Raw genomic sequence first — 57,671 nt, forward strand, 5'->3', positions numbered from 1 at the left:
AACAAAACATGACTGACGCCTGAGGTAGCAAACGTGATCAAAGCACCAACCAACAAAGCTGTAAAAATGCCGATATAAGGCAGAATATTCAAGATTCCTGTGAGAATCGCAAGCATAAAATTATATTTGACACCAATACTCGTATAAGCAATCAGGGATAAAACAGTCACAATCAGCATTTGCAGAAACAATCCTACCAGATATTTTTTCACCATAAACTGAATATTTTCTATGATCTCAAAGACTGTCTTGTGATGAGTTTCTGAAAAACTGGCGACTAGAAACTTCAGCAGATGGGTTCTATACAACAGAAAAAACAGGGTAAACAGAAATGTAAAACCCGTGAGCATCAGCACATAACCCACAGATTTGAGTGCTGTTTCCAGAATGGCAGTTCCTGTACTGATCGATTTTTTGGCGGTATCATTCAGGTAAGTTAACTGCTCTTTTCTTCTCACGCCAAAGGTTCGGGAAATCCAACCCTGAAGATCATCTATCAATGCGGTAAACTGCTTTTGAAATGATGAACAGTCGTTTGCCAGCTTCGCCACTTGGATAGATAAACCATAGATCACACCACCAATGATGGCTAATGCCAGAAGACTGGCTATAATAGAGGACAAACCCCTAGGGAACCGGAGCTTTTTCTCCATAAAACGGCACAGCGGAAAAAGCAAAATAGCGATCAGCAATCCTAAAACCATCGGAATCAGGATCTGCTCACCAATGATGGCAAGAAAACCCAGAATCACAATGCTTATTAATACAGACGAAAGTTTGAGGTAAAAAGGGAAAGTTTGCTTCATAAGAGTAGAGCTTAGGTTTTAAAGGTTAGAAGTTAGACCAAAATCCAGTTTCTATGACATCTTATTTCCCAATCAAAAAAACAGTAGGGATTTTATGCAACTCAGGTCTTTGTTTTTTCCAGTCATTGACGGTTTTTGTTTGGATGAATTCGTTCTCAGGATCATTGATATTAGCTGCGATGCATAGTTTTGTATTCGCATTCAGGAATTTTGTAAGATCTTCAAAAAGTGGATTGTTGCGGTAAGGGGTTTCCATAAAGATCTGCGTGAAGCCCGTTTTATCCACCAGACTTTCCAGATGTTGGATTTCCTTTTTCTTCTTCTCTTTTTCGATGGCCAAATAGCCGTTGAACGAAAACTGCTGACCGTTGAAACCACTTGCAATCAAAGCCAAAACGAAAGAACTTGGCCCGTTGACAGGAATCACTTTGATATTGTTTTTATGAGACCAACCGACGATTATATTTCCCGGATCACCGATGCAAGGCAAACCCGCTTCTGACAATAATCCGAAATCCACACCTTCTTTCATGAGTTTTTGGGCTTCTTTAAGATCTGCAGTTTCGGTATGTTTGTCGAGAAGATACAATTTTAGTTCTGGTTGCTTCTTTTCCGTAGCGAAAAACCTGATGACTTTTCTGGCCGTTTTTTCATTTTCCACAAAGTAATGATCGACATTCATAATGATGTCTTTAATCGTTGGTGCAAAATAACAGATTGGTGAGTTCTCGGAAAGGTAAGCTGGTAAAAGGTAAAGCATATTTTTGTTGTAAAAAGTATATTGTCTATAGTAAAAAGTACTTACTGTTTCATGGTCATTGCGTATGAAAACTAACGTAGTGGTGGCGCAATCAATCTCAACCGCTGAGTTTCCTACGGAATGACAAAATTATGTTTTTAATATTGAATCTTGTTATATGTTGAATCTGCAGCCCGACTTGAGTGGAGCTCTTTTTCTGCCATTGCGATTGTAGAAAAGTTCTATAGATGGCTTCACTTCGATCGCAATGGCAGAAAAAAGCGGGAACGGAAGGCGGATTAAGCTGCCCAAACCTAACGCAGTGGTTCAACGTAGTCAAATTTCATTAATGACAAAGTTAGTTCAAAACTTCCTTCAATCGGTCTTTGTCGAGGCGATTTTCCCAATTGGAAACGACTACCGTTGCAACGGCATTTCCAATGACATTGGTCACTGCACGACATTCGGACATAAACTTGTCGATCCCGAGAATTAAAGTCATCCCCGCAATCGGAACTTCGGGCACGACCGCCAAAGTTGCTGCGAGCGTGATAAATCCTGCACCGGAAACGCCCGCTGCACCTTTGGAACTGAGCATCGCTATTAAAAGCAAACCCAGCTGATGCTCCAAAGTGAGATTGATGTTGCAAGCCTGAGCGATAAACAGCGCCGCCAGAGTCATATAAATATTGGTGCCATCCAGATTGAAGGAATAGCCTGTCGGTACCACCAAACCGACCACGGCTTTTTCACAGCCCGCATTTTCCAGCTTTTTCATGAGTCCCGGAAGGGCTGGTTCAGATGAACTGGTTCCTAAAACCAATAGGATTTCGTCTTTTAAATATCTAAGCAATTTGAACATATTGAATCCATTGTACCACGCCACACTTCCCAAAATCAAAATGACAAACAAGGCAGAAGTGAGATAAAATGTACCAACCAGCATGGCGAGATTTCTCAGAGACGCCACGCCGTATTTCCCAATCGTAAAGGCCATTGCTCCGAAAGCACCAATGGGAGCGAGTTTCATTAATATCTCTACAATTTTGAAAATCGGAATCGTCAAAGTCTGTAGGAAATCCTGGACCGGTTGGCTTTTCTCAGAGGTCATAGCCAATGCCACCCCAAACAGAATGGCGACCAAAAGAACCTGTAAAATATGATCGCCTGTCAAAGGACTGAAAAGGGTTGCCGGGATGATATTGAAAATAAAACTGACCAAAGAATTGTCGTGCGCCGCTTGGACATATTTCTCGATCTCTGCGCCGTTGAGCGTACTCGGGTCGATGTTGAGACCTTTTCCGGGCTGAACAATGTGACTGACAACCAAACCGATCATCAAAGCCAAGGTAGAAAACGTGAAGAAATAGATGAACGCTTTCCCAGCGACTCTTCCGACTTTTTTGAGATCGCTCATTCCGGCAATTCCAGTGGTAACCGTGAGGAAGATCACTGGCGCGATGATCATCTTCACCAGTTTGATAAATCCGTCGCCCAGAGGTTTCATCTTCTCGCCCAGATCTGGATCAAAATAACCGAGCGAAACACCACATAGGATGGCAATCAGCACCTGAATATACAGATGCTGATAGAACTTTTTGGGTTTCAGCTGTTTTTGTTCAATGTCAAAATTCATAAGAGTGGCTTGTCTTACAAATTTAGAATTGTTTCAGCGTTATACGGTATTGTTCTTGATTTTTTGAGCAATTATTTCGCAGGATTCGTCGAGCATTTTATAAACTTGATCAAAACCATCGATACCTCCAAAATAAGGATCCGGAACTTCCTGGTCACTGCTAAGGATTAATCTGACTTTATGTTTTTGAGAATCATTTGCGAGTTTCAAAACATCTTTGTAGTTGTTTTTGTCCATACAGAAAATGAGATCAAACCTATCAAAATCCGGTTTTGAAATTGGCCTTGATTTTTGGTTAGAAATATCGATTCCGTTTTTGATGGCGGTTCGGATGGAGCGTTCGTCTGGCTGACTTCCCTCGTGGTAATTGATGGTGCCGGCGCTGTCTACCAGATAACCGTCTCCCAATTTGTGTTTCAAAATCCCTTCAGCCAGAGGACTTCTACAGATATTTCCGAGGCAGACCATTAGTATTTTCATTGTAAAAAGTATCTAATTAAAATTAAAAACATCCTCAATTTATTGATTTAAAATTTAATTCAAAAACATTTTGTCGTTAAATCTATTATCGTAATATTGCAATATTAAATTAGAATAATGGGAGCTAGCAAAACAGAACATTTCACAGACCGTCAAAATCAGATCGCCAACATCACCAAAGCATTGGGACATCCCGCAAGAATTGCGATCATAGAATATCTAATGAAAGTGAATGAATGCATCTGCGGCGACATTGTGAACGAACTGCCTCTGGCTCAGCCAACCGTTTCTCAGCATTTGAAAGAACTTAAGAATGCCGGACTGATCAAGGGGAATATTGAAGGAACATCCATCTGCTATTGTATAGATGAAACCACGTTTGCTATCCTGAAAAATTATTTCTCCAACGTCATTAGCGTCACCGAAGGGAAATGTTGCTAGGCATTTTTTGACCCAATCCATCGTCCTATTGCAATCAAACAAAATTAAAATATAAAAAAATGAAACTTTCAGACCTAAAACAGATCTTACCAACGTTGGAAAATGTGGAATTTCAGCTGGAAAATGGAACAATGGTTCCGGAACACTTCCACGTGACAGAAGTCGGAATGATCACGAAAAACTTCATCGACTGTGGTGGCGTCATCAGAAGTGAAAAAGTCGTCAATTTCCAGTTATGGAATGCAGATGATCTTGATCACCGCCTGAAGCCAAGCAAACTTCTCAATATCATTCAACTTGCTGAAGACCAACTAGGCATCGAAGATCATGAAATTGAAGTCGAATACCAATCTGAAACCATCGGGAAGTACGATCTGGCATTCAACGGGAAAACATTTGTCCTGAAAAATAAAACAACAGCTTGTTTGGCTCAGGATGCGTGCGGCATTCCTGCAAAAAAACAAAAGAAAAACCTGTCTGACTTCACAGCCAATCCTTCAAACTCCTGTACACCAGGAAGTGGCTGCTGTTAAACCAAAAATCTAAAAATCAAATCCGATGAATGCTACCATCAAAGACCGTTGCGAAATTATCAGCCAAAACTTTAAAGAGATCAATGCTGAACGGAAAATGCGATTGGAAAAATTAGCAGATCATATTCAGGGAAAATCAGACTCCGGCAAAGCAATCCATTTGCTTTATGTTTGTACGCACAACTCGCGCAGAAGTCATCTGGGACAGGTTTGGGCGAAGGTTGCTGCAGATTTTTACGGCTTTGATATTGAAACATTTTCAGCAGGTACAGAGGCGACAGCTTTTAACCAGAACGCCATTGACGCACTCATCTTTTCAGGTTTTGAGGTAAAAAAGCTGGATGAATCTGATAATCCAACATACCAAGTCATTTTTGGAGAAAACAAATCGAATCTCTGTTTTTCCAAAACGATAGAGCACGCCAGTCTGCCGAAAGAAAACTTTGTCGCCGTGATGACTTGTGGTGATGCAGACGATAATTGCCCTTTCATTCCAGGATGCGATCTGCGGATTGGAACGACCTATTTTGATCCGAAATCTTACGATGACTCTTGTCTTGAAAACGAAAAATATAACGAAAGAAGCAATCAAATCGCCATGGAATGCCTGTATGTTTTTTCCTTAATTAAAAAATAAATTGATGCAGACGAAACTAAAATTTCTCGACCGTTTTCTCACCGTTTGGATTTTCCTTGCCATGGCCATTGGCATTGGATTAGGGTTTGTTTTTCCAGACATTTCCAAAACTGTAGATTCGTTTACCTTGGGCACCATCAATATTCCGCTGGCATTGGGACTTATACTGATGATGTATCCGCCATTGGCAAAAGTGGATTATTCTCTGCTACCCGTTGCTCTCAGAGACAAAAAGACAGTTTCACTTTCTTTGTTGCTGAACTGGATCGTGGGTCCGATTTTGATGTTCATTTTGGCCATTATCTTTTTGAAAAGCGAACCGGACTATATGGTCGGCTTGATATTAATTGGCTTGGCAAGATGCATCGCAATGGTGATCGTCTGGAATGATTTGGCAAAAGGAAACCGTGAGTATGCTGCACTTTTGGTAGCACTCAACAGTATTTTTCAAATCTTTTCGTATAGCTTTTTTGTGTGGCTTTTCATTCATGTTTTACCGCAGAAATTAGGTTTTGGAGATTTCCATATTTCGGTACCGATGCGCGATGTGACAGAAAGTGTTTTGATCTATCTAGGAATTCCTTTCTTAGCAGGTTTTCTCAGCCGATCTATTTTGGTCAAATTAAAAGGAACAGAATGGTACAACATAAAATTTGTTCCTGCAATTTCACCGTTGACGTTGTATGCATTACTGTTTACCATCGTTTTAATGTTCAGTTTAAAAGGTGATAAAATTGTAGAATTGCCGATGGATGTGGTGAAAGTAGCTATTCCTTTGGTTATTTATTTTATATTAATGTTTTTCGTAAGTTTTTTCATCAATCAATCTATGAATGTTCCTTATGACAAAAATGCAGCGATCTCATTCACGGCTACCGGAAACAATTTTGAACTGGCTATTGCGGTGGCTATTTCTGTCTTCGGAATTCATTCTGCACAGGCCTTTGTTGGGGTAATTGGGCCGCTGATAGAAGTTCCGGTTCTGATTTTGCTGGTAAAAGTGAGTTTGTGGTTAAGAAAAAAATGCTACCGTTAACTGTTCTCGTTTTATAATGTGATCACCTGCAATGACTCAATCATGGCAAACACGTGATAGTTCTTGGTAAAGCTGACGCCTTTGCATATCTTAAAAACGCTTAGTCAGTAAAATTCTTTGTTGGATCTTGCATTCAACTGAGCAGAATGAAGAATAGCAGCTATCTCTTCGTGCAGGAAACCAATGTCAAAATGAAAGAAAACTTCACCCTCAAACCTTTGGAAAAACAGCATAAAAAAATGTCTGAATAATTCTCCAGACATTGTTGATTGTTATTGAGCGATCTTTTCTTTCAGATCCTTGATATATTTTTTAAGTTCTTTATCAATCTTCGAAACATCTCTGATCGTATCACAGGCATACATCACCGTTGAGTGGTCTTTTCCGCCCATTTCCTCACCAATTTTTGTGAAGGTTGCGTTGGTGTACTCTTTTGCAAAATACATAGCCAGCTGTCTAGGCAAAGCAATTTCTCTTTTTCTGGTTTTAGACAACAACTGTTCTCTCTGGATTCCAAAATAATCGCAAACAATCTCCTGAATGTAAGGAATATTGATGGTTTTCTTCTGGGTTGTCGCCAGTTTATTGATGGTGTCTTTCAACAGGTCAAGACTGAAATCTGATTTGTAAACGGTAGAATAAGCGATTACAGCATTGACAACACCTATCAGTTCTCTCACACCGTTCGTTTTAACTTCCGAAGCCAGATAATCCAGCATATCGTCTGTCAATTCGATACCGTCTCGGCTTAATTTATCAACAATGATTTTTCTTCTGGTTTCGAAGTTTGGCGATTTGATCTCTGCAGAAAGTCCCCATTTGAAACGGGAAATAATTCTTTCCTGCGTATCAAGGATATCTGCCGGCGCTTTATCAGAAGTCAGGATAATCTGTTTCCCATTCTGATGCAAATAATCAAAAATATGGAAGAAACTGTCCTGGGTTGCTGCTTTACCAGAAAGGAACTGGATATCATCGATGATCAAAACATCGATCATCTGATAGTAATGCTGAAAATCTGTTTTGTTCTGAGACTTTGCTGCTTTTACAAAATCCTGAATAAATTTTTCTGACGATTGGTAAAGAACCACTTTCTCGGGATAAGAAGATTTTACTTCCAGACCGATCGCTTGCGCCAGATGGGTTTTACCAACACCATAACCTCCATACACAAACAAAGGATTGAACGCTGTAGAACCTGGCCTTTTCGCAATAGATCTTGCAACAGTTGACGCAAACTTGTTGCTCTCTCCTTCTATAAAATTGTCAAACGATTGATCTGCTTTCAGATTAGAATCAATATTGATCTTCTTGATCCCTGGAACGACAAAAGGATTGACGTTGGTATCTTTAAGAATTGGTCTTGCTTCCTGTATTTTTGGCTGTTGGGTAGAGATTCCTTTGACGTTCATCGTAATTGGTTTCTCTTTCCCGGATGGTTTGTTTTCCATCACAGAATACCACAACTTTACCCCTTTACCGATGTTTTTCTTGAGCGCAGCAGACAGTAAAGACAGGTAATTGTCTTCTATATATTCTTTGTAAAAATCACTAGGAACTAGCAAGGTCAGATTATTGTTCACCAAAGAAATTGGTTGAACTTTATCAAACAACAAGTCAAAAGAATTTTCTAACTTTTTGAGGTCCGTATTATCCTCCGCTGCGTTTAGGTTGTCTCTCATGAATTGGAGACATCTATCCCAGATCAATACTAAATTTTCATTCATTTTTCTGCTGCTATTTCCGGTAAGATTTTAGTTTTTTTAGAAGACAACAAATATCCAATTATTAATTTTCTAAAAAAAATTTTTTCACTATTGATTATTAAAAAATATATTTGTATGAATTATTAATGACTTAAAATGATACACACAATCACCACATTACGAGTGCGTTACGGCGAAACAGACCCTATGAAATATGTCTATTATGGGAACTATGCAGAATATTTTGAAGTAGCCAGAGTAGAACTTTTCCGAAGCCTCGGGATGTCTTATGACGAAATCGAAAAGCGTGGCATTTTCCTTCCCGTTTCCGAATATAAAATTAAGTATTTGAAACCAGCACTTTATGACCAACTTTTGGAAATACGGACTTACGTTAGAAAAATTCCGGGCATCCGGATCGAGTTCGATTATGAAATTTTCAACGAAGATCAGGTGAAAATCACAGAAGCTTCTACCACACTTTTTTTTCTGGATTCTCAAACCAATAAGATCGTAAAATGTCCGGATTATCTCATGGATCTGATCGTAAAAAAATGGGACGACACTATTTAATTTTCAAACATAGCGGGATTTCCGCTTTTTTTAGTTAATTTGGAATAAATCTCTGCCTTAATGAAAATCTTATCTTATTTATTAATTACAATTGGCCTTGTTTCTTGCGTCAGAAGTGATATGGATCTCAAAACCCTCCAAAGCATCATCAGCAAGAACAGTTTTACCAACAAGCTTAATATCAATGATGACATGAAGTATTACAGAGCAGATGGTGTGCAAGACATCAAATTTGAAGATTTCCTAATCAACAACGAGGTAGTGACTATAGATCACGGTGACTTCAACCAGGATGGCGAGGAAGATTATATAGCCAATGTGGTCAATGATTTTAACAGAAGCGGTGTTGCACCATCACAGTTCTTCCCTATCATTATGACTTTGAAAAGCGGAAAATACGTCATCTATAAATTAGATAAATTCTACGGTGGCAAATCTGCCGGCAAAAAACTGGTGGTGGACGACAAAGACCATATTCTTTTTTATTACAGAGATCAGGCAGATGGTATGAAAATAAAGCAGGACACCTTCAGATTTGACAATAACATGCTTGAACATTACAGTAAAATCTCAGAATAAAAGCAAAATGAAATTAAAAACGATAGCAACACTTCTCTTCATTATGTCTGTTAGTTGGATTTCGGCCCAGCAAAAGACCTATTGCAATCCTATCAATATAGATTATGGCTACACGCCTTTCGAAGTTTTTTCAAAACAGGGAAAACACCGCGCCACGGCAGATCCAGTGATTGTCAATTTCCAAAAAAAATTGTTTTTATTTTCGACCAATCAGGAAGGCTATTGGTACAGTGACAATATGCTGGATTGGAAATTTGTCCACAGAAAATTCCTGAGAGACAAAAAATACATCCACGATCTGAATGCGCCGGCAGTTTGGGCAATGAAAGACACCTTATATGTTTTCGGCTCAACCTGGGAACAGGATTTCCCGATTTGGAAAAGTACAAATCCCACAAAAAACGATTGGAAAATCGCTGTTGACACTTTGAAAGTAGGCGCCTGGGATCCGGCATTCCATTACGACGAAGACAAAAACAAACTGTACCTCTATTGGGGATCAAGCAATGAATGGCCTCTTCTGGGAACTGAAGTTAAAGTAAAAACGTTGCAGTCCGAAGGTTTCGTAAAACCTATTTTGAGATTAAAACCAGAAGACCACGGCTGGGAAAGATTTGGCGAATACAACGACAACGTTTTCCTTCAGCCCTTTGTAGAGGGTGCCTGGATGACGAAGCACAAAGACAAATATTACCTGCAATATGGCGCACCAGCCACAGAATTCAGTGGTTACTCAGACGGTGTTTATGTTTCCAAGAATCCATTGGAAGGTTTTGAATACCAACAACACAATCCATTTTCCTACAAACCAGGCGGATTCGCAAGAGGTGCTGGTCACGGCGCCACATTCGAAGATAATTTTGGGAATTGGTGGCATGTTTCAACCATCTTCATCTCCACAAAAAACAATTTTGAAAGACGTTTGGGCATCTGGCCGACTGGCTTTGACAAAGACGACGTGATGTACACCAACACAGCTTACGGCGATTATCCTACCCTGCTTCCGCAATACGCTCAGGGAAAAGATTTCTCGAAAGGTTTATTTACCAATTGGATGTTGCTCAATTATAATAAACCAGTTCAGGTTTCCTCCACTTTAGGCGGTTATCAGCCCAATCTTGCGGTTGATGAAGATATTAAAACCTATTGGTCTGCAAAAACAGGCAATTCCGGAGAATGGTTTCAAACCGATTTGGGAGAAGTTTCTAACATCAATGCCATTCAAATTAATTATGCGGATCAGGATGTTGAGTTGATGGGAAAAACGCTCGGCAAAATGCATCAGTACAAAATCTATGGTTCTAATGACGGGAAAAGCTGGAAAGTGATCGTTGACAAATCTAAAAATCAACAAGATGTCCCGCACGACTACATAGAATTACAAAAACCAGCAACAGCAAGATTCCTTAAAATGGAAAATCTGAAAATGCCAACCGGAAAATTTGCTTTAAGCGGATTCCGTGTTTTTGGAAAAGGCGCAGGAAGCAAACCCGAAAAAGTTCAAAATTTTGTTCCATTGCGAGCTGACGCTAAAAAATATGGCGAAAGAAGAAGCATCTGGTTCAAATGGCAGCAGAATTCTGACGCCGACGGTTACGTCATCTATTGGGGGAAGTCACCAGACAAATTGTACGGCAGTATAATGGTCTACGGTAAAAACGAATACTTTTTCACGGGTGCAGACAGAACGGATGCTTACTATTTTCAAATCGAAGCCTTTAACGCCAACGGTATTTCTGAAAGAACCGGCGTTGTAAAATCAGAATAAATATTTAATTTTTATCAGCATAAACTCAAGCTTTCGGTGTATTTCCCCGAAGGCTTTTTTATTTTTGCTCATATTATTTTGAAATTTTCAATTTTCATTAATTCAAAGATTTTCAACATTATGTTAATATTAATTAATAAACTTCTTTTTTTATATAAAAATAGTCAACATTAGTTTGATAATTGAAATAATTTTATAAATTTATAGATATAAAGAGAATCAAAAAGAATGGAGTTTTTTCTGAAGTCAGAAGATAATGATGACCGAGCAATTTTCATAACAGGAAATTTTAACAAATGGAATCCAAAAGATCCGAAATTCAAATTGGACAAACTGGACGACAGCAATTATCACATCGCCATTTCTGATGATTGGCTGGATGATGTGATAGAATTCAAATTCACAAAAGGTGGCTGGGAAAATGTTGAAATTGACAAATATGACAACATCACACCCAACAGGAAGGCGAAAAAAGCAAGTGGGAAAATGGAGAGTAATGTAGAAAAATGGAGACTGAACTGGGGACCTTTCAAGGAAGAATTTTACCCAAAAGTTGAATTGATTGATGAAGAATTTTACATTCCTCAGCTTGACAAAACCAGAAAAGTCTGGGCGCTTTTACCTTTCGATTATGATGAATCAGAGAAAAGCTATCCGGTGCTGTATCTGCAGGATGCGCAAAATCTTTTTAACGAAGGTTCGGCTTTTGGAAATTGGGAGATCGATAAAAAGTTAGCACTTTTAGCGGAATACGGAAGAGGCGAATTGATTGTCATCGCAATTGAACACGGGAATGATGACAGAATCAAGGAATATATCTTCGATAATGATGCAGTTGCTGAAAATGCAGAAGGTAAAAAATATCTGAGATTTATCACAGATACCTTGAAACCCTGGGTAGATCAAAATTACCGCACGAAAAAAGACCGGGAAAACACGGGAATTGGCGGGAGTTCTTTGGGCGCACTAATCAGTATTTATGGTGGTTTCCTCTATCCAGAAGTCTACTCAAAACTGTTGATTTTTTCGCCATCGCTTTGGGTAGAACCGGATAACAACTTCCCGATGATCAGCTTCAGCAATCCTTATAAGATCAAAGTCTACGTCTACGGAGGTCGTAAGGAAGGCTCCAAAATGGTCAGCCGAATAAAGCTTTTTGAAAAATCTTTAAAAAAACTGAGTCTTCAGAAATTATATGATTTTGAAGTAAGAACCAACATCAGTGACAGCGGCATCCATCAGGAATTTTTCTGGTCGCAAGAATTTCCTAGAGCTGTAGAGTGGCTCTACATCGACAGTCTGGAAAGTCCGGTAAAAGCTAAAAATGAATTAGAAAAGAACGAAGCCAATGATTAGAATTAATAATAAAACAGAAAGCACAACGCAAAATATATTTCTGTTCAGCGAAGACGACTGGGAGCAGGTTCAATCAAATTACCCGAATACAGAACATTTCTTCACCGGAAAAAAGAACGAGGTTTTCATCAAAACTGACTCTAATGAAATCCATTTTTTCATCGGCATTGGAAACGGTTCGAAAGGCTTTGAAATTCAGGAGATTGCAAACAAATTCTCGAATGATTACAAAAAAAACCTACAGGCAGTTCCGACATCTGTTCATTCAAAATTAGGATTGGATTTGACAGCGGAATTGGTGAAAGGTCTGTTCTTGGGAACCTACCTGTACCCTTTTGAAAAGTCCCATCCGTTTTGGCAGGAAAACTTTGAACTTCATTTCGAAAATATTTCGGATAGTGATGCTGAAAATCTAGCCTTAAAAACAGAAGCACTCTGCAACGGACAATTTGCCGGAATGGAATGGCTGAATAAACCAGCAAACCACAAGAAGGTTAATCACCTCTCAGGATTTCTGAAGTCAACAGCAGAAAAATACGGTTTAGATTATAAAGCTCTGAACCGGGAAGAATCGGTGAAAGAAGGTTTAGGCGCATTTGCAGCAGTCAACCAAGGCAGTTCACAGGAAGCCGCCTTCACAATTTTGGAATATCAATCCGGAAAAGAGAGTGCAAAAACCATTGGTTTGGTTGGGAAGTGTGTGCTGTTCGACACTGGTGGCATTTCCATCAAACCTTCTGCCAACTTGCATTATATGAAAAGCGATATGGGTGGCGCAAGTGCAGTGATCGGCGCACTCATCGCAGCTTCGGAGCTTAAATTACCAGTTAATATCGTGGCGATTCTACCCATTACAGATAATGCAGTTTCGGAAAAAGCGTATTTACCAAGTGACGTCATCACAGCTTACAATGGAAAAACGATTGAAGTTCTGGACACTGATGCTGAAGGCAGAATGACTCTAGCAGACGGACTTTCCTATTTATCAAAGAACTATGAAACCGATGTTTTGATTGATTTGGCCACTTTGACGGGAAGTGCTGTCCGAATGTTTGGTTACACTTGTGGCGCTTACTTTTCCAACAATGATGATCTGAAAAAAACCTTGGAAAAATCGGCAGATAAAACCAATCAGAGAATATGGAATCTCCCGCTTTGGGACATTTGGAAAGACGATTTCACGTCGGATGTCGCTGATTTTAAGAATATCTCGATGAAACCTTTTGGAGATTGCATCGTTGCTGCCAAATTTTTGGAGCAATTTATAGAAGGCCATCAGAATTGGGCACATTTGGATATTGCTGGTGTTGCGTTTGGAAATGTTGGTTATGCGAAAGACAAAGCAGCAACTGGTTACGGCGTTCAATTGCTGTTGGATTTTATTGAAAATTATAATTAGTTACAGAGCAAACACAACATTAATAATTAATGAAAATAATAGCGAGTTTCATATTTACTTTGATAATGTCTCAAGCAATATTTGGACAATTTGCAATTATTTCGGATAAAGATGGTTTCGTAAACGTTAGAAATTCCGCAAATATTGGAAACAATATTTCTGAAAAATTGGAAAATGGTTTTGTAATATATTCTTTTGAGCCAAAGGGTAATTGGATTAATATTGATTATAAAAAGAATGGGAAAGAATTAAACGGATATATTTATTAAAATAGAATAAAATTTATCACTGATTTTACAAAGGTAGTTCATAAATCAAATTATGGTGGAGTTATAGAATTGGAGATGAAAATGTGAAAATTGAAATCAGTGGAACCAATTTTATAAGGAAAAAGTATAAGTTGACTTTCTACAAAAATACAAATCAATTAGATAAAATAGATGATTTGCCAATTTTTGGAACAGATGGAAATATTCCTAAAAAAGAGTATAAATCAATTAACATTGAAATTAATAATGAAAAAATACGACTCCCACATATTGCTTTGAAAAATTTGTACGAGCCAAACCTACTATTTGCTGGAGCAAATTATGATGAAAAAAATGACATTTTATACATCTACTCGTCAAACAGTGATGGAGCAGGAAGCTATGAAGTAATATGGGTCATAGAAAAGAAGAAATTCAAAGAAAGAATTGAAGCTTACGGCTTTTAAAAACTGACATAAAAAATAATAAAAGGTAAATCATTTTACTTCTACACAATACAAATTTGAAAATGAATATGGAAAAAACAATGGTCTGCATTTCCTGCTACTACAAAGGTTACGACTTTATGGACGAGTGCAAAAAGCTTGGAAACAAAGTCATTCTCATCACCTCAGAAAACCTGAAAGACAAACCGTGGCCTTGGCACGCGATAGACGAGGTTTATTATATGCCAGAAATTGAAGCATCGGTTTGGAATCTGGATCATCTTGTTCAGGGTTTTGCTTATCTGATGAAAAACCATCAGATAGATGCTGTGATTGCGTTAGACGATTTTGATGTGGAAAAAGCGGCAATGATTCGTGAAACTTACCGCATTCCGGGAATGGGACAGACGACACACCGCTATTTCCGTGATAAACTCGCAATGCGCCAGCAGGCCAAAGACAACGGTATTTCTGTGCCAGAATTTTCATCGATTTTCAATGATGCAAAACTGCATCAGTTTACGCAAGATGTGGCTGGACCTTGGGTTTTAAAACCACGTTCTGAAGCGTCGGCGAGCGGAATCATCAAAATTAATTCAGCCGATGAACTTTGGCCTGCGGTAGAAACGCTAGGCAACGAACGCTATAAGTTCTTGCTGGAAGCCTTCAAGCCAGGCGATGTTTATCACGTTGACTGCTTGGTTTACAACAAAGAAATTGTGTTTTCCTGCTTTTCAAAGTACCTTTCTCCACCAATGAAAGTGTCTCACGAAGGCGGTGTTTTCCGCACCAAAACTTTAGCGAAAGATTCAGAAGAAGCAATGGGTCTGGAAAAAATTAATAAAGAAGTGTTAGACAAATTCGGAATTCAAAACGGTGCAACTCACAGCGAATATATTCGGGGAATCGACGGGCAATATTACTTCCTCGAGACATCATCAAGAGTTGGTGGCGCACACATTCCCGATATGGTGGAAGCGGCGACTGGCGTTAATATCTGGAGAGAATGGGCAAAACTGGAAAATGCATTATTAGCCGGTGAAAAATATGCGGTTGAAGAAACTCGGAAACTATTTTCAGGTTTAATTGTTTCTCTTGCCAAAGAAAAACATTCTGATACAAGCGACCTTCAAAATGAAGATGTTGAAAAATTCCTACCAATCGATTACCACATTGGAATTGTTTACAAAGCAACAACCGAAGAAAGAATACAGGAAAGACTGGACCAAGCTGCAGTAATTGTTACAGAAAGAATCCTCAATATTCTACCTCCGAAAGACAAATCCACGAGTTAAATTTTTGACTTTGAAGACTTCATAAGGACAGTTTTAATTAATCTTTCACCCATGATCATTGATCAATTATAAAATACATATGCCTCAAATCACACATACAGACTATTATTCACAAATCCTTGGGAAAAGCATCAAGGTAGAAGTCACAGGACATTTCGGAACTCCGGTCATTATGTTTCCGACTTCGCAGGGTTCTTACACCCAAAATGCAGATTTCCATTTGAACGGAAGCATCTCATGGTTCACAGACAATGGCAAGCTAAAACTCTTCAATCTGGAAACCATTGATGCTTTAAGCTTTTACAATAAAAATATTTCGGCGCACGACAGGATCAGAAACTACGAATTGTACGTTCAGTTTCTAGTTCAGGAGTTCATTCCTTTTATCCAGAAAACGCACAACACGCATAGAGTTGTGGTTGCGGGTGCAAGTTTTGGAGGTTATCACGCTGCTAATTTTGCCTTCAGATACCCAGATTTAGTATCACATCTTTTCTGTTTGTCTGGTGCCTTTTCGATCAGAAATTTTATGGACGGGATCCAGGATGAGCTGGTTTATTTTAACTGTCCGGACGAGTTTCTAAAGAACGACGATGCCTGGAAATACAAGCATATGCACATCATCCTCAGCACTTCTGATCGTGATATCTGTCTGGAACCAACGAGGAGAATGGCAGGAATTCTCACAGCAAAAGGCATCAACCATTGGTACGACGAACAGAAATGGATAGACCACGATTGGGTGCTTTGGAGAATGGTTTTTCCAAAATTTATTGGGCGATTTTTCGGGTAAGCCAAGCTTAAATCAAATTTAAAAACAACAACAAATCACAATAACTGCAGAGTTCTTCATTAGGATTTCTGACAATCAAAAACAAAAAAATTATGGCAAAAAAAATTGGAATTTTATTCGGAATGGAAGACACTTTCCCGTGGGCATTCATCGACAAAGTCAATGAGTTGGGAAAAGGCGAATACATTGCTGAACCAGTACAAATAGACAAATTGGAACAAGGCGCAGATTACGGTTATGCCGTGATCATTGACAGGATTTCGCAAGACGTACCATTCTACAGAGCTTATCTTAAAAATGCGGCGGTTAGCGGAACTTACGTGATCAACAATCCATTTTGGTGGAGTGCAGATGAGAAATTTTTCAACAATGCGTTGATGCTAAAAATAGGAATTCCATTGCCGAAAACCGTTTTGCTCCCTTCTTATGAAAGACCTACCAATACCTCAGAAACATCATTCAGAAACCTGAAATTTCCGCACGATTGGGATTACATCTTTAATTATGTTGGATTTCCGGCTTACATGAAACCGCACGACGGTGGCGGCTGGAGAAATGTTTACCGTGTAGAAAGTCCAGAAGACATGTGGGCAAAACACGCTGAGACAGAGCAATTGGTAATGATGGTACAGGAAGAGATTGTTTTTGAAGATTACTACCGCGTTTATTGCTTAGGCAGAAAGTACGTTCACATTATGCCGTACGAACCGAGAAATCCGCACCATTTGAGATATGCAACCACGCATCAAACAGAAGGTAAAGAACTTGAAGCATTACTGAAAAAAATCACAGATTACACGTTGAAAATGAATGAAGCTTTGGGCTACGATTTCAACACGGTAGAATTTGCTGTGAGAGATGGCATTCCTTACGCCATCGACTTCTGCAATCCTGCACCAGATGCAGACAAAAACTCTGTTGGTGAAGAAAACTTTGAATGGATTGTAGAACACGCTGCAAAACTGGCCATCGAAAAAGCCAAAGATTACAAACCAGGGAAAGTGAATATCAACTGGGGGAAATTTGTGACCAACAAACTTTAAAACTTCACTACTATTTATGGCAGCTTAATCCGACTTCCGCTCCCAAACCTAACGAAGTGGTTCGACGAGTCAATCTTTTTGCAGACGATTTTGGTTTGAATAGAACTCAAGTCCAAGCAAAAAAGGATTTCCGCTCAAACCTAACGAAGTGGTTCATCGATTCAAATGAAAAAATAGAAAAGAAGAGATAAGTCGGGCTGCTGTAATTCAATGTTAAAAATTAAAAATACAAAACTAATTACTAACTAACTTTAACTAACAAACACAAATAATATGCACAGATTTACGATAGGTGTAGAAGAAGAATATCAAATCATAGACGCCGAAACACGGGATCTCGTCTCACACGTTTCCAAAATAATAGAAGGCGGAAAAGCAGTTTTGAGCGAAAACCTAAAACACGAGATGCACGAATCTGTCGTAGAGATGGAAACCGGAATCTGCGAAAACATCCAGCAAGCCCGTCAGGAATTGACTGACCTCAGAAGACATCTTGTAAAAACGGCTCACGACCAAGGTCTCAGAGTTGCCGGCGGCGGAACGCACCCTTTTTCTCACTGGAAAGATAATCCCATCACAAAAGATGCACGTTACGACAAAATCGTGAGCGATCTTGGCGACGTTGCCAGATCCAACCTGATCTTTGGCTTGCACGTCCACATTGGGATTCCGGATCGTGAAGAAGGAATCAGAATTCAAAATGTGATGCGTTACTTTTTGCCTCACGTTTATGCTTTATCTACAAACTCACCGTTTTGGGTGGGAAGACTGACTGGTTTCAAATCGTACAGACAGGAGGTTTTCGCCAAGTTCCCGCGAACTGGTTTACCAAGTTACTTTGCAAGCGTGGCAGAATTTGATGCTTATGTCAATCTAATGGTAAAAACCGGAACGATTGACAACGCCAAGAAAATCTGGTGGGATTTGAGAGTTCATCCCTTCTACCCAACCATCGAATTTAGAATCTGTGATATGCCGATGACCATTGATGAAACCGTTTGTCTGGCAGCAATCATGCAAGCTTTGGTAGCGAAAATTTATAAAATGCACCAGCAAAATACCAGCTATAGAAGTTACAGAAGATTACTCTTAACCGAAAACAAATGGCGTGCTTCCAAGGACGGAATCGATGCGCATCTAATTGATTTTGGTAAAGAAGCCAGTGTTCCGTACAGAGATCTTTTGGAAGAATTATTAGCTTTCATTGATGACGTCGTGGACGATTTGGGATGCAGAAAAGAGGTAGAATATGCGAGAGAGATTTGCAAAATGGGAACCGGAGCAGACCGTCAATTGAAAGTCTATAATGAAACTGGTGGTGATCTTAAAAAAGTAGTAGATTACATGATTTATGAAACTGAAAAAGGATTAATTTGATGCTCACTAATGCGTGATAAATCACACTCGTTTTGTCACTCCAAATTAACTCCAATTTAAAATTCTTAATTTTGTAAAAATTTCACCGATATGAGTAAAAACGATGTAAGAATTGCGCTTTTGGATATGAACAACAACCACCCAAACCAAGGAATGCGCAATATCAAAGAATTATCCAAAACTTTTCAAAAACAGTCTGATGACAACGTTTCGGTAGAGATCTTTGACGTTCGTTACAAAAACGAAATGCCGAATATGGCTGATTTTGATATATTTTTATCTTCAGGAGGTCCTGGAAATCCGCACCCAGAAGGCCACGAATGGGAAAATAAATATGCTGGATTTCTAGATCAGATTTGGAAACACAATCAGGTCAATGAGCAGAAAAAATATGCTTTTTTGGTTTGTCATTCCTTTCAATTGGCAGTGATCCATTTTGGAATTGCTAACGTTTGTAAAAGAAAATCGTATTCTTTTGGCGTCATGCCCATCCACAAATCTGAAGATGCCGAAAAAGAATTTCTGTTCAAAAATCTTCCAGATCCCTTCTATGCAGTCGATTCGCGAGCTTACCAATGTATCGAACCGAACCAGGAAAAGATTGATCAACTGGGAATGAAAGTCGTGGCTCTGGAAAAGTACCGCCCCACTGTGCATCTTGAAAGAGCGCTGATGGCCGTTCGTTTTTCTGAGGAAATCTTTGGAACGCAATTTCACCCCGAAGCCGACCCGACAGGCTTTGTAAAAAACCTTGAAGACGAAAAAAATAAAACAGCAATGATCGAAACATTCGGAATGGAAAAATATCTGGAAACCATTGATAGAATGAATGACGATGACAAAATCGTTCTGACACAGGCTCAGATCATTCCTCGATTTTTGAAATTCGCATCTGAGCAGATCACTAAAAATAGTTCTCGGTTGATGGTTGATGGCCGATAGCTTTACCACTTAGACTAAAATCCAATAACGATCAACTGACCACTAAAAACACAATTAAACTATGATCCCAAAATACAGAACTCAATTTAACAACGACTTTTCCCACGACAAATATCAGAAAACAAATAAGCTCATCATGGAGAAATGCGGTCAGGAAGCCGCGTTTCGTCTTTCTGAAAGTCCCATTTTTCTGACGAACGATTTTTGGAACAAGCTGGACGACACTTCAAAATCCATTATTTCGCAAATCAAAACTATGTCTGACGAAGAATTAAGCAAAGCGATTCCCGCCAATTGCAATGTTCCGAATGACACCAAAAAACCTCATTTTCTGGCTATCGATTTTGGGATTTGTCAGGATAAAAATGGCGAGATCATTCCGCAATTAATAGAACTCCAGGCTTTCCCAAGCTTGTTTGGATTTCAAAGGTTGTTTGAGGAAGTGATCACAGAAGTTTATCCTTTTCTTAATGATTTGAAAAAGTCACTTTCGCAGGAAGCATTTGTTAAAAAACTGAAAGCTGTGATTGTTGGCGATGAGAATCCTGAGAATGTAATCTTGCTGGAAATCTATCCTGAAAAACAAAAAACAGCGGTTGATTTTGTGCTGACAGAACAACTATTAGGAATCAAAACAGTTTGTCTGACGAAAGTTAAAAAGGAAGGTCAAAAATTATTCTACGAAAAGGATGGGAAATCAATTCCAATCCATCGTATTTACAATCGCGTTATTTTTGACGAATTGGATAAAATCGAAGGTTTGAAAACTGAGTTTGATTTCCGCGAGGATGTGGACGTAGAATGGATCACGCATCCCAATTGGTTTTTCAAAATTTCAAAATATATTCTTCCCAAATTGAAACACGCGTTTGTCCCGAAAAGTTACTTCTTGTCTGATTTCCCAGAAAATGAAACACTTGAAAACTTTGTTTTAAAACCACTTTTCTCTTTTGCAGGAAGCGGCGTTAACTTGAATCCGACTCAGGAAATTATTGATCAAATTAATGATAAAGAAAATTACATCCTCCAAAGAAAAGTAACTTACGCACCACTTTTTGAAGACATCAATGGGGAATTTTCCAAAGCAGAAATACGTTTGCTATTTGGCTGGGAGCCTACAAAAGAAGATCCGGAACTTCTTGTCAATCTGGTTAGGATGACGAAAGCTGAAATGGTCAACGTCGATTTCAATAAGAAGGATGCGATTTGGATCGGCAGTTCTATGGCGTTTTTTGGGGATTAGTTATATCAATTTCAATGTAAAAACTATTCGCAGTTGATTTTTTCAAATTTCCTCTGGCTTATTTTTTGACATAGTTTCTCAAAAAACTATGTTCCTAACTAGCGAATCATTCGACTTAAAACAAATTTTACTCGGCTCCGAAGAATGGAGTTTCCTTTTGGAAACGGTTCTTAGGACAAGTATTATGTTCCTCATTATCATTTTCGGACTTCGGCTTCTGGGGAAAAGAGGCGTCAAACAATTATCTGTTTTTGAGTTGGTAGTAATTATCGGATTAGGTTCTGCCGCTGGTGATCCGATGTTTTATAAGGATGTTGGAATTCTGCCGGCTTTGGTGGTATTCACAATGATCATCAGTCTGTACAGTATCATTACCTACATTATTGGGAGAAGTAAAAAGTTCGAAAAACTGGTAGAAGGAAAGCCGATTTGCTTGATAGACAACGGTATTTTCTGTATTGAAGATTTCAAAAAAGAAGCGCTCGGCGAAGACGAATTCTTTGCTGAACTGAGACTGAAGGGCATTTCTCATCTGGGACAAGTCGAAAAAGCGATTGAGGAAATTTCCGGAGAGGTAAGTGTTTTCTACTTTGAAGACCACGACATTAAGTATGGTCTACCCATCATGCCCACTTCATTAGAAAGCGTAGTAAAGACATTCACTGCAAAAGCACATTATTCCTGCACTTTTTGTGGTTATACAGAACAATTTGACATCCACGGAAAAAGCCATTGTAAAGTTTGTGGCAAAGATGAATGGGTAGAATCTTCCAACAAAAAAAGGATCTCCTAAAAGATTTTCAGTTTTTCGACATCCAATTCATCAAAATGGTGGATCACAAGATCTGCGGTTTCATAATTCTGGTTTTTACTGTTGGCACTTTTGTACCCCACACAGAATATATCTGCAGCATTGGCGGCCAGGATACCGTTGGTACTGTCTTCTATCACGATACACTTCGATCTGTCGTTTCCGGAAAGTCTTTGTGCTTCTATGAAAATGGCAGGATGTGGTTTTGATTCCGGAAAATCTTCACCACTCACGAGGTATGAGAAAAAAGGAAACAAATCGAAACGTCTGAAGACCCGATCTATGGTAGATTTGGCTGCGGAAGATGCCAGTATCAACTGAAAATCATGAGCATATAATTGATTGATCAAAGACCCTACACCATCTAACAATTTCAAATCTGGATCTGTATCAAAAAGCTCATAAAAAACGGTTCTTTTTCTCTGGATCAGTTCTTCTGCATTGGTATCAATCCCGAAAATATCTTTGATCATCTGGTAGACATTTCGGGTAGATTTGCCGGTAAATTTTGAGAATAATTCGGCATCAACATCGATATTCAATTCTCCAAAATGTTGGTAGTAAGCTTTTTTGTGAAGTGGTTCTGTATCTACAATCACGCCGTCCATATCAAAAATAACCGTGTTCTTCATCTGCAAATTTCTCTTTTTTTTAATTCATTAATTCGTGCAAAAATAGGGATTCTAAATGGGTTGTTTTGATTAAATACGATTCAAATTATCAATTTTAAGCTTTAATTATTTGGTACAAATTAACATTTAGCAAATCAATTTTAGTAATTTTTTATAACAGGAAGCGTTGTATTTAAAGTATTTTTATCAAAAATTAAAACCGTTTTTATATGAAAAGACTACTATTTGTTTTTTTACAGTTCCCCATTCTTTTTTTTGCTCAACAGAAAGTACAGATTTTAGATTCCGAAACACATAAACCGATTCCTAATGCCAGAATCATCTCCAACCAAAAAGTCTATTATTCCAATGATGATGGCTTTATTCTCTTAATAGAAAATAGTGATAAACAAGAGATTTCTGCAATTGATTATTTGTCGGAAACAGTGAAAAATTACAAACAGACAATTAGTTTAAAACCAAAATATCAGAATATTGATGAAGTAAAAATTGTTTCCATCGACATCAAAAAAATATTGAAAGATGTTTCTGACAATTACTCCAAACTCTATTATGACCAACCTCAACTTTATGACATCACGATAAAACAAAGAGCTTTCGAAAATAACAAAATGAAACTTCTGATGATTGCTGATGGAAACTTCTGGAGTAAAGATGGATGTTACAATGCAAAAGATGCTTTCAACGACAGATTTGATAATTTCGTTCAACTTCAGATAGATGATTTGCGATATTTGAAATCCGAAACTTATGAGAATAAAATCAGAACCAAAAAACAAGATACTTCTCACGACAAAATTGGAGATTTGTTCTTAAATTATGAACTTTTCCGAACTTTAAGTCTTGCTAAATCGAAAAAAGCAAAAACTACTGGAAAATTATTGGAAGATAATGAAACCGAGCAAGACATTTCTTTTCTTATCAAATTAGATTCTACACACATTTACAAAGGACGGATTTTGTATAACAAAACAGATAAAGCTATCACGCATTTTGACTTACATTTCAATCAAAGTTCTACCAAACCTTTCCCATTAAAAGATGAGGATGGTATAGAATATCTACGACAGTTGGGAGATGGAATCCTTAGTTTTGATTATTATAAAAATGGAGATAAATATGTGCCGTCGAAAATTGGTTTCGTAGTAGAAAATTTAAAAACCTTTGTCGGAGATAAGATTTATGAAAACCGTTCTGCAAGGGAAATCATCTTCAAAAACGTTGAAAAATCGACATTAAACGGTGTTCAAACTCCTGTGAAAATCAATCAAGCTTACTGGCAAGATTTGAAAGTGAGCAATGAAAAAGGCGACATACTTTTGTCTAGGGAAGAGGAAGAATTCATTAATGAAAAATCTGATATAGACAAAGACTAATCATCACATTATAAAACCAATAAAGAGAAATAGAAACCACTATTTCTCTTTATTATTTATTGAAGGGTCAGTTTAATGATTTTATTTTTTCCAGCCAAGATCAATGTATTTTTATCTGCCCATTCGCAGGCGTAGAGATTTTTCTCGTCGGCGATTTTTGTCCAGGTTTTGCCGTAGTCTAAGGAGAAGCTGATGTGTTGATCGCCAACTGCTACGATCTCTTTTCCTTTGGTTTTGGGACGGAATTTGACGCAGGTCATATAGCCGGCATTTTGTCCGTTTGATTGGATCTGCCAGGTTTGTCCGCCATCGTTTGTGGTGGCGATGTTGTTGGTATTATCGGCTTGTTTGGTGTAATCGCCGCCGACTGCTATTCCAGCAGTATTGCTATAAAAATCGATGGAATAAATGCCTTGAGAGGATGTTCCTTGGATGAATGGTGTCTCGAAAACCTTCCAATCACAATCTTTGTATCTCATTCTATAAATTCTGGACTTCGATCCTCCTGTTGCAATCCAAATAGCATCACCAAAGCTTGCAATATTGGTATTACTGGCAGCAAAAGCAGCTTCACCTTTTTCTAGGTATGGGAAATCTTTACAATCGTTGCAGTGAACCCATTTTGCACCGCCATTTCGGGTCTGTGAAATATTGAGGCGTTGGTTTTCAGTAGGATCACTGAAAGCAATACCAAAGTCATTATCTACAAATTTGAAGGCGTCATAAAAAGCAGTGCTATCATTGTCATTAAAAACAATATTGAACTCTAAAGTTTTTTTATCGATTTGAAAAAAATAAGCAGGACTTTCGATATTGATGGCGTAAAAATTTTTATTATTTTGCGCTAAAGTCCTGAACTGTAATTTTTTATCAGAAAGTAAAATTTGTTTCTTATCAGCTTTATCTTTCATATTCACATATCCAAACTTGGAGTCTGTCCCGGCATACCAGACTTTCCCGTCCCAAAGTTGGATGGCTCGGATGCTGATTTTATCCGTCAGCAATGTCTCTATTTTGAATTTCTGAGAGTAACAGAATGTTGCGATTAAGAGGAAAAGGAAGCTTAGTTTTTTCATTTTATAAATTTAAATAAAGTTTGGAAAAGATGTGGAATTTTGTTGGATTCCTAGAGAGATTTGAAATGAAATTGAGACTTTTATCAGTTCAGCTTTGACAAAAGGTCATTTGAAACACAAAACACATAGCCCCGATAGTAGCGGCATCCTTTTTTGTTTTTGACCTGAATTTCAACTGAAAAACAAACCTCGAAAAAACAAAAAAGATATAGCGGATAGCGGGAATTGCTTCCAAAAAAAAAAAAAAAAATTAGCAATCGACGAAGTCAAACAGCTCCAAAAAAAAATTCCGCACGAGGCGGAATTTATAGTTTTATGAAAGATCTTAGTCTTTGTTGTCGATATTGACATCTACATCTTCCAAAGGCTGTTGTTCTGCTTTGAAAGTCTCGCCAAATCCACCGTTCTGCATCTTGGAGTTTTTCTTACTGTAAAGGAAGTAAATCACGAATCCTAAAGCCAGCCAAATCAAAGAATATTTCTGTGCTTCCGGACTTAGGTTGAAGATCAAATAAACGTTGATCAAAATCCCTAAAGTGGCAACAACCGGCAACATTGGAACTTTGAAGTTTCTTTGTAGATTCGGTTCTTTTTTTCTCAGGATCCAAACTGCGATACATACCATTGTAAAAGCGAATAAAGTCCCGAAACTGGTCATATGCGCCAAATCATTGATTGGTGTAAATGCTGCAACAACAGCAATCACGGCTCCCAGAATGTAAAGATTCTTTTTCGGAACGCCTGCTTCCGCATCGACTTTCGAAAAAGTAGAAGGAATCAAACCGTCTTTTGACATTCCCAAGAAAATTCTGGATTGTCCCATAATCATGACCATCAATACGGAAATCAAACCTACTGTGGCTGCAATCGTAATGATGTAACCAGCCCAAGCCTGCCCTGCAATATCAAAGGCGTAGGCAACTGGTGCTTTGATTGCGTCCGGATATTTACCCAGTGGATTGAAGTCTGTGTAATGCATCATTCCCGTCAAAACCAATGATACCAAAATGTACAGGACCGTACAAACCACCAATGAAGTGATGATGGCAAAGGGCACATCTTTTTTCGGGTTAATCGCCTCACCAGCTTGTGTGGAAACGGCATCGAAACCTACGTAAGCAAAGAAAATAGCGGCGGCTCCGGCAATAATACCTTGGTAACCATAGGCAGGATGCGAGACACCGTTTTCTGTAATTGTAGTTGCTGCAGGGATGAATGGTTTCCAATTTTCGATATTGATGAAAAAGACTCCGGCAACAATCACGAAAATGATAGCGGAAACTTTTAGGATGACAATGGCGTTATTTGCCTTTGCAGCTCCTTTTGTCCCTCTTACCAAAATTGAAATGACTAATAATACGATCACTAATGCGGGAAGGTTGAGGAATAATTTGATATTAAAAAGTTCAGGTGCTGCATTGAAGTTATTGATAGTTTCCTGAAATGCCTGTAATTTTTCTAATGGCAGGCCTCCGGCAGCAATCTGCGAAGTGGCTTCTCCAAAGGCTTTTTTGGCTGTCCCCGGGTCTGTTGTCATCCAATAAGGTAAATGCAGACCGAACATCTTAAGCAATTTCCCAAAATAACCCGACCAGGAAACAGCGACTGTCATAGAACCCATCGCATATTCCAAAATAAGTCCCCAACCGATAATCCAAGCGAAGATCTCGCCCACGGTTCCATAAGCATACGCGTAAGCTGAACCTTCTACAGGAAGTATTGATGCAAATTCTGCGTAGCAAAGCGCCGCAAAAACGCAAGCAATACCAGCCACCACAAATGAAAGTGCCAAAGCAGGGCCAGCGTTATAGTAAGCTCCTGTACCTGTTAAAACAAAAATACCACCTCCAATGATAGCACCAATTCCAATAGCCGTTAAACTCCATTTCCCCAATACACGTTTCAGCTGACTTTTTTTGATGTCGGCTTCGTACGCTTCCATTGGCTTCTTAATCCAAATGTTTGCCATAATCTAAATTTTTAATCCCCAGTATTAATGAGGCGCTTTTCTTTTGTTTGTTTGTTTTGAATTACGAAAATATTAAAAAAATATCAGCCTTAACATTTTTTAACTATTTTATTTTACTTATCTATGTTAATTCGTGATTTCGACACACTTTTCGACGCTAAATAATTATCTTTGAAAATGGATTTTTTACAAACACTCACTGCACAATACGCATCTTACGAGACTTATCTTATTATTTTTGAATCTGTTGCTGTATTTTTTGGTCTATTAAGTGTGTATTTTTCTATCAAACAGAATATCTGGGTTTATCCCACCGGTATCATTTCTACAGTCCTTTTCATATATATTACCTATCAATTTGGACTTTTGGGCGATATGATTATCAACTTTTATTACAGTGTGATGAGTATCTACGGTTGGATCCTATGGTCAAAAAATACGGAAGATGATGTTCATGTGGTGGTAAAAAAGGCAAGTTTTGATGAGTGGAAAATGGGCACTTTGCTGTTTGCAGCAAGTTTGATCTTCATCGGAATCATTTATTACTACAAACCTTTTACCGACAATGGATTTTCTATGGAAAAAGTCAAGTTGGGGCTTTACCATCTCGATTGGGCAAATTATACCGATATCATTACTGCATCCATGTTTTTTGTCGGAATGTATTTTATGGCAAAACGAAACATCGAGAACTGGATCTTCTGGATCGTTGCTGACATCATTTGTGTTCCGATGATGTTTCAAAAAGGATTGGCATTAACTGGACTCCAATATTTGATTTTCACTGCAATGGCCATTATCGGCTATGTGGAATGGAAAAAAAGCTTAGCTAAGTCCTGATAATTTATCAGCGTATTCTTTGGCAAATAGCTCTTTATCTGAATTTAATTTCTCCAAACTGGTCGGCAAAACATAGTGGAAAAGAGATTCGCTGTTATCATCTACAAATGTGATTTCTTTCTCTTCATCACCCATTAATTGTGCAAAAATATCCCACATCGATTCGCCTTTCAGTTTCAGTAATTCGAAGAAGTCGTTGGCTTTTATTGTGATTTTTTTCATTTTAAATATTGGTATTAAATTTAATTTGGGCAGCTTTTCCGCCTTCCACTCCCAATTTGTCACTCTGAGGCTCTCGAAGAGTCCGTTCAAGTCGGGCTGCGGCGTTTTGTTGTTTGTCAAACTGATTTTATAAAATCCTCGTATTCGTAATAGAACATTTCGAAGGCACTCATCTTTTCGACAAAAAAATCATACGTGTCTGGCCAGGTTTGTTTGTTGAAAATACTGATTCCGTGTTTTTCTACCCAGATCCTGCTGATGACTTTCCCATTGTCCAAAGTATAACACTCATCCATAAAAAATTCGCCCACCTCATCTCTCATCAAATGTTCCAAAGACTGAAACTTCTCGAAATAGGCATTCCTGAATAACTCGTCCTTCATCTCGATGTTGAGAGAAACCTCAGCTTTTTTATGATCTGCGGAAAATTTAAAAGAGAAATCCTTGATTTTTGTATCGTACAAAAGCCATTTTCTCGGAAATGCTTTTCCGAAAGCCGTCCAGAATTCAGTTTTAAGTTGTTGAGCTTCTTGTTTTGAAAACACGTTTTTAATGATAAATGGTGATCATTTCAATCTTGATAAGGCTGAGGATCTAGAAGCCTATCTTATGATTTTTTGACTCTTGGTTTATTCTCTTGTTTCTTCTTACAACGTCAGATCCACTTTGGCTTCGTTGAATTCTCTGATCAAATTTTCAAATACTTTTTCTACGGGAAGAATTTCATCGATCAATGCGGAAACCTGACCTATCTCCAGTTCGCCTTCCGTAAGATCACCTTCAAACATTCCCAGTTTTGCGCGCGCTCTTCCGAGCGTTTCTTTCAGGGCTTCCACATTTCTGCCAGACTCGTAAAGACTTTCCAGATCGTGGAAGAATTTGTTTTTGATTAATCGTACTGGTGCCAATTCTTTCAAAGTCAGTTGTGTGTCACCTTCTTTCAGTTCCACAATTTTATTTTTGAAGTTATCGTGTGAGCTTGCTTCAACTGTTGCTGCAAAACGGGAACCAATCTGTACGCCATCAGCACCCAAAATCATCGCTGCTTTCATCTGACTTCCAAGTCCAATGCCGCCTGCTGCAACTAATGGAATATCAATGTGTTTTTTGACATTCGGAATCAGGCAAAGCGTTGTCGTTTCTTCACGACCGTTGTGCCCACCCGCTTCAAAACCTTCTGCTACCACAGCATCTACTCCAGCGTCCTGACATTTCACAGCAAACTTGGCACTTGCGACAACGTGCGCTACTTTGATGCCTTCTTTCTTCAAAGTTTCAGTATAAGTTTTCGGATTGCCGGCAGAAGTAAAAACAATTTTCACGCCTTCTTCCAGAATAATATTGATAATTTCTTCGATGTTGGGATAAAGTAGCGCGATGTTGACACCAAAAGGCTTGTCTGTCGCTGCTTTACATTTCTGAATATTTTCTCTGAGAATATCCGGATACATACTTGCAGCGCCAATGAGTCCCAAGCCGCCATGGTTGGAAACCGCAGAAGCCAATTTCCATCCGGAATGCCAGATCATTCCGCCCTGGATGATGGGATATTTGATATTAAAAAGCTGGGTAATTCTGTTCATCTCTGATTGTTGTTTCTCGAATGATTTTTTGGCAAATCCAAAGTCTATGAAACTGGACATTGTTTTATTTTTTCCAAAAATAGGAAAAGTAAAACGATGCTGAAAGTTTTATATAATGACAAATCTCTCAACGCTGCGAAGCGCGCCCCGACCTGAGTGGAGCTCTTTTTGTGTTATTGCGATTGCTGAAAATTCCTACACATAGCAAATCGTCTATCGCAATGACAGAAAAAAGCGGGAACGGAGGGCGGATAAAGGCGCCCGAATAAAAATTATAACTTATTTTTACAAAAAATTACAAATTGGACTTATCCTTAAGAACAGTTACCGTCACTCGTTATATTTTGCCTCTGCGAGAAGGCGGATCTTTGCCGGCGTTGGCAGAGGCGGACGATGATTTCAAATATGTGCTCAAATTCCGAGGTGCCGGACACGGCGTGAAGGCTTTGATCTCCGAATTGATCGGTGGGAAAATAGCGCAGGTTTTGGGCTTCCGAATTCCGGAATTGGTGTTGGCCAATCTCTCGGTTGACTTTGGAAGAAGCGAGGCTGATGAGGAGATCCAGGATCTTCTGAAAGCCAGCTGTGGCCTGAATCTCGCTTTGCATTATCTTTCCGGCGCCATCACTTACGATCCGGGTGCTGTGAAAATTGATCCCAGACTGTCTTCCGAGATTGTTTGGCTGGATGCTTTCCTTACTAATATTGACCGTACTTTCCGAAATACCAATATGCTGATGTGGCACAAGGAATTGTGGCTGATAGACAACGGCGCATCGCTCTATTTCCACCATTCCTGGGACAACTGGGAGAACAATGCAGTAAGTCCTTTTACGATGATCAAGGATCACGTTCTGCTGCCGCAAGCGTCTGAACTGGATGCGGCGAATGACAAATTCAAAGCGATACTGACGGATGACGTTCTGAGAGCAATCGTGGAACTGCTCCCCGAAGACTGGTTGCAATGGAACGATACCGAACTGACGCCAGCCGAAATAAAAAATGTTTATTTCCAGTTCCTGATACTGAGACGCAATCATTCTGCTAATTTTTTAAATGAAGCCAAAAATGCAAGAGCAAAAGTTGTATGAGTATGCGGTGATCCGGCTGGTTCCAAGGCCGGAACGTGAAGAGTTCTTCAACGTAGGATTGATTTTGTTTTCGAAAAGAGAGAAATTTATCCAGGTGAAGATTCATCTTTGTAAGGAAAAATTCCGGGTGATCCAGTCCAAAATTGCATATGAAGATGTGAAAAAACACCTTGAATCTTTTGTCAATATTGCCAAGGGGGAAAAATCTGCTGGCTCTATTGCGCAACTAGAGATTCCTGAGAGATTCCGATGGTTGACGGCTGTGAAAAGTTCTATCATTCAGACTTCCCGCCCACATCCTGGTGCAAGTCTAGATTTGGAAAAAACCTTTGAGCGGTTGTTTGAGGAGTTGGTTTTGTGAAAACATTTTGAACGAAAAGATTCTGTGTAGAAAACCTCATATTTTTTTTTAATTGATTTTTGTTTACCCCAATCCTACAGGGAGCAAAAATCAATTAGAAATTTCATCGCAATTACTCCCTTTAGGGTTGGGGAAATAATTTTGATGAAATTTTAAACAGCCTCTAACTTCTAATAATTCTCTTTTTTAATTTCAAAAACTACATTCAATCGTTCTGGTTCGTAAGCATACGCCACATTCACTTCATTTGTTTTTTTTGCACCCAGTTTTTCCATGGCTTTTTGCGAACGGATGTTGTCTTTGCCAACGTGGAAATTCACTTGATCTAAGAATTGAAAGATGTAATCCAGCATTAGTTTTTTGACTTGAGGATTCAGTTTGGAACCCCAGAATTTGGTTCCGTAAAAAGTATAACCAATGAAGATGGAATTGTCTTCCGGATTGTAATCATAAAACCTGGTACTTCCCACGATTTCATCAGATTTTAGATTAATGATTTTGAAAGCGCCACCACTTTCCATCGCACCCAGAAAAAAATTCGCGAAGACTTCCTTTTTGTAACGGTCTCTGTTAGGATGCTGTTCCCAAACCAAAGGATCTGATGCGACGGAAAATAAAGCTTCAAAATCATTTTGATCCAAAGGACTAAGCTTTACTTTTTCGTTTTCGAGAGTGGGCTGAAGGTTCATTTGGTTGATGGTTGATGGTTGATGGTTGATGGTTCAAAATTAGAAAATATTGAGTAACAAAGTTAAAATTTTGAATTAAAAAAGTATCGCTTTCTCAAGTTCCAATAATTTCTGTTTTCGCCAGATTCCGCCGCCGTAACCGGTTAGAGTTCCGTTTGTTCCAATCACTCTGTGACAAGGGATAATGATGGATATTTTATTAAGTCCATTCGCATTGGCAACGGCTCTTACAGCTTTTGGATGCCCCAGAATATCGGCTTGTTGCTGATAACTTCTGGTTGTTCCATAAGGAATTGTTCTGAGAATCTCCCAAACGCTCTTCTGAAAATCTGTTCCAACCGGCGCAAGAGGAACGGTAAACGCCAGTCTTGTCCCTTCAAAATATTCACTTAATTCTTGTTCCAGAGTTTTGAAATGCCGATTATCACCCAGAATTATATTGGCTTTGAAATATTTTGAAATGTCTTGTAATTCTTTTGAAAGTGATTTTCTGTCAGAATATTCCAGCAAACAAACTCCTTCGGCATTGGCACAGGCAATCATCTGTCCTAGAGGTGTTTCGATTCTTTTGAGATCAACTATGGTCTCAAGTTTTGAATTTTTCGGAGATGTACCGATGATCGATTTGAAACTTTCGTTAAAACCACTCAGGCTTCCGTATCCGTTTCCCAGAGCAACATCCATCACATTCTCGCCCTGTTGAAGTTTCTTGAAGGCAGAATTGATCTTGAACATTCTTTGAAACGCGTGGAAAGTCATGCCGTGGTGTTTCAAAAACCAGCATTTTACTGTCGCAGGCTGCAATCCGCGCTGTATCAGATCAAGATCTTTGAATTTAAGTTCCGGATTCAGAGACAATTCATTCATTAATTCCTGAATTTCAGATGGCGTTTCGTTAGGATTCTCCAATGGTTTACAAACTTTGCAAGGCCGATAACCTTTCAGGATCGCGTCTTTTGTATTCTCAAAAAACTCAACATTTTCGGGTTTCGGTTTTCTTGCGGTACAAGTTGGTCGGCAGAAGATGCCCGTGGTTGTTACGCCCATCCAAAAGACACCTTCAAACTCCGGATCTTTCTGGAACGAGGCCTGATACATCTGTTCAAAGCTAATATTCATAATTGATAAATGATGGTTGATGAGTGATGACAAATTTAGCTGTTTTAGCAGCCAATCAACAACCGAAAAATGAACAGGTATTTTTTTATTAGATATTGCGGAAAAATATTAACTTCCAAAAACACAAAATCAACACTTATATGGATAAGAAAAAACTTCGGGAATCGATCTTCAGACATTTGGACGGCATCGTGACAGCGCCCGTTATCTCGGCTTTATCAAAGAAAAATGTATTAGATTTCATCAATGATAATAAGCGTTTAGAGCTTACTGCTATCCATGAAAAATTCCCTTCCAACGAAGGTTATCTGAATGTGGCGTTGCGGGTTTTAGCATCTCAGGGCTTTTTGGAATATCATCTGGACAATACAGCAGATATTGTCAGAATCTCCACTAATTCTAAAACCGAAGAAGCTTTTTCTTATCAACATCTGTATTGTGATCTAGCCGAGTTTTTAGCCGATTCAAACGTCATCAATTCCAAAGAACTCACCGAAGAACTTTGTAAAAAATGGATTGGAATCTTTGAAAAATTCAGATCATTTTTAAGTGAAAATACAGATGAAAAATCAGTCAGATACCAAATTCAAAAACACATCGAAGGCGCCTTAGTTGGTCCCATCATCATCAAACTGGGAATGAGCGGAATGTTTCACAAATACTTTATGGAAGCCAGTTTCAGTGCGGAAGAATTTCATAAAACCCCTCAATATTTTGAGATCATTCTTAATTACCTTTCAGAAATCGGTTGGTTTTCCAAAAAAGGACATCATTTTCAATTTACAGAAACAGGTCTTTTCTTTGCAAGACGCGCCACAGCTTATGGCGTAACGGTTTCCTATCTTCCGATGTTTTCAAAACTGGATCAATTGATTTTTGGTAAAGCAGCTGAACTTCGGGAAATCGAAGATGGTGAAGATGAAATCCACGTGAACCGGGAAATGAATGTATGGGGAAGCGGAGGCGCACATCTGACTTATTTCAAAGTGATTGATGAATTCATTATCGATATTTTCAACCGACCAATTAATGAGCAACCAAAGGGAATTTTGGATATGGGTTGCGGAAATGGTGCGCTACTCCAGCATCTTTATGAAGTGATTGAAAGGCAGACTTTGCGGGGACAATTCCTAGAAGAACATCCTTTATTTTTGGTTGGCGCAGATTACAATCAAGCGGCATTGAAAGTGACAAGAGCCAATCTCATTAAAAATGATATTTGGGCAAAAGTGATTTGGGGCGACATTGGAAATCCGAAACAACTTGCCGAAGATTTGCAATCCGATTACAATATCGAATTGGGAGATTTGCTGAATATCAGAACTTTCCTCGACCACAACAGGATTTGGGAAGATGTTTTGGAAACCAACAGCCAAAGAATCAGCACTTCAACTGGCGCATTTGCGTTTCGTGGAAAACGATTGTCCAACGCATGTGTGGAAGAAAATCTTTTGAATCATCTCAAGAAATGGACACCTTATGTCGAAAAATTCGGATTACTCTTGATAGAGCTTCACACACTTTCGCCAGAAATCACTTCAAAAAATCTTGGTTTGACGGCTTCAACTGCTTACGACGCCACACACGGATTTTCTGACCAATACATTCTGGAAGTGGATGTTTTTCACAGGATTTGCAAAGAATCCGGTTTGGAACCGGACATTAATCTGTTCAAGAAATTCCCGGATTCTGAGTTGGCCACTGTGAGTATCAATCTTTTGAAAAAGTAATATCCTGAAAAACCTCATCAGATTTGATGAGGTTTTTATGTATTCCAAAGCTTATTTTATGCTTTTGACAGTTATCATCCCTTTGTTTTCGTGGTACATCTTACACAAAATCTTGTCCTTTCTTTCTGTACATTCTTCTGTATCATCGTAAACTACTGATACTTTATCGCCGTCTTTTTTCTGTGCTAAGATATGGGCGTTACAAACCAGATAATCTTCATTTTCTGCCACTCGCACGTAAGTTCCGGTACAATCTCTTACAATGGTTCCCGTCTGTAATCTGTCGTGAACAGCTTTGCAGGATAAAAATGATAATGCGGAAATGGCTAGAATTAAAATGTTTGCTGCTTTCATAACTTGATATCTATTGTGAATTAAAGATATAAAATAAAAACGCATCCTAAAATTAAGATGCGTTCACTTTTATTTATTTTGGAAATTACATCGCTTCCATCTTAAAAGTCATACTTTCTATCACTTTCAAAATTGCTTCGACCGTGTCCATTGAGGTCAGACAAGGAACGCCGTTTTCTACGCTCATTCTTCTGATCTGGAAACCGTCTCTTTCTGCTTGCTTTCCCTTGGTAGTCGTGTTCACCACATATTGAACTTTTCCTTTTTGGATCAGATCGATCAGATTGACACTTTCTTCTCCTATTTTGTAACCAATTTTGGTCGGGATTCCTTTTTCTTCGAAATACTTCGCAGTTCCTTCCGTTGCCCAGATTCTGAAACCAATGGTATGGAATCTTCTGGCGATCTCAGCCGCTTCTTCTTTGTCCTGGTCTGCAACAGTGAATAAGATAGAACCGTGCGTCGGCACTTTTCTTCCTGCGCCGATCAGGCCTTTGTACAAAGCTTTTTCGAAAGTGGAATCTTTCCCCATCACTTCGCCCGTCGATTTCATTTCAGGACCTAGCTGGATGTCTACTTTCGTCAGTTTGCTGAAAGAGAAAACCGGAACTTTCACGAAAATGCCTTCTTTGTTTGGAATTAATCCTGATGTGTAACCAAGATCTTTCAGTTTTGCGCCGAGGATTGCTTTGGTTGCAAGATTCGCCATTGGAACATCCGTGATTTTGGATAAGAAAGGAACGGTTCTGGACGAACGCGGATTCACTTCTATCACAAAAACTTCGCCTTTGGAAATAACATATTGGATATTCATTAATCCTATCACATTCAATCCTTTAGCCAATCTTATTGTGTAATCCTCCAAAGTTTTGATTTGAATTTCCGTCAGATTTTGTGGCGGATACACTGCGATAGAATCTCCGGAATGGACACCAGCTCTTTCGATATGTTCCATAATTCCAGGAATGACAACCGTTTCGCCATCACAAATTGCATCCACTTCTACTTCCTGACCAGTCAGATATCGGTCGATCAAAACCGGCTGATCCGGGCTGGCTTCTACCGCATTTTCCATATAATAAGCGAGTTCCTTTTCGGTGTAAACAATTTCCATTGCTCTTCCGCCCAAAACATAACTTGGACGAACCAAAACCGGATAACCAATTTCGTTGGCAATCACAATCGCTTCTTCTTTTGAAGTCGAAGTTTTCCCCAATGGTTGCGGAATCCCCAGTTCCTGAAGTGCTTTCTCAAATTTATCTCTGTTTTCAGCTCTATCCAAATCTTCGAGTGAAGTTCCCAAGATTTGAACGCCGTGTGCTGCTAATTTATCTGCTAAATTAATGGCTGTCTGTCCTCCAAACTGAACCACAACGCCTTTTGGTTTTTCGAGTTCAATGATGTTCATCACGTCTTCCTCTGCCAAAGGTTCGAAGTATAATTTGTCCGCAATCGAGAAGTCTGTGGAAACCGTTTCAGGATTATTATTGATGATAATCGCCTCGTAACCCATCTGTTGGATTGCCCAAACCGAATGAACCGTTGCATAATCGAACTCAACACCCTGACCGATTCTGATTGGACCTGAACCTAGAACGATGATTTTTTCCTTGTCAGAAACCACGCTTTCATTTTCCTCTTCGTAAGTTCCGTAGAAATAAGGCGTTTCAGATTCAAATTCTGCGGCGCAAGTGTCCACCATTTTGTAAACTGGCATCACGCCGTTTTCTTTTCTAAAATTGAAAACTTCACGTTGAGTCGTTTCCCAAAGATGAGCGATATTCAAGTCTGCAAAACCTAATTTCTTAGCTTCAATTAGCGTTTCTTTATCGAATTTATTATCAGCTATTGTCTTTTCGAAATCAATTAATTTTTTGATTTTCCAGATGAAGAATTTATCGATTTTGCTCCATTCCACAATTTGTTCCCAATCATAACCTCTTCGTAAAGCGTCTCCGATAATGAACAATCTTTCGTCATCACAAACCCGGATTCTTCTTTCAATTTCCTCGTCTGTAAGTGCCAAAGCTTGTTTTGTCTTTAATCCCAAATGACGAAGTCCGGTTTCTAGAGAACGAATCGCTTTGTGCAAAGACTCTTCGAAGTTTCTTCCGATGGCCATTACTTCGCCTGTAGCTTTCATTTGCGTTGACAATCTTCTGTCAGCCGTTTCAAACTTATCGAAAGGGAATCTTGGGAACTTGGTCACCACATAATCTAAAGCTGGCTCGAAACAAGCGTAAGAAGTTCCGGTTACAGGATTTTTGATTTCGTCAAGGGTCAATCCAACGGCAATTTTCGCTGCAATCTTCGCAATCGGATACCCCGTTGCTTTACTCGCCAAAGCCGATGAACGCGAAACTCTCGGATTTACTTCAATGATATAATATTGGTAAGAATGCGGGTCGAGAGCGAGCTGAACGTTACAGCCACCTTCGATCCCTAAAGCCCGGATTATTTTGAGTGATGCATTTCTCAGCATCTGATATTCTCTGTCAGAAAGTGTCTGCGAAGGAGCCACCACGATGGAATCTCCCGTGTGAACACCAACCGGATCGATGTTTTCCATATTACAAACCACGATGGCGTTGTCGTTTTTGTCACGCATCACTTCATATTCTATCTCTTTGAAACCTGCGATGGATTTCTCAATCAGACATTGCGTCACTGGAGAATACTTCAATCCCAATTCGGCAATTTCACGAAGTTCAGGTTCTGTGGCAGCTATTCCGCCCCCTGTTCCACCCATTGTAAAAGCGGGACGAACAATCACCGGATAACCGATTCTGTCAGCAAAAGCGACCGCGCCTTCAACGGTCGTTACGATGTCGGAATCTGGAACCGGCTCGTTCAATTCGTGCATCAATTCACGGAAAAGGTCTCTGTCTTCAGCTTGGTTGATGGCGTCTAATTTGGTTCCTAAAACTTCAACTTTACATTCCTCCAGAATTCCGGATTTCTGTAATTCTACCGCCATATTAAGTCCGGTTTGTCCACCTAACGTTGGCAGCAAAGCATCCGGACGTTCTTTTCTGATGATTCTGGAAACAAATTCCAGAGAAATCGGTTCGATATAAACTTTGTCGGCAATCTCCTTGTCGGTCATTATCGTCGCCGGATTGGAATTGATAAGAATCACGCTGTAACCTTCCTCTCTCAAGGAAAGACAAGCCTGTGTTCCCGAATAATCAAATTCCGCAGCCTGGCCAATGATGATGGGACCTGAGCCGATTACTAAAATTGTTTTTATGTCTGTTCTTTTCATTTTAACTAATATAACAATGTATAAATTTAACAGTGTAACAATGTTACGAGCCGTTTTCTTTTGATAGACTTGTACTTAATATTTTATAAATTATTTTTCCTATTTCAATTATTTGCAATTCCAAATTTTCATCAAAAGGATAATTAGGAGAATGTTTACAGAGATATAGCCAGTATTTTGTTTCTTCAAGTTCTTTCGCTGCAATTTTTATTTTATGAATAAAATCTTTTTTGCTGTACGGATTTTGTGCTTCAAAAGAATTAGCACCGATACTAGTTCCTGAACGCAACAATTGTTTGGCGATTACATATTTCTTTTTCTCTACCAAAAGTTCACAATAATCAATAATATCTAATGAAAATTTTACTGTTTTTGTGATTAAAGGATTATTCTCAAAATTTATCATTTGAGTAATTTATTGAATTGATTAATTGTTAAACTGTTACATTCTTAAATTGATACATTAAATCTATAAAATCATCAAACAAATAATTCGCATCCTCTGGTCCTGGACTTGCCTCAGGGTGGTATTGAACTGAGAAACAAGGATGGATTTTGTGTTTCAAACCTTCGTTGGTTCTGTCGTTCAATGCGATGTGTGTTTCTATTAAATCTGTGTCTTTCAATGATTCCTGGTCGATGGCGTAACCGTGATTCTGAGAAGTTATGGCCACTTTATTTTTTTCTAAATCCAAAACCGGGTGATTCCCACCTCTGTGACCGAATTTCAGTTTGTAAGTTTTTGCGCCACAAGCCAAACCAATCAATTGATGACCCAAACAAATCCCAAAAATCGGTACTTTTCCGAGCAATCCATTAATTAATTCTGATGCACCTTTCACATCTTCCGGGTCGCCGGGACCGTTGGAAAGCATGATGCCGTCTGGGTCCATCAATAAAATCTCTTCTGCAGTTGTATCCTGAGAAACCACGATGATGTCGCAATTTCTTTGAGATAATTCGCGGATGATTCCCAACTTGGAACCGAAATCGACCAACACCACTTTGAAGCCTCTTCCCGGACTTGCGTAAGCGGTTTTTGTGGAAACCTGTTCTACTTGGTTAATAGGAAAATTGGTTACTTTCAATTCTTCAACCACAGAATTTTCGTCCGTTTCTGCGTTTACGATTTTTCCTTTTACAACCCCTTTGTTACGAAGGATTCTGGTCAATCTTCTGGTATCGATTCCTGAAATTCCTGATAGATTTTTCTTGATAAAAAATTCGTCCAAAGTCATTTGAGTTCGGAAATTGGAAGGCAAGTCGCATAATTCTTTGACGATTAAACCTTTGATTGCAGGTTCGATGCTTTCGTAATCGTCGCGGTTGATGCCGTAATTTCCTATCAAAGGATAGGTCATACAAACGATTTGTCCGCAATAACTTGGGTCGGAAATCAGTTCCTGATAACCCGTCATTCCTGTGTTGAAAACCACTTCACCTGCAGTTTCCTGTTCTGCTCCGAATCCTACGCCATTGAATACTTCTCCGGATTCTAAAATTAATTTCTTTTTCATTTTACTTTTTATAGATTAAAGAATTAAGATTTCTTGCGTCTTTTTTCTTTGTTCTTGTTTCTGTATTTCATTTTTACTCAAAAAAAACACGCCCGAAAAGCGTGAATTAATTTTTAATTTTGGGAGTCGACAAACTCGAATCCTTTATTCTCAAGGTCGAATTTCAGAATCGCCATTCTTGCAAAAACGCCGTTCTGCATTTGTTTGAAAATTCTGGACCTTTCACATTCTACCAATTCCGAATCTATTTCTACACCTCTATTGATTGGTGCCGGATGCATAATGATGGCACCTGGTTTCATTTTCTTTTCTCTTTCCTTAGTCAAACCGAATTTCTTCAGATAATCTTCGGATTTAAAATTGAAAGTTCTCTCGTGACGCTCGTGCTGAATTCTTAATAACATCAAAACATCCACTTCTTTCACCAAATCATCGAACTGCATATACGTTCCGTTGACCAACATTCCTTCGTCAAACCAGAATTCTGGGCCAGAGAAGTAGACTTTTGCGCCCATTCTTCTGAACAACCCTGCGCCTGAATTGGCCACGCGGCTGTGTTTCACATCACCTACAATTCCAATCTTCAAACCCGCAATCTTTCCGAATTCTTGAATGATGGTCAGCGCGTCCAAAAGTGCCTGTGAAGGATGACTTCCAACGCCGTCGCCTGCATTCACGATACTCAACTTAGCATCTTGAAGCTGATCGTAATATCTTTTTTCAGAATGTCTGATAACAGCCACTTCCACACCGATAGCTTCCAAAGTTTTGATCGTATCAAGCATCGTTTCGCCTTTTGCAATCGAACTTTTATCGACTTCGAAATCAATCACCTGAAGTCCGAGTTTCTTCTCAGCCACTTCAAAGCTTGTTTTGGTTCTTGTACTATTCTCAAAAAAGAGGTTTGCGGCGAAAACATCACCTTTAATTTTGCTGACTTTACCATCTGCAAACCTTTGTGCTTCCTGTAAAATTTTCTCTATACTCTCCGTAGAGACGCGTGCAAGCTTAATCATATCTGAAATTTTTAAATAAAAAAAACGAAGCCTAAAAGACTTCGTTAAATATAAAAAATATTGTTGTTGTCGGCAAATTTGCCAAACATTAATGTCGCTAAATTCTGTACCAGATTCATTGGGTGCAAAGATACCAATATTTTCTATATGATGAAATCTTATTCATACTTTTTTTAATAGATAGCTTATAGCAATTGGCTTTTGGCCATTGGCATTCCATTCTATACTTTAAGTTTAAGAAACTTCGAACTTACAAAATTGTATAAATAAACTATTGTAAATATTTAAATCAATGAACTTCTGCGCTTATAATTTCTCCAGTCAAATATTTTCTTTACATTTGAAAGATTGACAAGTACTTGAAACAATTTAAACATATATTTTTAACTATTAAAGCATTGCTTTTTAAGCCAATCGCTAAAAGCTAATTGCTATCAGCCATTTAATATTATGAGTTTGGACAAAAAAGACAAATTAATTCTCTCGCTTCTTCAGGAAGATTCTACGCTATCGGTAAAGGAAATCTCCGAAAAAATAGGACTCACATTCACGCCGACTTACGAGCGTATCAAAAACCTTGAAAAAAGTGGCGTCGTAGAAAAATATGTCGCCCTACTCAACCGTGAAAAACTCGGAATCAATATTGTGGTTTACTGTAATGTCCGTCTCAAAGAACAATCTCAAAATACACTTAAAGATTTTGAAAATTACATCTCAAAATACGATGAAGTCCAGGAAATCACGAGTCTTTCCGGCGAATATGATTATCAATTGAAAATCCTCGCCAATGATATTTATTCTTATAACAACTTCGCTGTCAATGTCATCTCAAACAGTCCGCACATTGGGCAATATCACAGTTCTATTGTTTTGGCTGAAGTGAAAAAATCTACCAAGTTTAAGCTGGATTAAAATCATTTCCCCGACCTTAATGGGAGTGATTTTATCCTAATAATTTATCTCTGACTTTATTGAATTGATATTCGATTTCATCGAGGCAAAGATTTCCCAAACTTCCTTGATGAGAATGATTCAGTTCTTTATAATTGTATTCAAACAAACCATTTTCTATTTCCTGACCGATTTGGATATAGGCATCTCGGAATGATTTTCCATTCTTCACTTCTTCGTTGATTTTTTCTACGCTGAAGATGTATTGGTATTTTTCATCGTCGAGAATAAGGTCTTTCACTTCAATGTTTGGAAGCGTATAAATCAGGATTTCAAGACATTCTTTCAAAGAATCGATGGCTGGGAAAAGGATTTCTTTGGTCAATTGCAAATCTCTGTGATAGCCAGACGGCAGATTATTGGTCACCATCATCAACTCATTTGGCAAAGCCTGAATTCTGTTGCATCTCGCTCTTACCAATTCGAAAATATCCGGATTTTTCTTGTGTGGCATAATGCTACTTCCAGTTGTAAATTCCTTTGGAAAGCTTATGAAATCGAAATTCTGACTCAGATAAAGACAAACATCATAAGAAAACTTACTTAAAGTTCCAGCTAAAACCGACAATGAATTCGCCAACAATTTCTCGGATTTTCCACGCGTCATTTGGGCATAAACCACATTATGATTCAACGTTCTGAAACCGAGTTTGTAAGTCGTACTTTCTCTGTCAATCGGGAAAGACGAACCGTAACCAGCAGCCGAACCGAGCGGATTTTTATTAATGATATTCTTCGTTGCAAACAACAATTCCAAATCGTCAACTAATGATTCTGCATACGCACCAAACCACAATCCGAAAGACGACGGCATCGCGACCTGCAAATGCGTGTAACCAGGCAGCAAAACATCTTTGTGAAGATTGGCTTTGTCTTTCAGGATTTGAAAAAACGAATCGGTCAGTTCTGTAATTTCTCTGATTTCGTCAATCAGATATAACTTGATATCCGTCAAAACCTGGTCGTTTCTTGACCTTGCGGTGTGGATTTTCTTACCCGTTTCACCCAGTTTTTCGATGAGAATATTTTCAATTTGGGAATGGATGTCTTCTGCGGTTTTATCGATTTCGAAAGTTTCTTTTTCGATTTCCGAAAGAACGTCTTCCAAAACTGCGACAATAGTTTGTTCTTCATCCAGACGGATCAAACCCACTTCTGCCAGCATTTTTGCGTGGACGATGGAACCCAACACATCGTATTTTGCTAATCTGTCGTCAAAATCAAGGTCTTTCCCGACGGTGAATTTGGTAACCAAACCATTGGTTGTCGTATTGTCTTTTTGCCAGATTTTTTTCATTTTAATAATTTTTAGAAATTAGATTTCAGAGGTTAGAAGTTAGATTACAATTGGTTTTCTAATATCTAATTTCTCAATTCTACCTTCTGTTAAAGAACTTTCTCTAATATTTTGATGTAAACATCGATGCCTTCTCGGATTTCGTCGATGTAAATAAATTCGTCTGCGGTGTGCGAACGTAGGCTGTCACCCGGTCCCAACTTCACCGATGTGCACGGAATAATCGCTTGGTCCGAGGATGTCGGCGAACCGTAAGATGTCCTGTCCAAAGACAATCCAGCCTGAACAAAGGGATGGTTAACGTCGATTTTCGAGGAGTTTAAGCGGAACGACCTCGGTGTCAGTTTGGATTTCATCTGCGATTGGATGATTTCAAAAACTTCCCGATTCGTGTATTCGTCAGTCACGCGGACATCCAATGTGAAGTTGCATTTTTCCGGAACCACATTGTGCTGCGTTCCTGCGTTGATTACTGACAACGTGACTTTTACTTCGCCCAGATATTCTGACACTTTTGGAAATCGGAAATCGAGGATGTTTTGCAAATCCTTCATACACTTTACAATCGCGTTGTCATCGTTCGGATGCGCAGCATGGGAAGGCGTTCCCAACATTTCGCCATCGATGACGAGCAAACCTTTTTCTGCAATCGCCAGATTCATTTTGGTTGGTTCACCGACGATTGCTAATTCGACGTTCGGAAGCTGTGGAAACAAGGCTTCGATGCCATCCAAACCTGAGATTTCTTCTTCGGCCGTCAATGCAATAACGAGGTTGTGCGACAGATCTTCGGCTTCATAAAAATAGAGAAATGTCTGCGCCATCGCCACCAGAGATGCGCCCGCGTCATTGCTTCCCAAACCGAATAATTTGCCGTCTTTTTCCACCGGAATGAATGGGTCCAAAGTATAAGCTTTGTTCGGTTTTACCGTGTCGTGGTGCGTGTTGAGGAGAATCGATGGTTTGCCAGCGTCAAAATGTCTGTTGGTTGCCCAAATGTTATTTTTGAATCGGTTGACAGTCAACTGATGTTCATTGAAAAATCCTTCTATGATGAGCGAAACGTTGTACTCGTCGCGGCTCATAGATGGTGTTGCGATCAGTTTTTTCAGTAATTTGACGGCGTTTTCCGTCAATTCTTCTCTGCTAAAGACAGATTTCAGTTCCTTCATTACCTTGTTTTATTTGGTCTGACAGTTTTTTCTCGTTAATCAAAAACACTTTCTGAACGCCGTTTTCTTTGGCTTTAAAAGCATTTTCGAGTTTTGGCAAAATCCCTTTGTGGAGTTTTCCTTGAGATTTTAATTCAGAAAATTCATTTTTATTAATGGTTTTAAGATTTGAAGTTTCGTCTTCTACATTTTCCAAAACCCCGTTTTTATCGAAGCAGAACAACAATTCTGTCTCGAAATTTTTTGATAAAGCCTGGGCAACAGTTCCGGCAATCGTGTCTGCGTTGGTGTTTAACAGATTTCCTTTTTTATCGTGAGTGATTGCAGAAAACACCGGAACCAAACCCAGGTTTATCATATTTGTAATCAATTCTTGATTGATACTTTTTTCATTAATATCACCAACAAATCCAAAATCGATGGATGGATGCTGACGTTTTTCGGCTTGAATTAAATTGCCGTCCGCTCCTGAAAACCCCATGGCGTTGCAATTGAAACTCTGCAGTTTTGCCACCAAATTTTTATTGATTCTTCCGGCGTAAACCATCGTTACGAGCTTCAACGTTTTTTTGTTGGTAATCCTTCGGCCATCAATCATCTTCTGCGTCATTTTCAGTTTTTCCGCCAGCGTTTCCGCAATTTTGCCACCGCCGTGAATAAGGATTTTGGCACCTTCGATTTTTGAAAATTGTTCAAGGAAAGCTTTCAATGATTTTTTGTCATCGATTAGAGCGCCTCCCATTTTGATGATGTGTAGCTTTTGCATTCTATTTTAACGCAAAGTGCGCAAAGTTTTTTTATTTAATTCGATGTTTTTAAGTTCGCAAAGATGTAATACTCATCAAAGACTTAAACCTTATCTGTTATTTTAATTCATCCAATATTTCAGAAAACACTGCTTGCGCAGAGAATATTCTGTTTCTGGCTTGTTGATAAATGATTGAATTTTCTCCGTCCATCACTTCATCTCTCAGTTCCAGATTTCTACGCACGGGAAGGCAATGCATCACTTTCGCTTCATTCGTCAATTCTAATTTTTCATTGGTCAACATCCAGTTTTCTTGAACTTTCGGCATTGCTGTATAATCTTCAAACGATGACCAGTTTTTCACATAAATGAAATCTGCATCTTTCAATGCTTCATCCTGATTGTGAATTACTTTCGTGTCTTTTGTGAAATTCTTATCCAAATCGTAACCTTCCGGATTGGCAATCACAAAATCAACGTCCATTTGCTGCATCCATTCTGTAAAGGAGTTTCCGACGGCCTGCGCAATCGGTTTGATGTGAGGTGCCCACGTCAAAACCACTTTGGGTTTTCTATTGTCTTTCCAATGTTCTTTAATCGTGATGCAATCGGCCAGACTCTGCAGTGGATGACGCGTCGCGGATTCCAAAGAGACCACCGGAACTTTTGCGTGTTTCAGAAACTGACTCAGGATACTTTCGTTCACGTCGTCTTCTTTGCTTTTCATTCCTGCGAAACATCTTACGGCGATGATATTACAATACTGGTTCAGAACTTCGATGGCGTCTTTGATATGTTCTACTGTGTCGCCGTTCATCACGGTTCCATCAGCGAATTCCAGATTCCAGGCTTCTTGAGCGGCGTTGAGCGTTAGGACATTTAATCCTAAATTCTGAGCCGCAATTTGGGAACTCAATCTGGTTCTGAGACTGGAATTGAGGAACACCAAACCAATCGTTTTTCCTTTGCCTTTGCTTGGATTTTCTAATGGATTTTCTTTTATTTTTAAGGCTTTTGCAATGATGTCCTGCAAATTTTCTATATCGTAAACTGAAGTGAAATTTTTCATTTCTTAATTGTTTTGAACGCAAAGGCGCCATTATTTTTTTATTATTCGACATTTTAAGTCGCAAATCTCACCGCACAATGTTGGCGACTTTTCAGCAGTGAGATTACTACTCTTTTGTGCCTTTGCGTTATTTTAATTCTAATATTTTCTCATCAATGGCTGTCAAGGTTTTTTCTAAAGCATTGATGAACAAATCGGATTCTTTTTCCGAAATATTGAGTGCCGGTAAAATCCGCAGAACAGTATTATCATTGGCATTTCCAGTGAAAATAAAATGTTCAAACAGCAATTCTTTCCTAACATCTGCGCACGCTTGGTCGAGCTTTATTCCAATCATCAGACCGCGCCTTTTGATGTTTTTGATGTGTGGGAAATCTTTAATTTTCTCTTCAATGTATGCGCCTATTTTTTCAGAATTGTTAATTAAATTTTCTTTTTCAATCACTTCCAAAACCGCCAATCCAGCCACGCAAGCGAGATGATTGCCACCAAATGTAGTTCCCAACAGACCATAACTCGATTCGAATTTCGGACTGATCAAAACGCCACCAATCGGGAAACCATTTCCCATTCCTTTCGCAACGGTAATCAAGTCAGGTTTGATGTCGAATTCCTGATGGGCAAAGAACTTCCCGGAACGTCCGTAACCAGACTGCACCTCGTCCAAAATCAAAACCGCATTATCTTCTTTGCAAAGTTTTTCAACCGTTAAAATGAAATCTTTTTCCAACAGATTAATGCCGCCAACACCTTGAATCCCTTCTACGATTACTGCAGAGATTTCGTTCTGATTTTCGGCAAAAATATTTTCCAGTTCTTCCGAATTATTGAATTCACATTTGATAAAATTCTCAGATTCGTTGACTGGCGCGACGATTTTCGCATTATCTGTCACAGCAACAGCGGCGGAAGTACGTCCGTGGAAAGCTTCGGAGAAATAAATCACTTTCTTCTTCCCGTTGTGAAAAGAAGCCAACTTTAAAGCATTTTCATTGGCTTCAGCTCCGGAGTTACACAAGAACAATGAATACTCTTCGTAACCTGATATTTTTCCTAATTTCTCAGCCAGTTCTGTCTGCAAATGATTCTGAACCGAATTAGAATAAAAGCTGATTTTATCCAGTTGATTTTTCAATTTATCAACATAATACGGATGGTTGTGACCGATGGAAATCACAGCGTGACCACCGTAAAAATCGAGGTATTTTTGGCCGTTTTCATCCCAAAGGAAAGAAGCTTCAGCTTTTACAGGATTGATGTTGAAAAGTGGATATACGTTTAATAAATTCATAATTTTTATAAATGCTAATCGATAAATGATTATTGATAAATTTTAAAAAATGCTTCGACTACGCTTAGCGTGACAGCTCTAATACTAAACGTTGTCAGTCTGAGGCTCTCGAAGACTCTTAATTTATTTAAAATGCAATTGGTTTTAAATTCAAACCTAAATTTTGTTCCCAGCCGTTGGCGATATTCATATTTTGAACAGCTTGTCCGGATGCGCCTTTCAATAAGTTATCGATTGCGGAATGAACTGCTATTCTGTTGCCTTGTTTTTCGATTTGGATGACGCAGAAATTGGTATTCACAACTTGTTTCATATCAATCGGTTTCTCTGAAATTCTTACGAAAGGCGAGTCTTTGTAGAAGTCTTTATATAAGGCGTAAATTTTTTCTAATTCTAAATCACAATCAATAATTGAACTTGTGAAAATACCTCTTGCAAAATCACCGCGCCACGGCACAAAGTTGAGTTCTACTTCTTTCTCGTTAAGCCAATTGACTTGTTTCAAAATCTCGTCAACGTGCTGATGGTTCAGCGTTTTATAAGCTGAAACATTATCATTTCGCCAAGTGAAATGGGTTGTTGGCTGCAATGATTGGCCTGCTCCAGTGGAGCCCGTAATTCCCGTTGTGTAAATATCTTTAAGCAAATTTTCTTTTGCTAACGGCAATAACGCGAGCTGAATAGCAGTCGCAAAACATCCTGGATTGGCGATACTTTTCGAATTCTGGATGTCATCAAAATAAATTTCCGGCAAACCGTAAACAAAATTTCTATTTTCAAAATTGCCGTCGAGACGGAAATCATTTCCTAAATCGATAATTAAAGTACCATCTGAAACTGGATTCTCATTCAGCCAGTTTTGACTTTCTTTGTGTGGAAGGCAAAGGAAAAGAATGTCCGTTTCTGAAATTTCGTTCGTCAAAACCAACTCACAAATCGATTCCAAATCCGGATATAATTCTGAAATTTTCACTCCGGAATTGGAACGGCTGAACAAAAACTTCAATTCTATATTCGGGTGGAATACAAGCAAACGAACGAGTTCGCTTCCTGTGTAGCCATTGGCTCCGATGATTCCGACTGATTTTTTCATATCTTAAACGCAAAGGTTATTTATTATTATTGAAAATATTTTAAGTTAGCAAAGACGCTTACGCTTCAAAAGCTAACTTAAATATTGGATTACTCGCAGCCCGGCTTGAACGGAAATCCTTTTTTGCTTGTACTCAAGTTCTATTTAAACTGAAATAGTCTTGCAAAAAAGATTGGGAGTGGAAGACGGAAAAGCTGCCATAATAAAATATGTAAATAGCTTTCGACCTAGTCAAATAGCTGCCCAAAATATTCTAATTCAATTTGTTGACCTGATGATAGATGTTGAGCGAGTTGCTAAGGATTTTGGTAAAACCTTTGACATCACCGCCACTCCAAGCGAGGTTTTCTTCGCCGTAACTTCCAAATTTTGAAGACATTAAATCATTTTCAGACACGATCCCGTTCAAAACAAAACGATAAGGATGAAGTGTGACAAATACTTTCCCATTGACTGTTTTCTGAGAATCCTGCAAAAATGATTCGATGTTTCTCATCACTGGGTCTAGGAAAAGAGCCTCGTGAAGCCAGTTCCCATACCAATCTGACAATTGCGATTTGATGGTTTGTTGATATTTCGAAAGTGTGTGCTTCTCTAATAAATGATGTGCTTTTATAATGATGGAAGCAGCCGCTGCTTCGAAACCAACACGACCTTTGATGCCAACAATCGTATCGCCAACGTGGATATCACGACCAATCCCGTAAGGTGACGCCAATTCTTCAATTTTTTGAATTGCGAAAACTGGATGCGAAAACGTCTCGCCATTAACGGAACTTAGTTCGCCATTTTTGAATTCGATTTCTAATTGAGAAACCTCACTTTTTTCGACTTGTGAAGGAAAAGCATCTTCCGGAAGATTATATCGCGAAGTCAAGGTTTCTTTTCCGCCGACGGAAGTTCCCCACAGTCCTTTGTTGATCGAATATTTGGCTTTATCAAAATCCATTTCGTAGTTGTGGTCTTTCAGGAATTGAATCTCGTCTTCACGCGATAAACTCAAATCCCGAATGGGTGTGACGATTTCGATCTTCGGACACATCACGTTGAAAATCAAATCGAAACGAACCTGGTCATTTCCTGCACCTGTGCTTCCGTGCGCAATGGCGTCTGCGCCAATGTCCTGAGCAACTTCTGCGATGGTCTGCGCCTGAATCGTTCTTTCTGCACTTACGGACAATGGATAAGTGTTGTTTTTCAGAACGTTACCGAAAATCAAATACTTAACACAGTCATTATAATATTTCTCAGAAGCATCAATAAATCTGTAAGAAGCAACGCCTAATTTCTCAGCTTTTTCTTTAAGCAAAACCGCATCATTATTATCAAAACCGCCTGTGTTGACAGTCACTGCGTGGACTTCGTAACCCAAAGTTTCACTTAGATATTTGGCGCAATAGGATGTGTCCAAACCTCCGCTAAATGCCAAAACTACTTTCTTACTCATTGTCGTTATTTATAGATTCAAAATCTTTTTCTTTATTCATATTTACTTTTTCTGGGACGAAAAGCATTGCGGTGCACAGGCAATTTTTACGTTCTTTCATCATCAGAATTTCATAATTCACGCAATTTTTGCAACCGTTCCAAAATTGTTCATCTTGGGTCAATTCTGAATAAATCACTGGTTTGTAACCTAAACTGCTGTTGATTTTCATCACGGCCATTCCTGTTGTGAGGCCGAAAATCTTGGCATTGGGATATTTCTCTCTGGAAAGTTCGAAGATTCTTTCTTTGATCAAAGTGGCTAATCCGGCGTTTCTGAAATGTGGCGAAACGATCAATCCGGAATTGGCGACATATTCTCCGTTTGTCCAGGTTTCAATATAACAGAAGCCCGCCCAGGTTCCGTTTTCGTGAATGGCGATCACCGCATTGCCTTCTGAGATTTTTTTGCTCAAATAGTCAGAGGAACGTTTTGCGATGCCAGTTCCTCTCTTTTTTGCAGAATCTTCCATTTCGCTACGGATCTCATCGACATACACTAAATGTTTCTCTGAGGAAACTTCTAAATTCATTGATATTATCTAATTAAGTCGCAAATTTAAATACAATTATCTTTAATATGCAAATTAAAAAGATAATTTTATCTGTTAAATAATCTTTAACAACAATATTATCTTTCAATCCATATTAAATATTGCTAAATTATTATATATTTGCTAAAAAGATATAGTGATGGAAAATCAATGTCCTAAATGCAACAATGATAAGGTTTCAAAAAGCGGTATCATCAAAGGAAAACAGCGATTTTTCTGTAAGATTTGCAACTATAATTTTACCGTTAAAAAATTGGGGAAACAAATTGATGATTATTATGTCACCAAGGCTTTACAACTTTATCTTGAAGGATTAAGCTACCGCGAAATCGAAAGAATTATTGGAGTTTCTCACGTCAGCATCAGTGCTTGGATCAGAAAATACAACATCACCAGACCGCCACATTCTGAGTTCCACCCGGTTTATAAAGTCTTAAAACAAAATGAATTGATAGAATACATCTCGCAGGAAAATAATCTTGAAAATTCTGGATTGATTATCACTCAGTTTGCTGACAAATATATGTTGATCAAATGGGAAAGGTTCAAGAAATAAATGATATCATTCATCAATTACAAATAAAACTATATGCTTTCCATTAATATATATTAAATTTTTGCAAACAAAATATTAATAACAATTTGGCATTCACAAAATACACACCAAATTCTTATTAATTTATGAATAAAATTCTCAGTTTTATAGGTTTAATACTTTTGAGCTTCAACTTATACTCGCAAGGATCGCCTAATTATGGAAATGGTTTAAAATTAAATCTCAATCCGGAAGGTGATAAGTATGTAAGATTTATTCTTTGGAACCAGATCTGGTTGAGAAATACGGAAATGAATCCGGGAACAATGATTGCTGATGAAGCTACAAAAAATTCCTGGAACATCGGAAACCGACGACTGCGAGCACTTGCTTATGCACAGATCACCAAACGGTATATGATACTGATGCACTTCGGAATCAATAATCAGACCTTCATCAACGGTGGTGGATCTGGTTCTAGCGGAACTGGCGGTTACGGAAACGGAAAAAAACCTCAGATTTTTTTCCACGATGCGTGGAATGAATATGCGGTAGTTTTGCCAGGAGAAGCTGGGAAATTCAGTTTATCAATTGGAGCCGGTCTTCATTATTATATGGGACTTTCCCGGATGACGATGGCTTCTACACTTAACTTCCTGACTGTTGATTCTCCAATTTTCACTTGGCCTTTGATTGACAATTCTGACCAGTTTGCCAGACAAATGGGAATGTTTGCGAAAGGAAAATATGGAAAATTCGAATACCGTTTTAGTTTGAATAAACCATTCGCAACCAATCTGATCCCAGTTAATGTAACAGATCCAGCCGCAAGAGTTGCCGTCGACAATAACGGAAATCCGAAATTCTCTAAAGCCGGCTATGTGGAATATCAATTCTTGGACTCGGAGTCTAATCTTTTGCCTTTCAAAGTTGGTTCTTATCTCGGAACCAAAAGGGTTTTCAATCTGGGTGCCGGTTTTTACCATCAAAAAGATGGAACACGAACTTCTGTCAATTCTCAAATCGAAAAACACGATATCGCACTTTATGCCATCGATGCTTTTGCTGATTTGCCTTTAGGAAATGCCAAAAATAAAATGGCACTTTCTGCTTACACAGGTTTTTACAACTACAACTTCGGACCCAATTATCTGAGAAACCTTGGAATAATGAATATTGGTTCCAACGACCCGAATTTCATCGGCGATAAAGCAATTGCTGGTCCTGGAAATCTTCAGCCGATGATTGGAAGTGGCACTATTTATTATTTGCAAGCCGGATTATTATTGCCAAGCAATGCTGATCAACCTAAAATCAGAATTCAGCCCTTTGCAGCTTACACAAATAAAAACTTCAAAGCGTTGGAAAATTCTTCTTCTCAGTTTGATGTTGGAGCCAACTGGTATATTGACGGCCATCACGCAAAACTGACGACGCAATACTCCACCAGACCAACTTATATGAGCGCATCCGCCGAGCAGAAATCTAAGGGAGAATTCATCCTTCAATTCCAAATCTATCTATAACCGTTTAACATCAAATATTAATACAAAATGAGCGACACACATCACGAACAGTACGAAAACCTGAGCGATAAGCAGAAAAACCGCACCATTTGGAGTGTGATTATGGCGTCGTCACTCGGAACCCTTATCGAATGGTATGACTTCTATATCTTCGGAAGTCTGGCCGTTGTTTTAGCGACGAAATTCTTCCCGGCTGATAATCCGACTGCAGCCTTTTTATCAACCCTAGCAACGTTTGCAGCAGGATTTGTTGTAAGACCTTTCGGTGCTTTATTCTTCGGAAGATTAGGCGACTTGATCGGTAGGAAATATACATTTCTGGTTACGCTTCTGATTATGGGATTCTCCACATTCCTCATCGGTTGTATTCCCAGTTATGAGACAATTGGTTTTATGGCACCAGTTTTAGTTTTAATCCTTAGACTTTTACAAGGCTTAGCGCTTGGTGGCGAATATGGCGGTGCAGCGACTTACGTTGCAGAATATGCGCAGCCTCACAGACGTGGTTACTGGACCTCCTGGATCCAGACAACGGCAACAGCTGGTTTATTCATTTCATTAATTGTTATCCTAATAACCAAGACTTCTCTTTCTGCTGAAGAATTTGACAATTGGGGATGGCGGGTACCTTTCTGGATATCGATTCTGATGGTGGTCGTCTCTTATTTCATCCGAAAGAATATGAAAGAATCTCCTCTTTTTGCAAAAGCTAAAAGCGAAGGAAAAACGTCTACCAATCCTTTGAAAGAAAGTTTCGGAAACAAGTTCAATTTCAAATTTGTATTGCTGGCACTTTTCGGAGCTGCGATGGGACAAGGTGTCATCTGGTACACGGGACAATTCTACGCAATGAGCTTTATGCAAAAAGTAATGACGATTGACACGACCCAAGTCGATACCTTGATGGCCATTGCGCTATTGCTAGGAACGCCATTCTTTGTATTTTTTGGCTGGCTCTCTGACAAAGTCGGACGAAAAGCGGTGATGATGACCGGAATGGTTATCGCCATATTTGCTTATAGACCTATTTATAGCGCGATGTTCAATTCTGTCGACACAAAAACCAAAGAGATCTCCACCAACGGCATTACAGAGAAAAGGACTTCGAAAGTTCACGCAAAAATTGCAACCGACAGTCTCATCACTTTCCACAAAGAAATCGCTTACACAGACGGAACATTATTCAAAAAAGACAGTATTGTACACTGGTCAGCAGGTGGCGCAGTGATGAAAGACGGAAAAGCTGAAGAACCGAAAGTCACATCATCTGTCAAGATCAATGATGATACAAAATGGTATCTTGTCTTTCTGGTTTTCATTCAGGTGATTTTTGTAACGATGGTTTACGGTCCAATTGCGGCCTTCCTCGTAGAGATGTTCCCTGTGAAAATCCGATACACTTCTATGTCTCTGCCATATCACATCGGGAACGGTATCTTCGGTGGATTACTGCCTGCTGTTGCAACTTATCTGGTGACGACCGGAAAAGATGCCGGGCACGAGGGATGGTATCTGGAAGGACTCTGGTATCCAATTGGTGTTGCGGCAGTGTGTCTCATCATCGGATTGTTCTATCTTAAGACGAAAAACAATAATATCCACGATTAATTCAAGAATTATTAATTAACTTTAAATCAAACAAAATGGACAGCATAAAAAAAATATTAGGCATCGTTTGGATATTACTGGCATTAGCCGTTCTATACTTTGGGCTGACGGTGATGGGAATTCCTAAACTGACATCCGGGAAACAGGAAGATTTGGTCTTCGGAATCATCATCGTTTTCATCCTTTTACCCATCGTTTGCGGTGGTCTTGGCATCTTCGGGTATTATGCCTTAAGCGGAGAATATTCTGACGAGAAAATTTAAACAAACACTCAATTATAATTTGATAATTGATGAATGACAGTGTTTGTTCATCAATTATCATTGATCAATCATCATTAATGAAAAAGCGACACGAACAAAAATTGATTATCCTGAGTTTTGCACTGATGGTCTTGTTCAGCGCGCCCATTATTCTCTTGTTCAACAGTGAAAGAGAGGTTTTCGGCTTGCCATTGCTTTTTGCTTACATGTTCAGCATCTGGTTTTTATCGATCGTGACTTCATTTATCATTTTCAAAAAATACGATGAGTAGTATTGCTTTATTTGTGGTAGTGATTGTCTATCTTGCCCTTCTTTTTTTGGTTGCCCACAGCGCAGAGAAAAAGAAGAGCAAGATATGGGTGAACAATCCTTATATCTATTCTTTGTCACTGGCTGTTTACTGTACCGCATGGACCTATTACGGAAGCATTGGTGTTGCAGTAAACGATGGACTGGATTATCTTCCGATCTATATTGGTCCTATCATCGTGATTCCTGCCTGGATTTATATTAATAAAAAAATCCTGAGAATATCCAGAGTGAATAAAGTAAGCAGTATTGCAGATTTTATATCATTGAGGTATGGAAACAGCCGCTCCTTCGGGGCCATCATCACCTTGGTCTGTATTTTCGGGATCATTCCTTACATTGGTTTGCAGATCAAAGCCATTTCGGAGACGTTTCATTTGGTGACGAATACGCCTATTTCACAAAATATTTTCACAGACAATGCGACTTTCGTCGTGGTTCTTTTGGCACTATTTTCTTCTTATTACGGAACGCGTTATGTTGATGCTTCTGAAAAAAGACTGGGCATTATCTCAGCAGTGGCTCTGGAAAGTTTCCTTAAACTGATTTTCATGATTGTCTTAGGCATTTTTGTTATATTTTTCGCATTTGACGGCTTTTCTGATATTTATGCGAAGGCAAGTCTTCTACCCGATTTTAAAGAGAAAAATACGTTTAACGGATTGGAAGGCAGCTTCAACTGGATGGTCCTTTGCCTGATCTCTGCCTCAGCTATTTTTCTTTTACCCAGACAATTCCACACCACGATTGTTGAGAACCGACAGGAGAAACATTTAAAAACAGCCATTTGGTTTTTCCCCCTTTATCTACTGATATTCAACCTATTTGTATTCCCGATTGCTTGGGGAGGACGGCTTATTTTTGAAGAACAAACCGTGAACCCCGAGTTTTACTCTATCTTAATTCCACAACATTTTGGCAATCAAATCATCACAGTTTTGGTCTTTCTTGGAGGGCTAAGTTCGTCCATTTCGATGGTGATTATTTCGAGTATTACATTATCGATTATGCTGTCAAACAACCTCATCATTCCGTACGGCTGGCTGGACAGACTAAAATCTGACAATGAAACAAAAAATACCAGAAGCATTATGAACATCCGGAAAGTCAGTATTTTTATACTGATCGTTACGGCCTTTGTTTTCTATAAATACTTTATTTTAAAGAACAGTTTATACTCCGTTGGCTTGATTTCGTTTGTCATTATTTCACAATTGGGACCCTCCTTTTTTGGCGCCATATTTTGGAGGCGAGGCAGCTATAAAGGCGCCGTGACCGGAATGATTGCTGGATTGATCATCTGCTATTTTGGGTTGATTATCCCGCAGTACTATTTCTCTTACAATCAGGAATTCAAAGGCTTTGTGAGAGAACTCTACAAATGGTTCAGCTTTTTCGACATCCCTTACCTGAGCAGTATTTCCGAGATTTTTTTCTGGTCCATTCTGCTCAACACCACTCTTTTCATAGTGATTTCATTAAGCCAAAAAGGCGATTACCGGGAACGGAACTTCGCCGAGATCTATGTTGATATTGATCAATATATTCAGAATCACGAGAATGCATTCATCTGGCGTGGAAAAGCTTACGTCTCCGACATCCAGAATATCCTGGTGAAATTTCTTGGAGAAAAGAAGACCGAACAGGCAATGCGGATTTTCAACCTCAAATATAACATCGATACAAGAACCGAAACAGCAGACGCAAGATTCATCAAATTCTCAGAAAACCTGTTATCCGGAAGAATAGGAACTGCTTCCGCCAAAATTTTGATTGAAGGCGTCACGCACGAAGACAAGATTTCTCTGAAAGAAGTTCTTGAAATCCTGGAAGAATCCAAAGAAAACATCAGTCTTAATAAAAAACTCACGGAGCAAAGCCGCGAATTACGTCAGCTTTCGGATGAATTGAGTTTTGCCAATGAGAACCTCATCTTCAAAGACAAGCAGAAAGATGATTTTCTGGATTCTGTGGCGCACGAGCTGAGAACACCAATCACCGCGATCCGTTCTGCTGGTGAAATTCTGGCGGACGATGATGATATCCCTTTAGAAATTAAGCGTGAATTCCTCAACAACATCATCACAGAATCTGACCGCCTGAATGAGATCATCAATGACATCCTATATCTGGACAAGCTGGAACACGGCGAGATTGCTTTGAACATCCATGAGAACAACATCACCTCTACCTACCAAAAGGCACTGAATCCGCTCAGCCACTTGATCCATCAGAAAAACATTCATTTGAATGAAGTTGATCTTTTGACCAATCACCTTTTTGAATACGACGAAGCCAGACTGATCCAGGTTTTCCAAAACATTCTCGGAAATGCCTTCAAGTTTACGGATGAACAGGGAACGATCCAAGCAAAATTTCAGGAAAAAGACAATCTACTGTTTATCAAGATCTTCAATACCGGAAAACAGATTCCGGACGATGATTTGAATCTAATCTTCGACAAGTTCTATCAATCCCGGAATCAAAATCTGAAAAAACCCTCCGGAAGTGGCCTTGGATTGGCAATCTGTAAAAAGATAATGGAAGCTCACAATGGCAGTATTGACGCAGAAAATAATGAGTTGGGCGTCACATTTACATTAGAACTACCCACAAATACAACAAAGCAACAACAATGAAAAAGATATTAATTGCAGATGACGAACACAAAATCCTGATGACTCTGGAATACAGTTTCAGGAAAATCGGGTATGAAGTTTTCATTGCAAGAGACGGCACAGAGGTCTTGGAACTACTGAAAACGACCACACCGGATGTCATTTTGCTCGACATTATGATGCCCAATCTGGATGGCTACAGCACGCTGAAGGAAATCAAAAAATCAGACCAAATGAGACATTCAAAAATCATTTTCCTGAGTGCCAAAACCAACCCAAAAGACATAGCAAAAGGTCTGGATCTGGGAGCTGACGCCTATGTTACAAAGCCCTATTCTATCAAAAAACTGATCCAACAGATTGAGCTAATGCTGGAGTAAAAATAACATAAAAACAGACAAGGCGAATTATTCAAGAATAAAGA

58 protein-coding genes (1 of these 58 only partly in view) are annotated in these 57,671 nt (G+C 38.9%); 31 read left to right on the forward strand and 27 right to left on the reverse strand.

Annotation, left to right across the window (positions count from 1 at the left end):
- From F564_RS0100225 to F564_RS0100240, 4 genes are all read right to left on the reverse strand, one after another.
- Nucleotides 1–806, reverse strand: the 5' portion of a protein-coding gene (locus tag F564_RS0100225) for an AI-2E family transporter (RefSeq protein WP_028120813.1). The gene continues 346 nt to the left of window position 1, outside the view; only the first 806 of its 1,152 coding nucleotides appear in the window; it begins with the start codon at nucleotides 804–806; the stop codon falls past the left edge of the window.
- Between the two features lie 61 nt (nucleotides 807–867).
- Nucleotides 868–1,566, reverse strand: coding sequence for an SAM-dependent methyltransferase (locus F564_RS0100230; protein WP_028120814.1), 699 nt, complete (start codon nucleotides 1,564–1,566; stop codon nucleotides 868–870).
- A gap of 337 nt (nucleotides 1,567–1,903) precedes the next feature.
- On the reverse strand, nucleotides 1,904–3,181 hold the full coding sequence (locus F564_RS0100235; protein ID WP_034980350.1) for a dicarboxylate/amino acid:cation symporter: 1,278 nt from the start codon (nucleotides 3,179–3,181) through the stop codon (nucleotides 1,904–1,906).
- A gap of 39 nt (nucleotides 3,182–3,220) precedes the next feature.
- The gene (locus F564_RS0100240) at nucleotides 3,221–3,661 is read right to left on the reverse strand and encodes a low molecular weight protein-tyrosine-phosphatase (protein WP_028120816.1); all 441 of its coding nucleotides are present in this window, start codon (nucleotides 3,659–3,661) and stop codon (nucleotides 3,221–3,223) included.
- A gap of 117 nt (nucleotides 3,662–3,778) precedes the next feature.
- On the opposite strand from F564_RS0100240, the gene F564_RS0100245 reads away from it, so the two are divergent.
- The 4 genes from F564_RS0100245 to arsB are packed head-to-tail and all read left to right on the forward strand — an operon-like array spanning nucleotide 3,779 to nucleotide 6,308.
- Entirely contained in the window at nucleotides 3,779–4,102 is a 324-nt protein-coding gene (locus F564_RS0100245) for an ArsR/SmtB family transcription factor (protein WP_028120817.1), read from the forward strand.
- Between the two features lie 59 nt (nucleotides 4,103–4,161).
- A complete protein-coding gene (locus F564_RS0100250) occupies nucleotides 4,162–4,635 on the forward strand; it encodes a DUF6428 family protein (protein ID WP_028120818.1) in 474 nt (157 codons plus the stop codon).
- Nucleotides 4,636–4,660: 25 nt separating this feature from the next.
- Entirely contained in the window at nucleotides 4,661–5,272 is a 612-nt protein-coding gene (locus F564_RS0100255; RefSeq protein WP_028120819.1) for a low molecular weight phosphatase family protein, read from the forward strand.
- A gap of 4 nt (nucleotides 5,273–5,276) precedes the next feature.
- Entirely contained in the window at nucleotides 5,277–6,308 is a 1,032-nt protein-coding gene (gene arsB, locus F564_RS0100260; protein WP_028120820.1) for an ACR3 family arsenite efflux transporter, read from the forward strand.
- A gap of 104 nt (nucleotides 6,309–6,412) precedes the next feature.
- Here arsB and F564_RS20870 read toward each other — a convergent pair whose 3' ends face one another.
- Together F564_RS20870 and dnaA are read right to left on the reverse strand one after the other, a co-directional pair.
- Nucleotides 6,413–6,571 (reverse strand): hypothetical protein, encoded by a 159-nt coding sequence (locus F564_RS20870; RefSeq protein ID WP_154656767.1) that lies wholly within the window; start codon nucleotides 6,569–6,571, stop codon nucleotides 6,413–6,415.
- 9 nt (nucleotides 6,572–6,580) lie between these two features.
- Nucleotides 6,581–8,035, reverse strand: a complete 1,455-nt coding sequence (dnaA, locus tag F564_RS0100270) for a chromosomal replication initiator protein DnaA (protein ID WP_028120821.1) — start codon at nucleotides 8,033–8,035, stop codon at nucleotides 6,581–6,583.
- A gap of 135 nt (nucleotides 8,036–8,170) precedes the next feature.
- Here dnaA and F564_RS0100275 point away from each other — a divergent pair, with 135 nt between their 5' ends.
- The 14 genes from F564_RS0100275 (at nucleotide 8,171) to F564_RS0100340 (ending at nucleotide 21,869) form a co-directional block, all read left to right on the forward strand.
- Nucleotides 8,171–8,587 carry an acyl-CoA thioesterase gene (locus F564_RS0100275; RefSeq protein ID WP_028120822.1) on the forward strand — a complete coding sequence of 139 codons (417 nt, stop codon included), beginning with the start codon at nucleotides 8,171–8,173 and terminating at the stop codon, nucleotides 8,585–8,587.
- Nucleotides 8,588–8,647: 60 nt separating this feature from the next.
- Entirely contained in the window at nucleotides 8,648–9,166 is a 519-nt protein-coding gene (locus F564_RS0100280; RefSeq protein ID WP_028120823.1) for a hypothetical protein, read from the forward strand.
- Between the two features lie 7 nt (nucleotides 9,167–9,173).
- Nucleotides 9,174–10,934: a discoidin domain-containing protein gene (locus F564_RS0100285; protein ID WP_028120824.1), complete on the forward strand. Its 1,761-nt coding sequence runs from the start codon at nucleotides 9,174–9,176 to the stop codon at nucleotides 10,932–10,934.
- A 228-nt stretch (nucleotides 10,935–11,162) separates the two neighbouring features.
- On the forward strand, nucleotides 11,163–12,290 hold the full coding sequence (locus F564_RS0100295; RefSeq protein WP_028120825.1) for an alpha/beta hydrolase: 1,128 nt from the start codon (nucleotides 11,163–11,165) through the stop codon (nucleotides 12,288–12,290).
- Nucleotides 12,283–13,689, forward strand: a complete 1,407-nt coding sequence (locus tag F564_RS0100300) for a M17 family metallopeptidase (protein WP_051259503.1) — start codon at nucleotides 12,283–12,285, stop codon at nucleotides 13,687–13,689. The genes F564_RS0100295 and F564_RS0100300 overlap by 8 nt, the downstream gene beginning before the upstream one ends.
- A 29-nt stretch (nucleotides 13,690–13,718) precedes the next feature.
- Complete coding sequence (locus tag F564_RS20375; RefSeq protein ID WP_154656768.1) at nucleotides 13,719–13,958, forward strand: SH3 domain-containing protein; 240 nt, start codon at nucleotides 13,719–13,721, stop codon at nucleotides 13,956–13,958.
- 83 nt (nucleotides 13,959–14,041) lie between these two features.
- On the forward strand, nucleotides 14,042–14,404 hold the full coding sequence (locus F564_RS20380) for a hypothetical protein (protein WP_051259505.1): 363 nt from the start codon (nucleotides 14,042–14,044) through the stop codon (nucleotides 14,402–14,404).
- Nucleotides 14,405–14,466: 62 nt separating this feature from the next.
- Complete coding sequence (locus tag F564_RS0100310; RefSeq protein ID WP_028120827.1) at nucleotides 14,467–15,678, forward strand: ATP-grasp domain-containing protein; 1,212 nt, start codon at nucleotides 14,467–14,469, stop codon at nucleotides 15,676–15,678.
- A gap of 79 nt (nucleotides 15,679–15,757) precedes the next feature.
- A complete protein-coding gene (locus F564_RS0100315) occupies nucleotides 15,758–16,471 on the forward strand; it encodes an alpha/beta fold hydrolase (protein WP_028120828.1) in 714 nt (237 codons plus the stop codon).
- Between the two features lie 92 nt (nucleotides 16,472–16,563).
- Nucleotides 16,564–17,514, forward strand: coding sequence for an ATP-grasp domain-containing protein (locus tag F564_RS0100320; RefSeq protein ID WP_028120829.1), 951 nt, complete (start codon nucleotides 16,564–16,566; stop codon nucleotides 17,512–17,514).
- A gap of 273 nt (nucleotides 17,515–17,787) precedes the next feature.
- Entirely contained in the window at nucleotides 17,788–18,891 is a 1,104-nt protein-coding gene (locus tag F564_RS0100325) for a carboxylate-amine ligase (RefSeq protein ID WP_028120830.1), read from the forward strand.
- 90 nt (nucleotides 18,892–18,981) lie between these two features.
- Nucleotides 18,982–19,833 (forward strand): type 1 glutamine amidotransferase, encoded by an 852-nt coding sequence (locus F564_RS0100330; RefSeq protein ID WP_028120831.1) that lies wholly within the window; start codon nucleotides 18,982–18,984, stop codon nucleotides 19,831–19,833.
- Nucleotides 19,834–19,894: 61 nt separating this feature from the next.
- Nucleotides 19,895–21,076 (forward strand): hypothetical protein, encoded by a 1,182-nt coding sequence (locus tag F564_RS0100335; RefSeq protein ID WP_028120832.1) that lies wholly within the window; start codon nucleotides 19,895–19,897, stop codon nucleotides 21,074–21,076.
- 88 nt (nucleotides 21,077–21,164) lie between these two features.
- On the forward strand, nucleotides 21,165–21,869 hold the full coding sequence (locus F564_RS0100340) for a DUF421 domain-containing protein (RefSeq protein ID WP_028120833.1): 705 nt from the start codon (nucleotides 21,165–21,167) through the stop codon (nucleotides 21,867–21,869).
- Here the strand turns inward: F564_RS0100340 and F564_RS0100345 are convergent.
- Nucleotides 21,866–22,519: an HAD family hydrolase gene (locus F564_RS0100345; protein WP_028120834.1), complete on the reverse strand. Its 654-nt coding sequence runs from the start codon at nucleotides 22,517–22,519 to the stop codon at nucleotides 21,866–21,868. The two genes, F564_RS0100340 and F564_RS0100345, sit on opposite strands and share 4 nt — an antisense overlap.
- Nucleotides 22,520–22,728: 209 nt before the next feature.
- On the opposite strand from F564_RS0100345, the gene F564_RS0100350 reads away from it, so the two are divergent.
- Nucleotides 22,729–23,895 (forward strand): hypothetical protein, encoded by a 1,167-nt coding sequence (locus F564_RS0100350; protein WP_028120835.1) that lies wholly within the window; start codon nucleotides 22,729–22,731, stop codon nucleotides 23,893–23,895.
- Between the two features lie 56 nt (nucleotides 23,896–23,951).
- Here the strand turns inward: F564_RS0100350 and F564_RS0100355 are convergent, their stop codons facing one another.
- Together F564_RS0100355 and F564_RS0100360 are read right to left on the reverse strand one after the other, a co-directional pair.
- Nucleotides 23,952–24,971, reverse strand: coding sequence for a WD40/YVTN/BNR-like repeat-containing protein (locus tag F564_RS0100355; RefSeq protein ID WP_028120836.1), 1,020 nt, complete (start codon nucleotides 24,969–24,971; stop codon nucleotides 23,952–23,954).
- A 325-nt stretch (nucleotides 24,972–25,296) separates the two neighbouring features.
- Complete coding sequence (locus tag F564_RS0100360; protein WP_076605636.1) at nucleotides 25,297–26,940, reverse strand: APC family permease; 1,644 nt, start codon at nucleotides 26,938–26,940, stop codon at nucleotides 25,297–25,299.
- Nucleotides 26,941–27,117: 177 nt separating this feature from the next.
- Here F564_RS0100360 and pnuC point away from each other — a divergent pair, with 177 nt between their 5' ends.
- Nucleotides 27,118–27,780 (forward strand): nicotinamide riboside transporter PnuC, encoded by a 663-nt coding sequence (pnuC, locus tag F564_RS0100365; protein WP_028120838.1) that lies wholly within the window; start codon nucleotides 27,118–27,120, stop codon nucleotides 27,778–27,780.
- Here the strand turns inward: pnuC and F564_RS0100370 are convergent.
- From F564_RS0100370 to F564_RS0100380, 3 genes are all read right to left on the reverse strand, one after another.
- The gene (locus F564_RS0100370) at nucleotides 27,766–28,002 is read right to left on the reverse strand and encodes a hypothetical protein (RefSeq protein WP_028120839.1); all 237 of its coding nucleotides are present in this window, start codon (nucleotides 28,000–28,002) and stop codon (nucleotides 27,766–27,768) included. The genes pnuC and F564_RS0100370 overlap by 15 nt on opposite strands.
- 116 nt (nucleotides 28,003–28,118) lie before the next feature.
- A complete protein-coding gene (locus F564_RS0100375; RefSeq protein ID WP_028120840.1) occupies nucleotides 28,119–28,547 on the reverse strand; it encodes a DUF4268 domain-containing protein in 429 nt (142 codons plus the stop codon).
- 102 nt (nucleotides 28,548–28,649) lie between these two features.
- Nucleotides 28,650–29,585: an NAD(P)H-dependent flavin oxidoreductase gene (locus F564_RS0100380; RefSeq protein ID WP_028120841.1), complete on the reverse strand. Its 936-nt coding sequence runs from the start codon at nucleotides 29,583–29,585 to the stop codon at nucleotides 28,650–28,652.
- A 302-nt stretch (nucleotides 29,586–29,887) separates the two neighbouring features.
- On the opposite strand from F564_RS0100380, the gene F564_RS0100385 reads away from it, so the two are divergent.
- Both F564_RS0100385 and F564_RS0100390 read left to right on the forward strand, forming a co-directional pair.
- Entirely contained in the window at nucleotides 29,888–30,676 is a 789-nt protein-coding gene (locus tag F564_RS0100385; protein ID WP_028120842.1) for a HipA family kinase, read from the forward strand.
- On the forward strand, nucleotides 30,654–31,037 hold the full coding sequence (locus F564_RS0100390; RefSeq protein ID WP_028120843.1) for a DUF3037 domain-containing protein: 384 nt from the start codon (nucleotides 30,654–30,656) through the stop codon (nucleotides 31,035–31,037). The genes F564_RS0100385 and F564_RS0100390 overlap by 23 nt, the downstream gene beginning before the upstream one ends.
- Before the next feature lie 170 nt (nucleotides 31,038–31,207).
- On the opposite strand, the gene F564_RS0100395 is transcribed toward F564_RS0100390, so the two are convergent.
- Both F564_RS0100395 and F564_RS21150 read right to left on the reverse strand, forming a co-directional pair.
- Nucleotides 31,208–31,726: a GNAT family N-acetyltransferase gene (locus F564_RS0100395; RefSeq protein ID WP_034980354.1), complete on the reverse strand. Its 519-nt coding sequence runs from the start codon at nucleotides 31,724–31,726 to the stop codon at nucleotides 31,208–31,210.
- Between the two features lie 75 nt (nucleotides 31,727–31,801).
- Complete coding sequence (locus F564_RS21150; protein WP_028120845.1) at nucleotides 31,802–32,845, reverse strand: bifunctional transcriptional activator/DNA repair enzyme AdaA; 1,044 nt, start codon at nucleotides 32,843–32,845, stop codon at nucleotides 31,802–31,804.
- Between the two features lie 140 nt (nucleotides 32,846–32,985).
- Between F564_RS21150 and F564_RS0100405 the strand changes: the two genes are divergently transcribed.
- Entirely contained in the window at nucleotides 32,986–34,575 is a 1,590-nt protein-coding gene (locus F564_RS0100405; protein ID WP_028120846.1) for a class I SAM-dependent methyltransferase, read from the forward strand.
- Nucleotides 34,576–34,626: 51 nt separating this feature from the next.
- On the opposite strand, the gene F564_RS0100410 is transcribed toward F564_RS0100405, so the two are convergent.
- From F564_RS0100410 to F564_RS0100430, 5 genes are all read right to left on the reverse strand, one after another.
- A complete protein-coding gene (locus F564_RS0100410; protein WP_028120847.1) occupies nucleotides 34,627–34,929 on the reverse strand; it encodes a hypothetical protein in 303 nt (100 codons plus the stop codon).
- 85 nt (nucleotides 34,930–35,014) lie between these two features.
- The gene (carB, locus tag F564_RS0100415) at nucleotides 35,015–38,194 is read right to left on the reverse strand and encodes a carbamoyl-phosphate synthase large subunit (protein ID WP_028120848.1); all 3,180 of its coding nucleotides are present in this window, start codon (nucleotides 38,192–38,194) and stop codon (nucleotides 35,015–35,017) included.
- Between the two features lie 43 nt (nucleotides 38,195–38,237).
- Nucleotides 38,238–38,600: a four helix bundle protein gene (locus tag F564_RS0100420; RefSeq protein ID WP_028120849.1), complete on the reverse strand. Its 363-nt coding sequence runs from the start codon at nucleotides 38,598–38,600 to the stop codon at nucleotides 38,238–38,240.
- A 28-nt stretch (nucleotides 38,601–38,628) separates the two neighbouring features.
- Nucleotides 38,629–39,711 (reverse strand): glutamine-hydrolyzing carbamoyl-phosphate synthase small subunit, encoded by a 1,083-nt coding sequence (carA, locus tag F564_RS0100425; RefSeq protein ID WP_028120850.1) that lies wholly within the window; start codon nucleotides 39,709–39,711, stop codon nucleotides 38,629–38,631.
- Nucleotides 39,712–39,824: 113 nt separating this feature from the next.
- A complete protein-coding gene (locus F564_RS0100430; protein ID WP_028120851.1) occupies nucleotides 39,825–40,727 on the reverse strand; it encodes an aspartate carbamoyltransferase catalytic subunit in 903 nt (300 codons plus the stop codon).
- Between the two features lie 450 nt (nucleotides 40,728–41,177).
- On the opposite strand from F564_RS0100430, the gene F564_RS0100435 reads away from it, so the two are divergent.
- The gene (locus F564_RS0100435; protein WP_034980356.1) at nucleotides 41,178–41,639 is read left to right on the forward strand and encodes an Lrp/AsnC family transcriptional regulator; all 462 of its coding nucleotides are present in this window, start codon (nucleotides 41,178–41,180) and stop codon (nucleotides 41,637–41,639) included.
- Nucleotides 41,640–41,670: 31 nt separating this feature from the next.
- On the opposite strand, the gene argH is transcribed toward F564_RS0100435, so the two are convergent.
- The 8 genes from argH to F564_RS18465 form a co-directional block, all read right to left on the reverse strand.
- On the reverse strand, nucleotides 41,671–42,975 hold the full coding sequence (argH, locus tag F564_RS0100440) for an argininosuccinate lyase (protein ID WP_051259506.1): 1,305 nt from the start codon (nucleotides 42,973–42,975) through the stop codon (nucleotides 41,671–41,673).
- Nucleotides 42,976–43,064: 89 nt separating this feature from the next.
- Nucleotides 43,065–44,147: a M20 family metallo-hydrolase gene (locus tag F564_RS0100445; RefSeq protein WP_028120854.1), complete on the reverse strand. Its 1,083-nt coding sequence runs from the start codon at nucleotides 44,145–44,147 to the stop codon at nucleotides 43,065–43,067.
- Nucleotides 44,122–44,913, reverse strand: coding sequence for an acetylglutamate kinase (gene argB, locus F564_RS0100450; protein ID WP_028120855.1), 792 nt, complete (start codon nucleotides 44,911–44,913; stop codon nucleotides 44,122–44,124). Before argB ends, F564_RS0100445 begins: the two co-directional genes overlap by 26 nt.
- Before the next feature lie 97 nt (nucleotides 44,914–45,010).
- The gene (locus F564_RS0100455) at nucleotides 45,011–45,964 is read right to left on the reverse strand and encodes a Rossmann-fold NAD(P)-binding domain-containing protein (RefSeq protein WP_028120856.1); all 954 of its coding nucleotides are present in this window, start codon (nucleotides 45,962–45,964) and stop codon (nucleotides 45,011–45,013) included.
- A gap of 127 nt (nucleotides 45,965–46,091) precedes the next feature.
- Nucleotides 46,092–47,255, reverse strand: coding sequence for an aspartate aminotransferase family protein (locus tag F564_RS0100460; RefSeq protein WP_028120857.1), 1,164 nt, complete (start codon nucleotides 47,253–47,255; stop codon nucleotides 46,092–46,094).
- Nucleotides 47,256–47,382: 127 nt separating this feature from the next.
- On the reverse strand, nucleotides 47,383–48,348 hold the full coding sequence (argC, locus tag F564_RS0100465) for an N-acetyl-gamma-glutamyl-phosphate reductase (RefSeq protein ID WP_028120858.1): 966 nt from the start codon (nucleotides 48,346–48,348) through the stop codon (nucleotides 47,383–47,385).
- A 253-nt stretch (nucleotides 48,349–48,601) separates the two neighbouring features.
- Nucleotides 48,602–49,795 (reverse strand): argininosuccinate synthase, encoded by a 1,194-nt coding sequence (locus tag F564_RS0100470; protein ID WP_028120859.1) that lies wholly within the window; start codon nucleotides 49,793–49,795, stop codon nucleotides 48,602–48,604.
- A complete protein-coding gene (locus F564_RS18465) occupies nucleotides 49,788–50,366 on the reverse strand; it encodes a GNAT family N-acetyltransferase (RefSeq protein ID WP_051259507.1) in 579 nt (192 codons plus the stop codon). Before F564_RS18465 ends, F564_RS0100470 begins: the two co-directional genes overlap by 8 nt.
- 160 nt (nucleotides 50,367–50,526) lie before the next feature.
- Here F564_RS18465 and F564_RS0100480 point away from each other — a divergent pair, with 160 nt between their 5' ends.
- From F564_RS0100480 to F564_RS0100510, 7 genes are all read left to right on the forward strand, one after another.
- On the forward strand, nucleotides 50,527–50,943 hold the full coding sequence (locus tag F564_RS0100480; RefSeq protein WP_028120860.1) for an IS1/IS1595 family N-terminal zinc-binding domain-containing protein: 417 nt from the start codon (nucleotides 50,527–50,529) through the stop codon (nucleotides 50,941–50,943).
- Nucleotides 50,944–51,068: 125 nt separating this feature from the next.
- Nucleotides 51,069–52,448 carry a hypothetical protein gene (locus F564_RS0100485; RefSeq protein ID WP_028120861.1) on the forward strand — a complete coding sequence of 460 codons (1,380 nt, stop codon included), beginning with the start codon at nucleotides 51,069–51,071 and terminating at the stop codon, nucleotides 52,446–52,448.
- A 27-nt stretch (nucleotides 52,449–52,475) separates the two neighbouring features.
- Nucleotides 52,476–54,056, forward strand: coding sequence for an MFS transporter (locus F564_RS0100490; protein WP_028120862.1), 1,581 nt, complete (start codon nucleotides 52,476–52,478; stop codon nucleotides 54,054–54,056).
- A gap of 35 nt (nucleotides 54,057–54,091) precedes the next feature.
- Nucleotides 54,092–54,319 (forward strand): DUF6814 family protein, encoded by a 228-nt coding sequence (locus tag F564_RS0100495; protein ID WP_028120863.1) that lies wholly within the window; start codon nucleotides 54,092–54,094, stop codon nucleotides 54,317–54,319.
- 77 nt (nucleotides 54,320–54,396) lie between these two features.
- Nucleotides 54,397–54,591 carry a hypothetical protein gene (locus tag F564_RS0100500; protein ID WP_028120864.1) on the forward strand — a complete coding sequence of 65 codons (195 nt, stop codon included), beginning with the start codon at nucleotides 54,397–54,399 and terminating at the stop codon, nucleotides 54,589–54,591.
- On the forward strand, nucleotides 54,584–57,268 hold the full coding sequence (locus F564_RS0100505; RefSeq protein WP_028120865.1) for an ATP-binding protein: 2,685 nt from the start codon (nucleotides 54,584–54,586) through the stop codon (nucleotides 57,266–57,268). Before F564_RS0100500 ends, F564_RS0100505 begins: the two co-directional genes overlap by 8 nt.
- Entirely contained in the window at nucleotides 57,265–57,627 is a 363-nt protein-coding gene (locus F564_RS0100510; RefSeq protein ID WP_028120866.1) for a response regulator transcription factor, read from the forward strand. Before F564_RS0100505 ends, F564_RS0100510 begins: the two co-directional genes overlap by 4 nt.
- Nucleotides 57,628–57,671: the final 44 nt, after the last annotated feature.

Origin of the sequence: Epilithonimonas tenax DSM 16811 (assembly GCF_000428485.1) — a bacterium.
GTDB classification, from domain to species: domain Bacteria; phylum Bacteroidota; class Bacteroidia; order Flavobacteriales; family Weeksellaceae; genus Epilithonimonas; species Epilithonimonas tenax.

Coding starts and splice junctions, on each gene's coding strand:
- F564_RS0100460 (WP_028120857.1), bottom strand. CDS start 47,255: ATGAATTTATTAAACGTATATCCACTTTTCAACATCAATCCTGTAAAA.
- F564_RS0100350 (WP_028120835.1), top strand. CDS start 22,729: ATGAAAAGACTACTATTTGTTTTTTTACAGTTCCCCATTCTTTTTTTT.
- F564_RS0100490 (WP_028120862.1), top strand. CDS start 52,476: ATGAGCGACACACATCACGAACAGTACGAAAACCTGAGCGATAAGCAG.
- dnaA (WP_028120821.1), bottom strand. CDS start 8,035: ATGAATGAAAATTTAGTATTGATCTGGGATAGATGTCTCCAATTCATG.
- F564_RS18465 (WP_051259507.1), bottom strand. CDS start 50,366: ATGAATTTAGAAGTTTCCTCAGAGAAACATTTAGTGTATGTCGATGAG.
- F564_RS0100245 (WP_028120817.1), top strand. CDS start 3,779: ATGGGAGCTAGCAAAACAGAACATTTCACAGACCGTCAAAATCAGATC.
- F564_RS0100445 (WP_028120854.1), bottom strand. CDS start 44,147: ATGAAGGAACTGAAATCTGTCTTTAGCAGAGAAGAATTGACGGAAAAC.
- F564_RS0100335 (WP_028120832.1), top strand. CDS start 19,895: ATGATCCCAAAATACAGAACTCAATTTAACAACGACTTTTCCCACGAC.
- F564_RS0100320 (WP_028120829.1), top strand. CDS start 16,564: ATGGCAAAAAAAATTGGAATTTTATTCGGAATGGAAGACACTTTCCCG.
- F564_RS0100380 (WP_028120841.1), bottom strand. CDS start 29,585: ATGAACAGAATTACCCAGCTTTTTAATATCAAATATCCCATCATCCAG.
- F564_RS0100255 (WP_028120819.1), top strand. CDS start 4,661: ATGAATGCTACCATCAAAGACCGTTGCGAAATTATCAGCCAAAACTTT.
- carB (WP_028120848.1), bottom strand. CDS start 38,194: ATGAAAAGAACAGACATAAAAACAATTTTAGTAATCGGCTCAGGTCCC.
- F564_RS0100295 (WP_028120825.1), top strand. CDS start 11,163: ATGGAGTTTTTTCTGAAGTCAGAAGATAATGATGACCGAGCAATTTTC.
- F564_RS20870 (WP_154656767.1), bottom strand. CDS start 6,571: ATGTCTGGAGAATTATTCAGACATTTTTTTATGCTGTTTTTCCAAAGG.
- F564_RS0100340 (WP_028120833.1), top strand. CDS start 21,165: ATGTTCCTAACTAGCGAATCATTCGACTTAAAACAAATTTTACTCGGC.
- F564_RS0100435 (WP_034980356.1), top strand. CDS start 41,178: ATGAGTTTGGACAAAAAAGACAAATTAATTCTCTCGCTTCTTCAGGAA.
- F564_RS0100370 (WP_028120839.1), bottom strand. CDS start 28,002: ATGAAAAAAATCACAATAAAAGCCAACGACTTCTTCGAATTACTGAAA.
- F564_RS0100240 (WP_028120816.1), bottom strand. CDS start 3,661: ATGAAAATACTAATGGTCTGCCTCGGAAATATCTGTAGAAGTCCTCTG.
- F564_RS0100510 (WP_028120866.1), top strand. CDS start 57,265: ATGAAAAAGATATTAATTGCAGATGACGAACACAAAATCCTGATGACT.
- F564_RS0100495 (WP_028120863.1), top strand. CDS start 54,092: ATGGACAGCATAAAAAAAATATTAGGCATCGTTTGGATATTACTGGCA.
- F564_RS0100285 (WP_028120824.1), top strand. CDS start 9,174: ATGAAATTAAAAACGATAGCAACACTTCTCTTCATTATGTCTGTTAGT.
- F564_RS0100420 (WP_028120849.1), bottom strand. CDS start 38,600: ATGATAAATTTTGAGAATAATCCTTTAATCACAAAAACAGTAAAATTT.
- pnuC (WP_028120838.1), top strand. CDS start 27,118: ATGGATTTTTTACAAACACTCACTGCACAATACGCATCTTACGAGACT.
- F564_RS0100330 (WP_028120831.1), top strand. CDS start 18,982: ATGAGTAAAAACGATGTAAGAATTGCGCTTTTGGATATGAACAACAAC.
- F564_RS0100395 (WP_034980354.1), bottom strand. CDS start 31,726: ATGAACCTTCAGCCCACTCTCGAAAACGAAAAAGTAAAGCTTAGTCCT.
- F564_RS0100355 (WP_028120836.1), bottom strand. CDS start 24,971: ATGAAAAAACTAAGCTTCCTTTTCCTCTTAATCGCAACATTCTGTTAC.
- F564_RS0100485 (WP_028120861.1), top strand. CDS start 51,069: ATGAATAAAATTCTCAGTTTTATAGGTTTAATACTTTTGAGCTTCAAC.
- carA (WP_028120850.1), bottom strand. CDS start 39,711: ATGAAAAAGAAATTAATTTTAGAATCCGGAGAAGTATTCAATGGCGTA.
- F564_RS0100505 (WP_028120865.1), top strand. CDS start 54,584: ATGAGTAGTATTGCTTTATTTGTGGTAGTGATTGTCTATCTTGCCCTT.
- argB (WP_028120855.1), bottom strand. CDS start 44,913: ATGCAAAAGCTACACATCATCAAAATGGGAGGCGCTCTAATCGATGAC.
- F564_RS0100310 (WP_028120827.1), top strand. CDS start 14,467: ATGAATATGGAAAAAACAATGGTCTGCATTTCCTGCTACTACAAAGGT.
- F564_RS0100405 (WP_028120846.1), top strand. CDS start 32,986: ATGGATAAGAAAAAACTTCGGGAATCGATCTTCAGACATTTGGACGGC.
- F564_RS0100300 (WP_051259503.1), top strand. CDS start 12,283: ATGATTAGAATTAATAATAAAACAGAAAGCACAACGCAAAATATATTT.
- F564_RS0100280 (WP_028120823.1), top strand. CDS start 8,648: ATGAAAATCTTATCTTATTTATTAATTACAATTGGCCTTGTTTCTTGC.
- F564_RS0100325 (WP_028120830.1), top strand. CDS start 17,788: ATGCACAGATTTACGATAGGTGTAGAAGAAGAATATCAAATCATAGAC.
- F564_RS0100275 (WP_028120822.1), top strand. CDS start 8,171: ATGATACACACAATCACCACATTACGAGTGCGTTACGGCGAAACAGAC.
- F564_RS0100250 (WP_028120818.1), top strand. CDS start 4,162: ATGAAACTTTCAGACCTAAAACAGATCTTACCAACGTTGGAAAATGTG.
- F564_RS20375 (WP_154656768.1), top strand. CDS start 13,719: ATGAAAATAATAGCGAGTTTCATATTTACTTTGATAATGTCTCAAGCA.
- F564_RS0100455 (WP_028120856.1), bottom strand. CDS start 45,964: ATGAAAAATTTCACTTCAGTTTACGATATAGAAAATTTGCAGGACATC.
- F564_RS0100410 (WP_028120847.1), bottom strand. CDS start 34,929: ATGAAAGCAGCAAACATTTTAATTCTAGCCATTTCCGCATTATCATTT.
- F564_RS0100500 (WP_028120864.1), top strand. CDS start 54,397: ATGAAAAAGCGACACGAACAAAAATTGATTATCCTGAGTTTTGCACTG.
- F564_RS0100430 (WP_028120851.1), bottom strand. CDS start 40,727: ATGATTAAGCTTGCACGCGTCTCTACGGAGAGTATAGAGAAAATTTTA.
- F564_RS0100235 (WP_034980350.1), bottom strand. CDS start 3,181: ATGAATTTTGACATTGAACAAAAACAGCTGAAACCCAAAAAGTTCTAT.
- F564_RS0100360 (WP_076605636.1), bottom strand. CDS start 26,940: ATGGCAAACATTTGGATTAAGAAGCCAATGGAAGCGTACGAAGCCGAC.
- F564_RS0100390 (WP_028120843.1), top strand. CDS start 30,654: ATGCAAGAGCAAAAGTTGTATGAGTATGCGGTGATCCGGCTGGTTCCA.
- argH (WP_051259506.1), bottom strand. CDS start 42,975: ATGAAAAAAATCTGGCAAAAAGACAATACGACAACCAATGGTTTGGTT.
- argC (WP_028120858.1), bottom strand. CDS start 48,348: ATGAAAAAATCAGTCGGAATCATCGGAGCCAATGGCTACACAGGAAGC.
- arsB (WP_028120820.1), top strand. CDS start 5,277: ATGCAGACGAAACTAAAATTTCTCGACCGTTTTCTCACCGTTTGGATT.
- F564_RS0100470 (WP_028120859.1), bottom strand. CDS start 49,795: ATGAGTAAGAAAGTAGTTTTGGCATTTAGCGGAGGTTTGGACACATCC.
- F564_RS0100345 (WP_028120834.1), bottom strand. CDS start 22,519: ATGAAGAACACGGTTATTTTTGATATGGACGGCGTGATTGTAGATACA.
- F564_RS0100480 (WP_028120860.1), top strand. CDS start 50,527: ATGGAAAATCAATGTCCTAAATGCAACAATGATAAGGTTTCAAAAAGC.
- F564_RS0100230 (WP_028120814.1), bottom strand. CDS start 1,566: ATGCTTTACCTTTTACCAGCTTACCTTTCCGAGAACTCACCAATCTGT.
- F564_RS21150 (WP_028120845.1), bottom strand. CDS start 32,845: ATGAATATTAGCTTTGAACAGATGTATCAGGCCTCGTTCCAGAAAGAT.
- F564_RS0100315 (WP_028120828.1), top strand. CDS start 15,758: ATGCCTCAAATCACACATACAGACTATTATTCACAAATCCTTGGGAAA.